The organism is Geothrix sp. SG200 (assembly GCF_022808935.1).
Lineage (GTDB): Bacteria > Acidobacteriota > Holophagae > Holophagales > Holophagaceae > Geothrix > Geothrix alkalitolerans.
The window spans coordinates 1-56,489 of the sequence record NZ_JAKZFR010000005.1; the positions used below are offsets into that span (position 1 = coordinate 1).

Below are 56,489 nucleotides of genomic sequence, written 5' to 3' on the forward strand. Positions count from 1 at the left end.
CTTCGTCGCGGCTTTTCCCCAGGGGTCACACCCGTTCCCATCCCGAACACGGCCGTTAAGACCTGGAGGGCCGATGATACTGCTCCCCACAGGAGTGGAAAAGTAGGTCGCTGCGACGTTAAATCCCCTCCGGGCCATCACAACTGATGGCCCGGAGCCGTTTTACTGATAAAATTCTTCTCCTATTTCGAGGCATCCATGTCCATCGAGGTCCGCCTTCCTGACGACTCCCTCCGGCAGCTGCCCGAGGGGGCCACCGGGACCGAGCTGGCCGCCGGCATCGGAGCCCGCCTGTTGGACGCGGCCCTTGCCATCAAGACGGATGGCCGCCTGGTGGACCTGAAAGCGCCCCTGGCGAACGGGGCGAAGGTCGAGATCGTTACCAGCAAGAGTCCCGAGAGCCTGGAGCTGATCCGTCACTCCACCGCCCATCTCCTGGCCCACGCCGTGAAGCGCCTCTACCCCGAGGCCCGGGTGGGCATCGGCCCTGTCATCGAGGACGGCTTCTACTACGACTTCTGGGTGGACAAGCCCTTCACCCCGGAGGACCTGCCGGTCATCGAAGCGGAAATGCGGAAGATCGTGGCCGAGGGCGTCGAGGTCGAGCGCGAGGATCTCGGCCGGGATGCCGCCGTGGCCCGGTTCGAGGCCATGGGCGAACCCCTCAAGGTGGAGGTCGTCTCGGGCATCCCCGCCGGCGACATCATCAGCGGCTACAAACAGGGCGACTTCTACGACCTCTGCCGGGGCCCCCATGTGCCCAACACCTCGAAGCTGAAGGCCTTCAAGCTCCTCAGCATCGCGGGCGCCTACTGGAAGGGCGACGAGCGGAACCAGATGCTCAGCCGCATCTACGGCACCGCCTTCCACACCCAGAAGGAGCTCGACGAGCACCTGAAGCGCCTGGAGGAGGCCAAGGCCCGCGATCACCGCAAGCTGGGCAAGGAACTGGGCCTCTACTCCTTCCATCCCGAAGCGCCCGCCTCGCCCTTCTTCCACCCCAAGGGCACCCAGGTCTACAACGAGCTGGTGACCTACATGCGGGAGCTGTACTTCAAGTACGGGTACGACGAGGTGATCACCCCGCAGGTGCTGGACGTGGCCCTCTGGAAGACCAGCGGCCACTACGAGAACTACGCCGAGAACATGTACTTCACCACCGCCGAAGAGCGGGAGTACGCGCTGAAGCCCATGAACTGCCCAGGCCACTGCATCATGTTCGGCAGCCACAAGCACAGCTACCGGGACCTGCCCATCCGCTACGCGGACTTCGGCCGCCTGCACCGCTACGAGCGCAGCGGCGTGACCCATGGACTCACCCGCGTGCGCACCTTCTGCCAGGATGATGCCCACATCTACTGCGCATCCGAACAGATCAAGACGGAGATGGCCGCCTTCCTCGCCCTGCTGAAGGAGGTCTACGACACCTTCGGCTTCGAGGGCATGCGCGTCGCGCTCTCCACCCGGCCTGAGAAGCGCCTGGGCTCCGACGAGATCTGGGATGCGGCCGAGCAGGCCCTGGGCGAGGCCCTGGACGAGGCGGGCATGCCCTACACCCTGAATCCCGGCGAAGGCGCCTTCTACGGACCCAAGATCGAGTTCCAGATCCTGGATGCCCTCAAGCGCCCCTGGCAGCTGGGCACCCTCCAGGTGGATTACATGCTCCCGGAGCGCTTCGATCTGAAGTACACGAAGGCCGACGGGACCGAGGGGCGCCCCGTCATGCTGCACCGCGCCATCCTGGGCAGCCTGGAGCGCTTCATGGGCATCCTGGTGGAGCACACCGCCGGCGCCTTCCCGGCCTGGCTGGCACCCGTGCAGGTGGCCATCCTGCCCATCACCGACCGCGCCCACGCCTTCTCCGCGGAGGCTGCGGCGCAGGCCAAGGCCCTGGGGCTCCGGGCCGAAGTCGATCTCCGGAACGAGAGCCTGAAGGCCAAGATCCGCGAGGCCCAGCTGGCCAAGGTCCCCTACATGCTGGTCATCGGGGATCGCGAGGCGGAGGCCGGCACGGTGTCCGTGCGGCACCGCCACCGGGGAGACCTGGGCGTCCAGCCCCTGGAGGTCTTCCTGAAGGGGCTCGCCACCGAAGTCCAGGAGCGACAGCGCTGAGACGGTTTTCCTTGCTTGGCAGGAACCCATCCAAGTGGTAGACTTTTTGTCCTTGTGCAACTAGGGGAGGAACCATTCGTCCGAACGAGACCCGCATCAACGACGGCATCCGGGCCCCCGAGGTCCGCGTCATCTCCGAGGATGGCGAACAGCTCGGCGTGATGCCCCCTCACCAGGCCATCCGGATCGCGGAAGAGCGCGGCCTCGACTTGGTGGAAGTGGCTGGAAACGCGAATCCGCCCGTCTGCAGGATCATGGACTACGGCAAGTACAAGTTCATGGAGGCGAAGCGGGAACACGCGGCCCGGGCCAAGCAGAAGAACATCGTGGTAAAGGAAGTGAAGTTCCGCCCCAAGACCGACGACCACGACTTCGACTTCAAGATGAAGCACATCCTGCGGTTCCTGGAGGAAGAAGACAAAGTCAAGGTGGTGGTCATGTTCCGCGGACGTGAAGTCGTCCATCGCGACATCGGCTACCGGATCATCGAGGAAGTCATCCGCCGGGTCGGCGACAAGGCCATCGTCGAGAAGGGCGCCGGCATCGATGGACGCGACATGCACGCCATCCTCGCCCCCCGGATCATCGAAGTCCCCAAGGCGCCCAAGAAGCCCAAGCCGGCCCAGCCGGAAACCCCTGAAACCGAAGCCAAGATCCAGTGAGGAAGCCATGAGCTACAAGATCAAGAGCCACAAGGGCGCCCAGAAGCGTTTCAAGAAGACCGCCGGCGGCAAGTTCAAGCGGGGCTGCTCGCACCAGCGCCACATCCTGACCAAGAAGACCGCCAAGCGGAAGCGCCAGCTGGACATGGGCGGGATGGTGGCCAAGGCCGACCAGAAGGCCGTCGCGGCGATGCTGCCTTACGCCTGATTCTATTCCGGGGGTTCTCCTCGCAACGCATGCGTTGCAAGGATCTAAGGTCGCGCTCCGCTTCGCTGCGCGAACACCCCCGGACCCCCACGCCCTCGCAGGCTGAGCCTGCTCGGGCTTGGGTTCTCTCTCCGCCGGTCCTAGAATCGGTGGTTCAACCCGGTGGCTGAGGCCACCCCCGATGAGGCCTTCAAACGCTCTCTCTGAGCTGCCTCGAGGAAAGGAATCAAGATGACTCGTGTAAAGCGTGGTTTTAAGCGGGCCCAGCGCCGCAAGCGGATGATGAAGTTCGCGAAGGGCTTCTACGGCGCCAAGTCGCGGCTGTACCGTTCCGCCAAGGAAGCCGTCGAGAAGGCCCTCGGGTATGCCTACCGTGACCGCAAGGTCAAGAAGCGCGACTTCCGCCGCCTTTGGGTGGTGCGCATCAGCGCCGCCTGCACGCAGAACGGCACCAGCTACTCCAAGTTCATGGGCGGCCTGAAGAAGGCGTCCGTGGATCTGGACCGCAAGATCCTCGCGGATCTCGCCGTGCGCAATCCCGAAGCGTTTACCAAGCTCGTGGCCGTGGCCAAGGGCTGATCGCGAAGCAACCCATCGCAGACACCCGGAAGGCCGCGCGAGCGGCCTTTCTTTGTTCTGACCTTCCCACCGAGGCTTGCCATGGACTCCTTGCTGCCGCCCGAGATCGATGAAGCGGACCGCACCTTTGCCGGCGCCCTGGAGGCCTGCGCCGACCTCGATACCCTCCTGCGCCTGAAGGGCGCCTACGTGGGACGCGAGGGCAGCCACGCGGCCCGCATGATGGACCTGCTGAAGGCCGCTCCCAAGGAGCAGAAGCGCGAGCTCGGCGCCGCCATCAACGCCTTCAAGCAGCGCTGGGAGGAGGGCCTCAAGGCCCGCCAGGCGGATCTGGAGGCCGCGAAGAAGGCCGTCGGGGCGTCGTCCTGGGATGCGACCCTGCCGCCGCCCATGCCCGCCCGGGGCGCGCTGCATCCCCTCAACCGCCTCATGGACCGCCTGGTGGACGTCTTCAGGCCCCTGGGCTTCCACGTGGAGGAGGGTCCCGAGGTCGAGACGGAAGAGCACAACTTCGACGGCCTCAACATCCCGGCCGACCACCCGGCCCGCGGCAGCGCGGACACCTTCTACCTGGCCGCCCATCCCGGCCGCCTGCTCCGCACCCACACGAGCCCCGTGCAGGTGCAGACGCTCAAACGCTACGGCAAGGATGGGGCACGCTTGCTCAACGAGAGGGGCGGCATCCGCTTCCTCGCACCGGGCCGCGTCTACCGCAAGGACGAGATCGATCCCACCCACAGCCCCATGTTCCACCAGGTGGAGGGCATGCTCGTGGGCCACGGCATCGGCATGCAGCACCTCAAGGGCACGTTGGAATATGCCCTGCGTGCGCTGTTCGGCCCCCACACGGAGATCCGCCTGCGGCCCTCCTACTTCCCCTTTGTGGAGCCGGGCTGCGAGGTGGACGTGAGCTGTCCGCTGTGCGCCGCGAAGGGCTGCCGCGTCTGCAAGGGCTCAGGCTGGGTGGAGATCCTGGGCGCCGGGCTCATCCATCCGAATGTGCTCGAGTTCGCGGGCATCGATTCAAAGGAATGGTCCGGCTGGGCCTTCGGCATGGGCGTGGAGCGCATGGCCATGATGCTGAGCCAGACGCCGGACCTGCGGCTGTTCTTCGAGAACGACCAGCGGTTCCTCGAAGCCATGGGAGGGCTGGACTGATGTGGATCGAACGCGCCGCCCTGGCCGCTGAACTGCCCGCCGCCGCCTCGCTCGCCACCCGCGAGCTGGCGGAGCTGCTGGCCTCCCTGGGCTTCCCCGTGGACGCCGTGGAGGCCCGTCCCGGCACCGAGGTGCTGGACGTGGACATCACCGCCAACCGCGGGGACGCCATGTCCCACCGCGGCATGGCCCGGGACCTGGCCGCCCGCCTGAAGGCGCCGATGGCGCCGCTGGCCCCGCCGCCCACCCCGGAGGGGGCGCCGAAGGTCCCGGTCCACCTGCCGGATCCCGGCTGCCCGATCTATGCCACGGCCCTGCTGACGCTGGGCGCGGGCGAGACGCCGGAGGCGGTGCAGGCCTTCCTCGCCGCCCTGGGCGCGTCGCCCAAGAAGCTGCCGGCGGTGGACGCCTCCAACGAGCTGCTGCACCGCTACGGCCACCCCACCCACGCCTTCGACGCCGACCGCATCCACGGGGCCGTCACCGTGCGCCGGGCCGTGGCGGGCGAGAAGCTGGTGACCCTCGACGGCGTGACGCGCACGCTGGCGGCGGAGGACCTCGTCATCGCCGACGAGCGCGGCCCCATCGCCCTGGCGGGCGTCATGGGCGGCGAGGCCACCAAGGTCACGGAGGCCACCCGGCGGGTCCTGCTGGAGAGCGCCTGGTTCGAGCCCCGCACCGTGCGCGCCTCCGCCCATCGCCACGGCCTGCACTCCGACGCCTCCCAGCGCTTCGGCCGGGGCGCGGACCCCGCCATGGCCTCCGTGGCCCGGGACCTCCTGGTCCAGCGGCTCCAGGCCTGGGCCGGCGCCACCCTCGAAGGCGCCTGGACCGCCGGTGCCCTGCCCGCGACGGTTCCGACCGTGACCCTGACGGCGGATCTCCTGACCCGGGTGGCCGGGGAGCCTCTGTCCCTGGCGGAAGCCGCCGGGACCCTGGAGGCCCTGGGCTGCCGGGTGACGACTGGCTCCGAGGCCATGGCCGTGCAGCCACCCACCTGGCGCCATGACCTCGGCATCCCCGAGGACTTGGCCGAGGAGGTCCTGCGCCTCCGCGGCTATGCGGCCATTCCCTCGGTCCTGCCGCCCCTGGAGGGCCCGCCCCAGCCGCTGGCTCCCGAGTACCTCCAGCGGCAGGCCCTGGCCCGTCGGCTGGCCCACCTGGGCTTCCACCAGACCGTGACCTACGGCTTCGTGAGCCCAGAGATGGACGCGAGCTTCGCCGGTCCCCTGGGGACGGAGGCCCACGATGATCCGGAGAAGCGCACCCTGGCCAACCCCCTGGGCGTCGAGTACTCGCGACTGCGGCGGTCCCTGGTGCCCTCCCTCGTGGAGACGGCCCGGCAGAACCGCAAGCAGGGCCAGCGGGAGGTGCGCCTCTTCGAGATCGCGCCCACCTACCGCGGCCTGCCCGCCGGGCCGGAGGACACCTGGACCGTGGCCCTCCTCTGGGCTGGAGAGCGTTGGGACGGGGATCCCGAATCCAAGCCGGCCCTTGTGAAGGCCAAGCACCTTCACGGGGTTTTGAAGGATGTGTGCCTCCCTGGGACGGACCGGAAGGTGCGAGTCCTTGATGAAGATGCCATGGTGGTGACCGAGCTGCCCCTCTCCTATTTCCGCCGGCCCGATGCCCGCATCATTCCCACCTACATGCCCCACAGCCGTTTTCCGGCAGTGGAAAGGGATCTCTCGCTTACGATTCCAACGAACCTGCCCTGGCTGCGGATGCATGGGGTGGTACGAGAAGCCCTGAAGGACTCGGCCCTGGTGGACCTCACCTGCGCGGACCTCTACCAGGGAAAGGGGCTGGAGCCGGGCAGCAAGTCCTGGCTTCTCCGGCTGACCTTCCAGGCCATGGATCGGACCCTCGTGAGCTTGGAGGTGGAGGCCTGGATGGCCTCGGCCCTGGCCGCCGCCGAGGCCCTCGGGGCGAAGCTGCGGGCCTAGGGGCTGCGGGCGTAGAATCCCCCAAGAGGACACCATGGATCTGCTGAAACAACTCGAATCGAAGATGCACGCCCTGGTGCAGCAGCGCAACCAGCTGAAGGAAGAGCTGGATGCGCTGAAGGCCGCCGGCTCGGCCGGAGAGCAGGAGCTCCAGTCCCTCCGGGCCCGGCTGGAGGAGGCCCTGTCCGAGAAGACGGCTCTGGAGAAGGACCGCGAGGCGGTGAAGACGCAGGTGGCCGCCATCCTGCAGGCTCTGGAGGCCCTGGGATGAAGCCCCAGCCGCCCCTGCCGGGGATCCGGGCCGCCACGGTGTCGGTCCTGGGGCGGGAGCTCCAGGTCCAGACGGACCGGCCCGAGACCCTGGCGGCGGCGGTGCGGATCCTGGAGGACACCTTCCGCGACATGGACTCGCAATGCCAGCTAAGATGGGGGAGCGTCCCGAAGGGCCTGGACACCCCGTCCTGGTACCTCCTGGGCGCCCTGAACCTGGCGCACCGTGTGGCGCGCCTCGAGCAGGAAGCCAACCAGCACACCCAGAACCTGGAACAGACTCTCTCGAAGTTGCTGAACGATGTTCCGGACGAACCTTCCGCCCCCGTGCCCTTCCTCGACGAGGACGGAGACTGATTTCCCTGCGAGGCCCGTGATCATGGCCAAGCGCTTGTTCCGTAAGTCGACCTGGGAGACCTTCCCCCTGTCCTGTGCGTTCCGCGCGTCGGCGCGCCTTAGCCAGGGACTCTGGTTTCCCCCCTACCAGCTAGGGAACTCGGCAAGCCTCCACGACTGAGCGGGGATTTTCTTTCACATTCTGGTGCTGGTGGCTCTTCGGATCCCATTCCCTGGAGTCGCCCATGAACCTGATCAGCTGGATTTTTCTTCTCCTCTTCTTCGCCGCGGCCGGCGTGGGCCTCCTCATGGCCCTGCGGGCCCAGAAGGCGACGGTGGAAGCCTCCCAGGCCCAGGCCAAGGCGGAAGCCGACATCAAGGCCCAGCGCGAGAAGCTGTTGGAGGAGGCCCAGCGCGAGGCCCAGCGCCTCCGCGAGCGTGGCGAGCAGGAGGCCGAGGCCCTCCGCAAGGAATCGGCCCTGAAGGCCAAGGAGCAGGCCCTCCAGGCCCGGCAGGAGGCCGAGAAGCTGCTGGCCGAGCGCCAAGCCAACCTGGAGAAGCAGGAGCAGCGGCTCCACACGAAGGAGACCGGCCTCCAGACCAAGGAGGAGGGCCTCGACAAGAAGCTCCAGCAGGTGGACCAGAAGACGAAGGACCTCGACGCCCTCAACGACAAGCGCAAGGCCGAGCTGGAGAAGCTCGAGGCCAAGCAGGCCGAGGCCAAGCAGCTGGTGGAGGCCCAGGCCCAGCGCCTGGAGGAGATCGCCGGCCTCACCCGCGAGGACGCCAAGAAGGAGCTGACGGCACAGCTGGAATACGCCGCCAAGATGGACGCCGCCAAGCTGGTGCGCCGCATCGAGGAGGAGGCCCAGGAGGAGGCCGCCAAGAAGGCCCGGTGGACCATCGGTGCCGCCATCCAGCGCGTGGCCTCGGACGTGGTGGCCGAGCAGGCCGTGAGCTCTGTCCAGCTACCCAGCGACGACCTCAAGGGCCGCATCATCGGCCGCGAAGGCCGCAACATCCGCGCCCTGGAGAAGGCCACGGGCTGCGACCTCATCGTGGACGACACGCCCGAGAGCATCGTCGTCTCCAGCTTCGACCCCATCCGCCGGGAGGTGGCCCGCCAGGCCATCCTGAAGCTCCTGGCGGACGGCCGCATCCACCCGGCGCGCATCGAGGAGGTGGTGGAGAAGGTCAAGGTGGACATGGACCAGCACCTCAAGGAGATCGGCGAGGCGGCCTGCATCGAGCTGGGCTTCCCCGACGTGCACCCCAAGCTGCACAAGCTGGTGGGTCGCCTGAACTACCGCACTTCGTACGGCCAGAACGTGCTGGAGCACACCAAGGAGGTGGCCCGCATCGCCGAGTACATGGCGGGCGAGATGGGCGCCAACGCCAAGCTGGCGCGCCGGGCCGGCCTCTTCCACGACATCGGCAAGGCCATCGACCGCGAGGTGGAGGGCACCCACATCGAGATCGGCATGCAGCTCATGCAGCGCTACGGCGAGAAGGAGGAGGTCATCCACGCCATGAGCTGCCACCACGGGGACTTCGAGCCCCGCACGGTGGAGGCCATGCTCATCACGGCCGCGGACGCCCTCAGCGCCGCCCGGCCCGGCGCCCGGCGCGAGATGCTGGAGACCTACGTGAAGCGCCTCGAGAAGCTCGAGGAGATCGCCGGCAGTTACAAGGGCGTGCAGAAGAGCTACGCCATGCAGGCCGGCCGCGAGATCCGCATCCTGGTGGACGCTGGCTCCGTCAACGACGACCAGGCCTACTGGATCGCCAAGGACGTGAGCCGGCGCATCGAATCCGAGATGCAGTACCCCGGCCAGATCAAGGTGACGGTCATGCGGGAGCTGCGCGCGGTGGAAATCGCAAGGTAGGAAGCACCGCGTCTGATAGAGTCCTGGCAGACCATACCCACAGGCCGGATTCCTCTTGGACGTATTCCCGCCCGACCCTTCCGATCCCCTCCCTGTCGACGAGGAGGCGGGTGCCGCAAGGCTGCGTCGGCACCTGGCGGAGGGGTGTTATTCCCTGAGCCTGGCCCGCACCCGGGAGGAGGTGTTCCGGGTGCTCCTCGGACGGGCATTGGAGATTCGACCCCGCGCCCAGTGGTTCGTCGGCCAGATCGAGGCGCGCGAGGGCCAGCGGGCCCTGGCCGTGGCGGCCTCCCTCCCTCCCCTGGAGCCGCGCCTCGAAGCCGCCCTCAGGGATGCCCGCCTGTCACTCCTCGAGGCCGGCCTGGTGCGGGAGATCTGCGACCGTCACCGCCCGGTCTTCCTGGCGCATGCGGCCGCCATGCCCGGAAAGGTGCCGCCCGGGTTCGTGAAGGCGGCAGGCTTGGGCAGCCTGCTTGGCGTTCCCATGGTCCATGAGGGGCGCCTTGGAGGGGTTCTTTTCGGCGTCGACCTCGGGGGCGAGGAGGCCGCCCACCCCGGCGAGGACGAGCTGGCGACCCTCCAGGGTCTGGCCCGGGCCAGCGCGCTGCTGCTGGAGCGCATCGAGGCGGAGGCGCGCCTTGCGGAAACGGCCCTTCTCTTCCGGGATTTGGCCCGCGCCGCGCATGATCTGGCCGAAGCGGCGGACGAGGACACCCTGGTGGCCCAGCTGTTCCAGTGGGCCGGGCGGCTGGCCCCCCTTCCCGAGTGGTGGTTCAACCGCTTCGATGCCTCGGCCCGCGCGTGCCGCACCACCCATTGGACCCGCGGTCTCGAGGCCCATGGCACGGTCGAAAGCATCCGCCGGCCCGATCCGGTGGATGGGGACCGCATCCTGGAGCGGGTCTACCTCCGACAGAAGGCCGTCCACATCCGCCGGTGGGAGGACCTCCCGGTTGAGCCGAACCGGTCCGGCTGGCCGAGACCCATGCACACCTGGGTGGGTCTCCCCCTGGCCCACGAGGGCACGGTGGTGGGGTCGCTCAGCGGCGGTTCCTTCGGGGCTCAGGGCCACGTGACGCTTTCCGAGGAACAGTTCGAGGCCCTGCAGAGCCTGGCGGAGACTGCCGGTCTGGTGCTGAACCGCCTCCTGGCCCGAAAGGCCCTGGAGTCTGAGGAGGGGCGGTTCCGCCGGCTGTTCGAACAATCCCCCGATCCCATCATCCTCCTGGTGCATGGGGTGATCCAGGATGTGAACCAGGCCTCGATGGAGCTGCTCGGTCGGCCCGGCCCGGCCCTGCTTGGCCAGGATCCCACCCGGCTGAGCCCGGCCCGACAGCCTTCGGGCCTGACCAGCCGCGAGGCGGCGCTGGGGCTCCTGGCCGAGGTGAAGGCCGGCACCCGCAACCGCTTCGAGTGGGTCCTCCTCCACGAGAGTGGCCGGGAGATCCCCTGCGACGTGGCCATCACCCAGTACCGCCTGGGCACTCAGCACATCTACCACGCTGTCCTCCGGGACCTCACGGAACAGAAGCGGGCCGAAACGGAGCGCGCGACCCTGGAGCGGCAGCTGTTCCAGGCCCAGAAGATGGAAAGCCTGGGCGTGCTGGCGGGCGGTATCGCCCACGACTTTAACAACCTGCTCATGGGCGTCCTGGGGCACGCGGGCCTGGCCCTGGACCAGCTCAACCCACTGCACCCAGCCAGGCGGAACATCGAGGCCATCCAGAAGGCGGGCCAGCGGGCCGCGGACCTGACCCGCCAGATGCTCGCCTATTCCGGCCGCGGCCGGTTCGAGGTCCGCAACCTGGATCTCAGCGTCCAGGTGGATGAAATGCTCCACCTCCTGGAGGTGAGCCTGCCCAAGACCGTGGTGCTGAGCCTGAGCCTGAAGAAGGGCCTCCCGGCGGTCTCCGCGGACGCATCGCAGATCCAGCAGGTGATCATGAACCTGGTGATCAACGCGGCCGAGGCCATCGGCGAGGCCTCCGGCACGATCACCCTCGCCACGGGCCTCCAGCGCGTGGACGCGACCTCCGCCCAGACCATGCTGGTGGGGCAGGATGTGGCGCCGGGCCCCTACGTCTATCTGGAAGTGGCCGACACGGGCTGCGGGATGGACCCGGAAACCCAGGGCCGGATCTTCGAACCCTTCTTCACCACCAAGTTCACGGGCCGGGGCCTGGGGCTTTCGGCCATCATGGGCATCGTCAGGGGCCACAAGGGCGCCCTGCGCGTCTATTCCGAAGTGGGGCACGGCACCACGTTCAAGGTGCTCCTGCCGGCCCTCGACCTGGAGACCGAGACCGCCATGGTGGTGGAGGAGGCCCCCTGGGCCGGCCACGGCCTCGTGCTGGTCGTGGACGATGACGAGACCGTGCGGATCGTGGCCCGGCAGATCCTGGAGAGGCGGGGGCTCCAGGTGCTCGAGGCCCAGGACGGCCAGGAGGCCGTGGATCTGGTGCGCACCAGGGGAGCCGACATCGGCGTGGTGCTCCTGGACATGACCATGCCCCGCATGGGCGGCGAGGAGGCCTTCCGGGAGATGCGGCGCCTCCAGCCCGACATCCGCGTCATCCTGAGCTCGGGCTACAACGAGAGCGAGGCCATGGGCCGCTTCGTGGGCAAGGGGCTCCGGGGCTTCATCCAGAAGCCGTACGGCCCCAAAGAGCTGCTGGCCAAGATCCAGGGCGTGCTCGAAGCTTGAGGGATGCGGACTGTCCTCCTGCTTATTCCCAGCAACATCTTCTTCGCCCTGCGGGCTCAGGCCTCAAGCTCGATTGTTGCGGCCTCGGAGGGTGGCCGATGAGAACGGTCATCCTGCTCGTCCTCAGCAACATTTTCATGACCTTCGCCTGGTACGGGCACCTGAAGCACCACCGCGACAGCCCGCTCTGGATCGCCATCCTGGCGAGCTGGGGCATCGCCTTCTTCGAGTACTGCCTCATGGTTCCCGCCAACCGCTTCGGCTACGGGCGCTTCAGCCTCCCCCAGCTGAAAGTGATCCAGGAGGTGGTGACGCTGCTGGTGTTCGCCGTGTTCACCGTGGCCTGGATGCGGGAGCGGCTGCACCTCAACCACCTCTGGGCGGGGCTGTGCCTCGTGGGAGCCGTGTTCTTCACCTTCCGGAAGTAGGCGTCAGCCATCCAGGTGGATGATGCCCCGCTTGAGGGCCACCATGGCCGCCTCGGTGCGGTCCTTCACCTGCAGCTTGCGCAGCAGGTTGTTCACGTGGATCTTCACCGTGGGTTCCGCCAGGCCGAGGGAGTCCGCGATCTCGCGGTTCCGCTGGCCCTGGGCCAGCAGGCGCAGCACATCCAGCTCCCGGGCGGTGAGACGCTCGGATTCCATGCCCTCCACCAGGCGGGCGGCCGTGGCGGGAGGCAGGTAGCGCTGGCCTGCGGCCACGGCCCGGACGGCCTCGATGAGCGTGCCGCGCCGCATGCTCTTCAGCAGGTAGCCCCGGGCCCCTGCCTCCAGGGCGCGGTGGATGTCGGCATCGCCGTCGAAGGTGGTGAGGACCAGGATCCGTGCGTCCGGATCCTCGCGCCGGATGGCCGTGATGGCCTCCACGCCCGTTTGGCCGGGAAGCTGGAGGTCCATGATGATGACCGTGGGGCGCAGGGTGCGCCAGGCCGCCACGGCCTCCTTGCCGTCACCGGCCTCGCCGACCACTTCGAGATCGGGTTCGCCGTGGTGGAGGATGGCGACCAGGCCGTCGCGGACCACGGGATGGTCGTCCACGATGAGCAGACGGATGGGATCGGAAGGGGTCGTGGTCATGGGCGCCATCTCCGGAGGGGCAGGATGATGGTGATGCGGGTGCCCCGTCCCGGTCCACTGTCGATATCCATGTGGCCCCGGAGCTTGCCCAGGGTTTCACGAATGCTGCGGAGGCCATAGCCCGCGGCCCCGGCGGCGGGATCGAAGCCCTTGCCGTCATCCTCGACGCGCAGCCCCACCTCCCGCCGCTTGTAGTGGACCGTCACCCGGACCCACTTGGCCTTGCCGTGGCGGAGGGCGTTGGTGAGGGCCTCCTGGGCCATGCGCAGCAGCTCCTCCTCCAGCTTGGCGTCCAGGCGTCTTGGCTCTCCGGTGTGGGCCAGCTCCACCCGGATGCCCGTGCCCGCGAGGAGGCGATCGGACAGGATGCGCAGGGCGCCCAGCAGGTCGGTCCCCTCGGGTTTGCGGGGGCTCAGAGCCATCACGGACCGGCGCGCCTCCTGGAGGCTGGCGGCCGCCAGCTCGCGGGCCCGGTCGAGGCGCGTGAGCACCGGCGCGGGATCGCCCGCCAGGCGGGCCAGGCCGGCCTCGGCGGCCTCGAGCTGGAGCAGCACGCCCGTGAAGCCCTGGGCCAGGTGGTCGTGGATCTCCCGGGCCATGCGGTTGCGCTCGTCCAGCACGGCGGAGCGGGCCTCCACCTGCTGGAGGCGGAGGCGCAGCAGCCACCATCCGAAGAGGCCTGCCGCCAGGGCGCACAGGGCCCAGAACACCGGACGCTGGTGGAAGAAGGGCTGGACCCGCACCTCGAGGGAGACCTCCTGCGGGGGGCCCTCCTCCCCGGGCCGCCAGGCCTGGAGTCGGAAGCGCCGCGTGCCCGGGGGCAGGTTCGAGTACACCGCGAAGCGCCGGTCGCTCACTTCGTTCCAGCCAGGGTCGATCCCCTCCATGCGGTACCGGAACCGCAGCTTCTCGGCGCCCGTGAGGCTGATGCCCGTGTAGTGGATCTCCAGCCGATGGCTGCCGGGGGCCAGGACTAGGGGGCCCTGGATCGGCTGCGCCGACTCGTCGCTCAGGACCTTCGAGAGGCACAGGCGGAGGGGAGGTGGGGGGGGCGGCAGCCGGAGGGTGTCGGCATGGGCCATGCCCCGGCTGGTGGGAACCCAGAGCTCGCCTTCTCGGGTGAGCCAGGCCGCGGGCTGGGGGCCTCCGTGGGTCTCCCGGGCGGGCAGGCCGTCCCAGTGATCGAAGGTGGCGAGGGGGGAGGGGCCGGCCGCGGGCAGACTCCGGCTCATGGCCAGCCGGGGGACTCGGAGCACGCCCTGGCTGGTGCTGAGCCAAAGGATCTGGTCCGAATCCTCCAGGATGGCGTGGATGGCTGTCTTCAGAAGTCCCTCAGGACCGGTGAACGTCTGGAAGGCGTCATGGCGGAAGAGGCGCAGGCCGTCCGGGGTGCCCACCCAGAGGGAGCCCGTGCCATCCAGGTGCAGGGCCTGGGCGCCGGCGGAGGCCAGGCCCTGGGCGGCCCCGAACCAGTGCAGGCCCTCCGCGTCCAGGATCCCGACCCCCTGGGACGGGCTGGCCACGTACAGCGGCTCCGGGCCGCCTCCGGCCATGGCCACCACGCCCCGGGCCACCGGGAAGATCTGGTGCGCTCCACCGGACAGGAGCTTCAGCAGCCCCTGACGGGGCGTGGCGATCCACAGGTCGCCGGCGGGGTCTTCGTAGAGGGTGAGGATCTCCTCGGGCTCCGGTCCGCCCTGCAAGGGCACGGCCCGGGCCCTTCCCCCCTCGAGGATGAACAGCCCCCCTTTCCGGGTGCCCACCCAGAGACCGCCACTCCCGCGGGGCCACAGCGCGGAGATGGGCCCGGGCCCCACGGTTCCCGTCGGGACGAAGGGTTCGATGCGGCCGTCGCGGACCTGGCCGAGGGACTGGTCCCCCGTGAGGCACCAGACGGTGCCCGAAGCGTCCTGGCAGACCATCCTGGCGGCTTCTTCGGGTTCGGGCCCCCTCACCGGCACGGCCTGGAAGGGGACGGCAACCGCCGCGCGGAGGCCGCGATCTTCGCTTCCCACCCACAGGGTGCCGGCGCGGTCTTCCAGCAGGCAGAGCACGGTCCACCGGATCTGCGGCCCATCGGGCGCGGTCTCCAGCCGGCCGTCCCGCATCCGGTGGTACAGGCCCGCCTGTTCGGTGCCGATCCATAGGCCGCCGCCGCGGTCCGCCCGGAGGGTGGTGATGGCTCGCGCGGGGAGGCCGCCCAGGCCGCTGGAAGGCCCCAGGCGACCGTCCGCGAAGGTGAGCAGTCCCTGGGTCCGCGTGCCCACCCACAGCGTCCCGGCGGCGTCCTGCTCGAGGGCCGTGATGTCGCCGGCCGAGAGGGCCACCAGCTCCAGCCGCCGCTCCCGGACCCGCCAGAGGCCCGATCCCGCCGTGCCCACCCAGAGCGTGCCCCCGGAGTCCGTCGTCATGGCCTGGATCCGCAGGCCGACGGCGTCACAGGCGACCGGCTGGAACTGCTCCCCGACCCGTTGCAGCAGCGGGCCTTCGGCCGGGGCCGCCCAGAGGCCGCCCTGGGGATCCGTGGCCAGGTGGAGGATGGGGCTGTCGGGCAGGCCTTCGGCGGGACCAAGGGCGGTGAAGACACCCTGCTTCAGGCGGAAGAGACCCGGTTGCGAGGTGCCGATCCAGAGGCTGCCGTCCGGGGTTTCGGCCAGGCAACGCACATCGTTGTGGGAGAAGGCAGGCGCTTCGCGGCGGGACAGGCGATCGAACCGGGCCCCGTCGAACCGGGCCAGGCCGTCCTCGGTGCCCACCCACAGGAACCCGTCCCGGCTCTCCAGCAGGGCCGTGGCCGTGTCCTGGGCCAGTCCCGGCTGGTTCCGCCAGATCCGGTGCCCCAGGACCGGGGGCCGGGCGCGAACGGAGTCGCGGGCCGCGAGGGGCGTGGGCGCCAGGACCATCACCGCCACCATGGGCATCACGATCCCCAGCGACAAGGCGGCGGCGCACCATCCGGCCCAGCCTCTGCGGAAGCCCTGAGTACCTGCCCAGTCCATGATCATGGAAGCAGCAGGTTAGGCCATCACCGAGGCTCCGGCAACCAGGGATCTCGAAGGCTCCCGCGGCTGCGAGCGGGCCGCGTCGGGACGCCCAGCCACCATCTCGGGATGCCCGAGTCGCGACGGCAGCCTTACATCTAAAGGCCTAACAACAACATTCGTTGGATGTATCGACACGGGTCCGCGATCAGGGGATCGTTCCTCATCATCCAAATTCCGCCCGGGTTCCTTCCACGCCAGGGACACCAGGCCTACCTTGGACAGCGAAGCCGATCTTCTGCGCTTCGGACTGTCCTTCCAACGGTCGCCGTCGGTTCCCGCTCGGCATCGGCCCGTCGCCTGGAGGTGCCAGCATGCTCAGGAACCCAGCCTGGATGGGTCTTCGCGGCATCCTCCTCCTCGCGGTGGCGGCCTTCGTCGGCTGCGGGAAGGGGACTTCCGACCCGGTGGTGTACTACGGCTACTACCACCCGGCCGGCTGGATCAATGAGCATCCCGGCAAGGCCCTGGCCGATGCGGGCAGCTGCGCCAGGTGCCACGAGCTGACGGTCCTGAAGGTCGGCAGCGGCGTGCCCTCCTGCATGGCTTCTGCCTGCCACCATGGCACCCAGCCGGGCTGGGCGAACGCGGACCTCCACGGCCTGCGGGCGAAGCTGGCGGCGGGCCCTTCGGGGAGAAGCTTCGCTTCCTGCCAGATCTGCCACGGGAAGGACTTCTCCGGGGGCGGTTCGGCGAACGCCTGCGCGACCTGCCACGGGGTCCAGGCGCCGCACCCCGCCAAGCCATGGCGTCTCTCCGCCGGATCGCTCCACACGCACACCACCACCGATCCCTCCAATGCGGCGGTGTGCGCCCAGTGCCACTACCCGGGCTCCCCCCACAACCCCGCCGGGCACCCGGCGTCGCCAGCCCCCGCTGGCACGCAGCCCGGCTGCTACAACGCCACCCTGTGCCACGCGAACGCCGGCGCGCCCCATCCGCTGGGCCCCATCTGGACGGAGGCCACGAGCCCCTCGTTCCATGGGATCCAGGCCAAGCAGGACCTGCTCTACTGCCAGAGCTGCCACGGCACGCCCGGCACTCCGATGTTCGATGGGGGCACCGCGTCGACGGCCTGCTCCGCCTGCCATACGGCGGCCTTCGCCCATTCCACGACCTGGTACCAGGATCCGGTCCAGACCTTCCCGGGCTATGTGCCTTCGCATCGCAACGCGGGCAACCTCGCGGCCTGCCAGGCCTGCCATGACGGCCTCGTCCAGGGCCGGACCGCGCCCCTGCCCGCGGCCCCGAGCTGCTACTCGGCCTCCTTCGACAACGGCGTCCACGGCACGGTCGGATGCCACGCCAACGGCCCCGCCGCGCCGAACCATCCCGTCCCGTTCACGGGCACGACCCACACGACGGTGACCCAGGCCCAGTTCACGGCGGACTGCGCGGCCTGCCATGCGGTGGCCGGAAGCTCTCCCGTGGCGGGGGCGCCGCTTTGCAGCGTGTGCCACCAGGCCGCCTCCCCCCTGGACGCCGGGAAGGGCCCGGGGACCTGCCTCTCCTGCCACCTGGGCGCGGCCGGTCTGCCCGCCGGTCCCACGGGCACGGCCTTCCCCAGCCTGGCCGGGGCCCACGCCAAGCACATGGGCCTGCGGACCGCCCTGACCTGCAACACCTGCCACAACGGCATCGGCGCAGGCAGCCTGGCGCACTACAACGCCGCCAATGCGCGCGTCTCCCAGCCGACCTCCCCGGCCCCGGTGGCCATGGTGGCCACCTTCAACGCCCAGTCGGGCACGGCCGGGTTCACCGCGGCTGCGCTGACCTGCTCCAACGTGAGCTGCCATGGCGGCCAGACGACCCCAAGCTGGCAGACGGGGACGCTCGCCGTGAATGCCACGACCTACTGCCTGGCCTGCCATAAGATCGCTTCCACCCCCACCCAGTACAACGACGCCATGGGCCGCCACAACACCCCGAGCGACCACAACCAGACCTGCGACTACTGCCATGACATGACGCAGGCCAAGCCGGGCGCCCAGAACCACTTCAAGTACCTCGATACCCCCGCGGTCAGCGGGGCCGTCACCGGCTCACCCGCCGATCAGTTCCCCAGCGACACCATCCGGTTCGGAGGCGGCTCACAGCCGGCCACCGGCGCGCTCACCTACACGGTCACCTCCAGCACCCAGGGGCAGGGTGGCTGTGCGCTGACCTGCCACACCCAGGACCACACCACCGCCAACAACACCTGGAACTGATTTCCCCCGCCTTTCCACCCTCCCATAGGAGATTCCTCCATGAGCCGTGCCCTTCTGCCCCTCCTGCTGCTCGCTGGCGCCACGCTGTCCGCCGGAGACCCCGCCAAGGACCTACCCAAGTTCCAGGGCGATCTCCAGAAGTACTGGACCGATGCCTGCGCCCGCTGCCACGGCGTCAACGGCAACGGCCGCGACAACAGCGGCAAGCCGCTTCCCGACGCCGGTTTCGACTTCACGGACAGCCGCAAGGCCAACAAGAAGAAGGACAGCGACTGGGTGAAGGTCACCATGCAGGGCAAGGACAAGATGCCGGCCTTCAAGGACAAGATGTCCGAGGCCGACGCCCAGAGGATGATCACCGACATCGTCCGCAAGTTCGCCGCCAAGCGCTGAGTGGAGGCCGGATGCCACGGAAGCTCCTCTCTCTCGCCTGCGCAGTCGGGACCGCGTGCGCGCTCCACGCCGAGTCCTCGGACTATCCCCTGGCCATCAACCTCCCCACGGCCGAGCGGATGCAGTTCTGGGACATCGGCCTCGCCTTCACCCACCGCTTCGTCACGCCGGTGAAGGACCACGGCAAGGATGTCTACGGCCTGGACGGCTACGCCTATGCCGGCCTGGGGTTCACCTTCGGCATCAAGCCGGTCCCCGGCCTCAACGCCTTCATCTACCGCACGGCGGACAACAAGACCTTCACCTTCGGCTTGCAGCAGCAGGTGCTGGACCTGGATCGCATCCGCATGGCCGTGCGGGCAGAGCGGTTCGACGAGGTGGTGCCTGCCACCACCACGCCCATCGGAAGGGTGGGCGTCGCCGGGGGCGTCTTCCAGGTGCCCACGGAGATCTTCCTCACGGACGACATCATCTTTTCGGTGGTGCCCACTTACATCACCAAGACCACCACCACCGACACGATCCTGGCGGTGCCGCCCGGGGCCGCGCCCAACACCTCGCCCAACACGGGAGGCGTGTTCAACGTGGGTCTGGGCCTGCGCATCGGGTTCACCGAGAAGTTCTCCTTCATGGGCGAGTACTATCCGCGGCCGTCCAAGTTCGCCCACGCCACGCCCGGCGTCGTGACCGACGGCAGCACCTACCGGCCAGGCTTCGCCGCCGGCGTCTCCTACCGGACCTTCAAGCACCGCTTCACCCTTATCGGGACCAACGTTCCAGGCACCACGGCCAACCAGGTCCTCAGCGGGGACTACGGAGGCGGGCCCAGGTCCTCCTCCCAGTGGTCCATCGGCTTCAACGTCGTCCGCGTGTTCTGAGGTCGCCCGCCCGTGTCCACCGCCCCCCTGCTCGAGTTCATCGCCCGGGAGCACCCGGCCTTCGTCCACATCCCCCTGGGCCTGATCGCCGTGCTGCCGCTGGCCATGCTGGCCTCCTTCCATCCGAGGCATGCCCGGCTGTGGACGGGCACATCGTTCTTCCTGGCCCTCGTGGGCTGGCTGGGCAGCACCGTGGCCCTGGCCAGCGGCCTCCTGTGGGGGCGCCAGATTGCGCTCATCCCGCCCGGGGCCTTCCTTCCGCGGACCGTCACCGAGAAACAGGTCCTGCAGCGGATCCTGCAGCTCCACGAGCTGGCGGCCCTCAGCGGGTTCCTGGTCGGTGGCCTATGCCTCTGGCTGCTCTGGCGCGCCTGGCGCCGGCTTGACGCCCCCGTGGCGCTGGGTCATCCCCGGCGGGCCGGCCGCCGGTTCTGGGAACGAGGCGTGGGGGCGGGCTCGCTCCTGGTGGGCGTCATCTGGCTGGGGTGCTGGGGGCTCAGCGGGAAGCTGGGCGGCATCATGGTCTTCGGCAACGAGGAGACCAACCGGGCTGCGGCCGAGGCGGATGCCGCCAAGCGGGCGGATGCCGAGGCGGACCTGCCCATCCGGGCCCTGGACTACGCGAGCCTCGAGCCCGCCACCTCGGCACCGATCCGCAGCAAGTCCCACGGGAACCGCTGGCAGCGAACCTGGGTCACCGCCTCGGGGATCGACGCCTACCGCGCCGGCCAGCCGCTTCCCCCCGGAGCCTACGCGGTGCTCTCCACCTACGAAGACGACCACGGCCGGCCGGGGACCGAGCCGGGCCCGCTCTACATGAAGGAGACGAAGGCCGACGGCAGCAGCGCCTTCGCCTTCTACTGGCCCCGGGTGCCGGAAGCCCGGCGCGGAGAGGTGGAGGGTCAGGACGGGGTCTACTGGCGGAGCCCCGACCCGCACCTGGCGGCCTGCGTGGACTGCCACGCGAAATCCGGCGCGGCCCGGAAATAGGAACGCCCCCGGGTTGACCTCAAGACACGAGGCTGACACCGTCGTGCGTGAGGTCCCCCATGCGCCTGATGAGCCTGAGCCCCCTGGCCCTGTCGATCTGCCTGGCTTCGCCGCTGATCGCCGCGGGCCGACCCCGGAAGGCCGAGCCCGCCGCGTCGCCCGCGGTCCCGGCCCTTCCGGTGGACGCCACCTTCCTGAAGCCCCTGAAGGCCCGGGCCATCGGGCCCGCCGTCATGGGCGGGCGCATCTCCGAGGTGGCCGTGGATCCCTCGGATCCCTTCACCTGCTACGTGGGCCTCGCCCACGGCGGCGTGATGAAGACCACGGACGCAGGCGCCAGCTTCCAGCCCATCTTCGACAAGACAGGCGTTGGCTCCATTGGCGCCCTGGCCGTGTCCCCCGCGAACGCTAAGGTGGTGTGGGCCGGCACGGGCGAGGCCAACGACCGCAACAGCTCCGGCTGGGGGAAGGGTGTGTTCCGCAGCACGGACGGCGGGACCACCTGGACGGCCGCGGGCCTGGAGGCCAGCCGCTGCATCGCGCGCCTGGCCGTCCATCCCAAGGACGAGGCCGTGGCCTACGCCGCGGCCATGGGCGATCTTTGGACGCCGGGCGGCGAGCGGGGCCTCTACAAGACCACCGACGGCGGGAAGAGCTGGAAGGCCGTGCTCACCGCCCCGGCGCCCTACGGCGACCGGGTGGGCTGCGGCGACGTGGTGCTGGACCCGCGGAATCCCGACATCGTCTACGCCGCCCTCTACGCGCGGCGCCGCTTTCCCTGGGCCTTCCAGGCGGGGCCGGCGGCCACGGAGGGACGCGATCTTGGCGGCATCTTCCGCAGCACGGACGGCGGGGCCACCTGGACGAAGCTTACGAAGGGCCTGCCGGCAGGCACGGGGCGCATCGGCCTGGCCGTCAGCGCCTCGAAGCCCGGCGTGGTGATGGCCGTGGTGCAGAGCGACGAGGGCGGCACCGTCCCCATCATGGACATCATGAGCAAGGCCGGCGGCACCTTCCGATCCGAGGATGGCGGCGACACCTGGACCCGCACCAGCCCCCTGAACCCCCGCCCCTTCTACTTCAGCCAGATCCGCATCGCCCCGGACGACGACCGCCGCGTCTACGTCCTGGGCTTCGGCCTGCACGTCTCCGAGGACGGCGGCGCCACCTGGCGGGAGGACCGCTCCGAGAAGGTGCACCCGGATCTGCACGCCCTGGCCTTCGACCCGAAGGCGCCGAAGCACCTCCTGCTGGGGACGGACGGCGGGCTGTACCAGAGCCACTCCGCCGGCGCCTCCTGGGAGGCGCTGAACCGCTTTCCCGCCGGCGAGTACTACCGCATCGCCGTCGACGACGGCACGCCCTACCGGGTGGCCGGCGGACTCCAGGACAACCGGAACTGGGTGGGCCCCGGCCGAACCTTCAGCAAGGACGGCATCCTCAACCAGGACTGGACGAACCTGGGGGGCGGCGACGGCTTCCACGTGCTGTTCGATCCCGCCGACGCCGGGATCCTGTTCGCGGAGAGCCAGGGCGGATCCATCTTCCGGGTGAACCTCCGCAGCGGGGCCACCAAGTTCCTGCGGCCCGAGCCCGCCGAGGGGCAGGAGGCCTACCGCTTCCACTGGGCCAGCCCCTTCCTCCGCAGCCGGCACGCCAAGGACGTGCTCTACCTGGCGGGCAACCGCGTGTTCAAGCTGACGGATCGGGGCGAGCGCTGGAAGCCCATCAGCCCCGACCTCACCACCCAGGATCCCCAGCGCACCCGCACCAGCGGCAGCGGCGCCGAGACTTTCGGCGTGATCTACACCCTGGCCGAATCCCCCGCCAAGGCCGGGCAGCTCTGGGTGGGCACGGACGACGGGAAGGTCTGGCGCACCGAGGACGAGGGCGGCACCTGGGTGGACCTCACGCCGAACCTGCCGGCGGCGGTGAAGGGCCGGTGGATCCAGCGCCTCGAGGCCGGCCGGGAGCCCGGCGTGGCCTACCTGGTGGCCCAGGCGTACCGCACCGGCTCCTACGCGCCGCTGGTCTACCGTACGGCGGATGGAGGGAGGACCTGGCAGGGGCTCGGCGCGGGCCTGCCCCCGGACCAGCCGGCCCACGTGGTGAAGGAGGATCCGGTCAACCCGAAGGTGCTCTACTGCGGCACCGAGGGCGGCCTGTTCGTGAGCCTGGACCAGGGCCAGCGCTGGCTGCCCCTGGGCGATCTGCCGCCGGTGCCCGTGGACGACCTGGCCATCCAGGCCCGGGAGAATGACCTCGTCATCGCTACCCACGGCCGCAGCCTCTTCGTGCTGGACGACCTGTCCGTGCTGCAGGGCCTGTCGCCCGAGGTGCTGGGCGGAGAGCTCCACCTCTTCACGCCACGGCCCGTCCTGGCCCGCCAGCTCCTGCCCGGAAACGCCAACGAGGAGGGGAAGGCCGGGACCTTCCGGGGGGTCAATCCGCCCTTGGGCGCCACCTTCCAGATCTACCTCAAGGCCGACACCGGAGAGGACCTGAGCCTGGCCATCAAGGCTCCGGACGGCCGGCCCGTGGCCAACCTCAAGGCACCGGGGCGGGCGGGCCTCCAGCGCATCGCCTGGGACCTGAGGCCCACCTCGGACCTGGTCTCGTCCTACCGAGGCGAGGGCTCGAAGTTCGTCAAGCCCGGCCTCTACACGGTCACCGTGACCCGGGGCTCGGCGGAGGCCGCGGGGACGATCCAGATGGAGGTCGGCGAGGACCTGGAGACGCGCTGACCTAGCGGGCTCCAGAGGCCCCCAGCATCTCCGCCATCAGGCCCAGCAGGCGCGGCAGCTCGAAGGGCTTGGGCAGGAGCCGCACCCGGGGCACCCTGGCCAGCTTCGCCTCCATGCCCTCCAGCCCCTGGCCGCTCACCAGGATGAAGGGTACCGTCGAGCCCGTGGCCCGGATCCGCTCCAGTAGCTCCAGCCCCGTGCAGTCGGGCATGCGGTGGTCGCTCAGCACCAGGTCGTAGCGGCCCGTCTGCCAGGCCTGCCAGGCCACGCTCCCGTCCGGAGTTGCCGTGACCTGCGCCCGGGCCAGGGTCAGGGCGTCCGCCAGCATGTCGCGCAGGAGGGTCTCATCTTCGGCCACCAGGATCCGCCGTCCGGCCAAGGTTCCCGGATCTGCGGCGGGATCGGTCGGAGCCGGGGCCTCCTGTGGCGCGTCCGTGGGGACCGGCGGGAGGCACATGCGGAAACAGGCCCCGCCGCCCGGGGCATTCTCCGCCCAGACCTGTCCCCGGTGGGCCCTCACGATGCCGAAGACCATGGCCAGTCCCAGGCCGGTGCCCTTGGTCGAATCCTTCGTGGTGACGAAGGGTTCGAAGATGTGCGGCAGGAGATGGTCGGGAATGCCCGTGCCCGTGTCCTGGACCTCCATGCAGACCTGCCCTTCCTCGTCCAGGAAGGTCCGGAGGGTGAGGCTGCCCCCCGCCGGCATGGCATCCCGCGCATTCACCACCAGGTTCATGAGCACCTGCTCCAGCTGCACCGAGTCGCCTTCCACCCGGGGAAGGTCCGGGTCGAGGGCCAGGTGCAGCCGGATCAGGCCCCCCAGCAGGCGCTCCAAGAGGGCCGCCGTATCGCCGATGAGCGCGTTGAGGTCGAGGGGCTTCAGCTCCGGCCGCGACTGGTGGCTGAAGGACAGCAGGGCCTTGGTGGTCTGGGCGCAGCGCTTCGTGGCCTCCTCGGCGCGGAGGATCCGGTTGATCACCGGATGCCCCTCGGGCAGCAGCTCCCGGCTCAGGTGGAGCTGGCCCAGGATCGCGGCCAGCTGGTTGTTGACGTCGTGGGCAATGCCCCCGGCCAGGGTGCCCACGGTCTCCATGCGCTGGCTGTGCTCCAGCTGGCTCTGCAGGCGGGCGCGGTCCGCGAGGCTCTCGTCCGCCCGGAGGAGGGCGTGTTCCAGGCTGCGGATCTCCTGGATGTCCGAGTGGATGGTGGGGGCAGGTCCGCCCTGCCCCAGGGTTTCCGCCATGGTCCCGAGGGCGGTGATGGGTTCGGCCACCCGGCGGGCGATGTGATGGATGCGCCAGGCGGCCAGGGCGAGGCCGATGACGACCAGACCGAACAGGCCCGCCACCCGGAATCCCAGCGGGCCCAGCAGGTCATCCTCGGGGATGGCCAGCATCAGCGACCAGTGGAGGCCCGGGAGGCCCTCGAAGGAGCGGGACAGCCCCATGGCCGTCCGGCCCCCCAGGCGGATGCGGCGGGGCGCCCCATCCTTCGCGTCGTCCTCCAGGCGGATCCCCGGATTCAGGAAGCGGGCTTCCGGGGGCTTGAGGAAGGCCTGGCGGCGGTTTTCGGGGGATTCATAGGCCGCGTCCCGCGGAAGGATCAGGGCCCGTCCCCGGGCGTCCACCACGAGGGACTGGCTGCGGGGCGTGGGCTGGGCGGACCAGACGCGGCGGGTGAGGTCGTCCAGCAGGAAGTCGAGGGCCACCACGCCCCGGAGGCCGGCCTCGCCCCGGAGGGGCAGGGTGTACGTGATGCCCGGATCCTGGGTGGTGTAGAAGGTGTAGGGTTCGGTCCAGGCAGGGGAGGAGGCCGCCGCTCCGGCGGCGTACCAGGGCCGGGTGCGGGGATCGTAGGACATGGGGGTCCAGGGTCCCGGCGCCGCGGGTCCGGCCAGATCGAGGCGCCGCCAGCGGATCCGGGCCCCGGGCCCCGCATTCTCCAGCTCCCGGAGGGACCAGACCTGGCCGATTCTCAGGAAGAGCAGGGATCGCCCATCCGAGGCGGCCAGGTTGAGGCTGGTGATGCTGTGCTGGGCCATCAGCGCCGGCAGGATCATCCGGGCGGCCTGCTCGGGCTGGGCCGGATCCAGGGTCCCGTCCGTCCACCAGTCATGGACCACCTGACCCAGGGACTGGGAGGACTGGAGATCGATCCGGAGCAGTTCGTCGAGGTGGCGCAGCGCCGTCTTGGCCCGCGCGCCCGCCTGCCGCTCCAGCGCCCGCTGCTGGCCCCACCAGGCCAGGCCCAGGAGCAGCGTGAACAGACCCGTCATGAGGATCAGGTGATCCCGCAACAGCAGGCGACGGATGGGAAGCATGGGTGGGACGCCTCCGGGAGTGCTACCTCCATCTTGTCGGACCTGCAGGGCGAAAGGTAACCCTTGGCCGGATCAGAGCGCCGAGCGAAGGGCCGCGAAGGCCTCGGGCAACCCGGCCGGGTTGGATCCGCCGCCCTGGGCCAGGTCCTTCTTCCCGCCGCCCCGGCCGTTCAGGGCCGGCAGCATGGTCTTGAAGAGGGCGCCCGCGTCGTAGGGCAGGTCCGGGGACACGGAGACCAGGGCGGCCACCTTGTCCTCGGCGGTCCGTGAGGCCAGCGCGATGACCGCGCTGGGGTGGCGCGTGCGGACCTGGTCCATGAACTCGCGCAGGGCGTTGCCCTCGAGCCCTTCCACCGCGGCCGTGACCAGGGTGGCGCCCTTCACCTGCTCGGCCTGCTCGGCGCTGCCGCCGCCGCTGGCGGCCTTGAGCTTGGCCTCCTTGAGGTCGCGCTCAAGCTGGGTGATGCGCTGATCCTTGACCGTGAGCAGGTCCGGCAGGACCTCGCGGGCCGCGTTCGCCTGGCGGGAGAGCCCGTGGATCATGGCTTCGTCGGCCTGCAGCAGCTCCAGGGCCAGCTCGCCGGCCACGGCCTCGATGCGGCGCACACCGGCGCTGACGGCGCCTTCCGAGAGGATCTTCACTACGCCGATCTCGCCGGTGTTCCCCACGTGGGTGCCGCCGCAGAGTTCGGTGGAGAAGCCGGGGACCTGCACCACGCGGACCACGTCCCCGTACTTCTCGCCGAAGAGGGCCATGGCCCCGGAGGCGAGCGCCGCGTCGATGTCCATCTCCTGGATGGCGGTGGGCAGGGCCTTCAGGGCTTCGCGAGTGGCCAGCCGCTCGATCTCGGCGATCTGTTCGGCGTCCAGGGGGGCGAAGTGGGTGAAGTCGAAGCGCAGGCGATGCTCGTCCACCACGCTGCCGGCCTGCTTCACATGGGTGCCGAGCACCTCCCGCAGGGCGGCATGCAGCAGGTGGGTGGCCGTGTGGTGGGCCCGGACCCGGCGGCGGCGGATGGGGTGCACGTGGGCGATGACGGCCATGTTCTCCAGCAGGGTGCCGGTCACCTCGACCTTGTGGAGGTGGCGCTTCTGGGCCGGGGCCGTGCAGTCCAGCACCTCGGCGAGCCCGCCCTCGAAGCGGAGCTGGCCCGTGTCGCCCACCTGCCCGCCGGACTGGGCGTAGAAGGGGGTGTGGTCCAGCAGCACGGAGCCGGCGCCCGTGAGCTGCTTCACGCGCCGGTTGGCGGCATCGAAGAGCGCCACCACATGGGCCTGGCCCTCCAGGTGCTCGTAGCCCGTGAACGTGGTGGGCGGCAGGTCGGCCAGCACGGCCAGGTCGCCGGCCAGGCGCAGGTCGTGGGACTTCATGGCGGCCCGGGCCCGGTGGCGCTGGGCGCTCAGCTCCTGCTGGAAGCCGTCGAGATCGGCGCGGATGCCCCGCTCCCGGCACCAGTCCTCCACCAGGTCCACAGGGAAGCCGTAGGTGTCGTAGAGGCGGAAGATGTCGGAGCCCGCCAGGGCGCCGTCCGCGATGGCGCTGGATTCCAGGATCTTCAGGCCGGTGGAGAGGGTCTGGCTGAACTGCCGCTCCTCGTGGCGCAGGGACTTCTGGATGCGCGGCAGCTCGCCCAGCAGCTCGGGGTACTGGTCACCCATGGCCTGGGCCACGGCGGGCGCCAGGTCCGCGAAGAAGAGCCCTTCGATGCCCAGCTTGCGGCCGAAGCGGAGGGCCCGGCGCACGATCTTGCGCAGCACGTAGCCGCGGCCCTCGTTGCTGGGCACCACGCCGTCGTAGCACATGAAGGTGGCGGCGCGGATGTGGTCGGCGATGACCTGGGAGGCGGTTCGGTTCGCATGCTCCCGGCGCTCGTCGGCCTTGACCTTCGCCACCTTCCAGATGGCCTCGAAGATGGGCTCGAACAGGTCGATCTCGTAGTTGGTGTCCACGCCCTGGAGGATGCTGGCGGTGCGCTCCAGGCCCATGCCCGTGTCGATGCTGGGCCGGGGAAGCGGGGCGAGCACGCCCTGGGCGTCGCGCTCGTACTGCATGAAGACCAGGTTCCAGATCTCCATGACCCGGTCGCCCTCGCCGTTGGGCGTGGCATCGCCGGGAATGTGGGCGCCGCGGTCGTAGTGCATCTCGGAGCAGGGGCCGCAGGGGCCGGTGTCGCCCATCTGCCAGAAGTTGTCCTTCTTGCCGAAGCGCATGATGCGGTCGGGGGGCACGCCCGCGGCCTTCCAGAGCTCCTCTGCCTCCGTGTCCGCGGGCACGCCGTCGGCGCCCTCGAAGACGGTGATCCAGAGCTTCGAGGGGTCCAGGCCGAGGTTGCCCTTCGCCACGGGGCCCGTCACGAACTCCCAGGCGTATCGGATGGCATCGGCCTTGAAGTAGTCTCCGAAGCTGAAGTTGCCCAGCATCTCGAAGAAGGTGTGGTGGCGGGCCGTGAAGCCCACCTGGTCCAGGTCGTTGTGCTTGCCGCCGGCCCGCAGGCACTTCTGGCTGGTGGTGGCGCGGGTGTAGTCCCGCTTCTCCTTGCCCAGGAACACGTCCTTGAACTGGATCATGCCCGAGTTCGTCCACATCACCGTGGGATCGTCCGCCGGTCCGATGACCGCGCTGGAGGCCACCCGACGGTGCCCCTGGCGCTCGAAGTACTGCAGGAATCGCTGGCGGAGCTCGGAGGTTTTCATAGGTGATCCAGGATATCGGACGATCGGAAAGAAAAAGCGCGGAACGGGCTTTGCCCGTGTCGCGCGTGGGGGCTCCGGGGGTGTGCGCGCAGCGCGGAACCCCCGGACAACCTCAATGCCTGAAGTGCCGCATGCCCGTGAAGAAGAGCCACACGCCGAGCTTCTGGGCGGCGGCGATGACTTCGTTGTCGCGCAGGCTGCCGCCGGGCTCCACGAAGGCTGTGACGCCGTGGCTGGCCGCCAGCTCGAGGCCGTCGGCGAAGGGGAAGAAGGCGTCGCTGCCAAGCACGGATCCGCGGGACTTGGTGCCGGCCTTGCGGCAGGCGATCTCCACGGAATCCACGCGGCTCATCTGGCCCGCGCCGATGCCCACGGTGGCGCCGTCCTTCACCAGCACGATGGCGTTGGACTTCACGGCCTTGGCCACGCGCTGGGCCAGCATGAGGTCCTCGGCCCGGGGTTTGGTGCCGGACCCGCTGGCCTTGACCTCCCAGTCCTCGAAGGGCACGAAGCCGTCGTCCGCGTGCTGGACCAGGTAGCCGCCGCCGATGGAGCGGGTGTCCAGGCCCTCGGCGGCCTGGGGCCAGTGGTCGGGGGTCTGCAGGATGCGGAGCTGCTTCTTGGCCGCGAAGACCTCCAGGGCCTCGCCGGTGAAGGCCGGGGCGAGGATCACCTCCCAGAAGGTCTGGGCCATGACGCGGGCCACCTCGACGCCCACGGGCCGGTTGAAGGCCACGATGCCGCCGAAGGCGCTGACGGGGTCGCCGGCCTGGGCGCGCATGAAGGCTTCCAGCGCATGGGGCCCCTGTCCCACGCCGCAGGGGTTGTTGTGCTTGACGATGACGCAGGCCGGGGCCGGGAACTGCCAGACCAGCTTGGCGCAGGCGTCGGCGTCCAGCAGGTTGTTGAAGCTGAGCTCCTTGCCCTGGTGCTGGTGGCAGGCGGCCATGCCCTCCACCTTGCGGCCGGGCTCCACGTAGAAGGCCGCGGGCTGGTGCGGATTCTCGCCGTAGCGGAGGCCCTGCTTCTGCACCAGGTTCAGGCAGAGGTGGTGGGGAAGTTCCGCAGCCTTGCCGTGGGCCAGCTCCCGCTCCATCCAGCCGGCGATGGCGGCATCGTAGGCGGCGGTGCGACGAAAGGCCTCCAGGGCGCAGCGGCGGCGGTCCTCCAGCCCCCAGGCGCCGCCCTTGAGCTTCGCGAGGAACGGCTCGTACTGGTCGGGGCTGGTGAGCACGGTGACGGAGGCGTGGTTCTTGGAGGCGCTGCGGATCATGCTGGGGCCGCCGATGTCGATCTGCTCGATGGCCTCGGCCGGCGTGACGCCCTCGCGGGCAATGGTGGCCTCGAAGGGGTAGAGGTTGATCACCACCAGGTCGATGGGATCGATGCCTTGGGCCTTGGCGTCCGCCACGTGCTCCGGCAGGTCGCGACGGTAGAGCAGGCCCCCGTGAATGCGGGGGTGCAGGGTCTTCACCCGGCCGTCGAAGCACTCCGGGGCGCCGGTGTAGGCGGCCACCTCCTGGGCCTCCAGCTTGGCCTCCTGCAGGGCGCGGAGGGTCCCTCCGGTGGCCAGGATGCGCCAGCCCTGCGCCAACAGTCCCTTGGCCAGGGGCAGCAGCCCCGTCTTGTCGTACACCGAGATCAATGCCGTAGGCATGTCCGCCCCCTGAACCCTTGATTTTTTCATGCCGTGGCCCCATCCGGAAGGGCTGGATGTCCCCGGTGGCCTTGAGGTCCTGCCCCACCGGCTTCCAGGGCGCCGGCAGCAGGCGCCCGTCCCGAATGTGACTCCCGCCACAGGGGGCCGCTGCCGGCCGGATCTGGCGGATTTCCTGGACTTTCGGGCACCCGGAAGGACCTGGGCCGCCGGAAGGGGCTGGGGCGTCCACCTTTACCTCCAGCGCCCCAAGCCCCATCCTGGAAGGCCTGGAGTGGGCCCATGCCGACGATCAAGATCAACGACGTTGAACTGAGCGTGAACCCCGGCACCCTGGTGCTGGATGCCTGCCGCACCGTGGGCATCGACATCCCCCACTACTGCTACCACCCGGCGCTCACGCCCGTGGCCACCTGCCGCATGTGCCTGGTGGAGATCAAGGGCCAGCCCAAGCTCGCCACGAGCTGCACCACCACCGTGCCGCCCGCGCCCAAGGACAACCCCGAGGCCGTGGTGATGGAGGTGTTCACCAACACGCCCGCCGTGGCCGATGCCCGGGCCGGCGTGATGGAATTCCTGCTGATGAACCACCCGCTGGACTGCCCCATCTGCGACCAGGCGGGCGAGTGCAAGCTCCAGGACTACTCGTACCACTACGGCAGCGGCGACTCCCGCATGGCCGAGGTGAAGCGGCGCTACCGCTACGAGGACCTGGGCGCCAAGATCGTCATCGACAAGAACCGCTGCATCCACTGCACCCGCTGCGTGCGCTTCACCAAGGAGATCAGCGGCGGCTACGAGCTCACGGTGGCCCAGCGCGGCTCCCGCCTGGAAGTCACCACCTACACGGGCAAGTCCCTCGACCAGAATCCGTATGCGGGCAACGTGGTGGACCTCTGCCCCGTGGGCGCCCTCACAAGCCGCGACTTCCGCTTCCGCAAGCGCGTCTGGTACCTCAAGAACACGCCCTCCATCAGCCGCCACTCGGCGCTGGGCAGCCCCATCTGGATCGACCACGAAGGCAACCAGATCCACCGCTTCCGGCCCCGGCCCCTGGAGGGCAAGGAGACCACGCACTTCATCAGTGACGCGGAGCGCTACGCCTACGTGCACTACAACCGGCAGGACGGGGCTCCCACGCCGCTGCTGAAGGGCGCGCCGGCCTCGCTCGACGCCATCCGCGAGGCCCTCCAGGCCGCGGGTCCCGTGGCGGTCATCGGCCAGGGCACCTTCGGCTGCGACACTGCCCAGCGCCTGGGCGATCTGGCGGCCTCCGAAGGCCTGCGCTACGGCAGCGGCGACAAGACCATTCCCGCCGTGCTGCCCAAGTACCAGACCAGCGAGGACGGCATCCTGAACCGCCGGGGCTTCACGGAGCGTGGCTACCGCTTCGGCGCGCTGGAAGAGCTGCAGGCCAAGGTCCAGAAAGGCGAGGTCAAGGCTGTCGTCCTCCTGCACGACGCCGACTTCACCAGCGCCAAGGAGGCCGAGCTGCTGGGCCAGATCCTCAAGGCCGCGGCGTTCAGCCTGGCCTTCGAAGTGGAGGCCTCGGACCTGGGCCGCGCCGCCACCGCCTGGCTGCCCATCACCAGCTACGCCGAAGAGAGCGATTTTATCGTCAACCACGAGGGCGAGCTCCGCCGCTACCAGAAGGCCCTGCAGGCGCCCAAGGGCGTCCGCACCCTGCCGGCCTGGGTGAAGGAGCTGGCCGCCGTTCCCGCCGCCGTCTAGCGGAGGAAAGGAGGAACCATGTTCCTCCATGACGCGCTGACCAGGGGCCTCGTCCGCTACCTCACGGCGGAGCTGCCCAGCTACCAGCGGCGGGTGCCCAACGATGTGGAGCGGCTCCGGGCCGGGCTCCGCCCCGGCGACGTGGTGCTGGTGGAGGGCAAGTCCCGCATCAGCCGCATGATCATGAGCCTCAGCCAGAGTTCATGGAGCCACGCCGCCATGTACATCGGCGATGCCCTGCTGCGCAGGGGCGGTCCCCATGCCGAGTCGGCGCTGGATCGCTTCGGGGCCGAGGCTGCCCACCTGGTCCTGGAGAGCGACATGGCCGAAGGGGTGCGGGTGTTCCCCGTAGCCTGGTATGCGGACCACAACCTGAGGGTCTGCCGCCCCCAGGGGCTCTCGCCCGGGGACCTGGAGCAGGTGGTGGCCGAGATGCTCCGGCACCTGGGCCTGCGCTACGACCGGCGCAACATCTTCGACCTGGGACGCTACCTCACCCCCGTCCACCTGCTGCCGGCCCGCTGGCGGCGGCGCCCCCTGTACCTGGGCAGCTCCAGCAGCCGCGAAGTGATCTGCTCCGCCCTCATCGCCAAGGCCTTCTACCGGGTGGGCTTCCCCGTGCAACCCCTGGTCGGCGACGCGTCCGCCTCCCATTCGCACCAGGTGATCGCGCGGCACCCGAGCTACATCATGCCCCGGGATTTCGACCTGAGCGCCAACTTCGAGGTGCTGAAGGTCAACCTGGCCCCACCCGAAAAAGCGGGCGCCTGGGGGCGCCCGCTTGCCGAAAATTGAAGCCTGAATCCTGAGGACTGAGGCCTACTTCCGCACCTTGGCATCCTCGATGAGGACCACGTAGGAATAGCCGGAGCCGAAGTCCTTGTCGGTGCGCACCACGCCGGTGACGGTGACCGTGTCGCCCTTGGCGGCCGGGTCGTTGCTGGTGACGGTGATGTCGTTGCTGCCGGCCTTCGCGTCACCACTGCCATCCTGCAGGTGCAGCCAGTTCTTGCCCATGATGCCGGCGTTGTACTTCACGACCTTGCCCCGCACGGTGACGGTCTTCCCCTTGAGGGCGCTCTTCTGGGCCCAGACTTCGGCGACGGTGCGGGCATCCGCCCCCGAGGCCTTCTCGACCTTGCCCACCTCAACGGCCGCCGCCTGGCCAGCAGAGGCATGCGGGTCGCCAGCGGGAGCCCCGGCCGGGCCGCTGCCGGCCAGGGTGCCGAAATAGATCTGGGCGAAGGTCCGCTTCAGCGTCTTGGATTCGAAGTCCCGCATGATCATGGCGCCGGTCACCGTGACCTCGGCACCCTTCTCGACCTTGGTCTCCGGCACGGCGGCCCAGACTTCGCCCTGGGCGGTCTGGATGCGCAGGTAGGAGTAGGGCGAGGCGGCGATGCGCTCCAGGAGCTTTCCGGTGACGGACAGGCCCGCGGAAGGCGCGGCGGCCGGTGCGGCACCGGGCGCGGCGGTCTGGCCCTGGATGGGGGCGGCGACCACGGGAGCCTGGGACTTGTTGGAATTGCAGCCGATGATGGCCGCGGCGATGAGCAGGACGGGAAGGGCGCTGCGCATGGATGGGACTCCTTGTAGGAACCGGGAAGAGGCCACGGGACCTTGAAGCTTACGGTCAAACACCTATGACCGTCGACAAAGGCTCCGCAGAGGTGGCTTGCCCCGAGCCCCTGGGGCCGGAGGCCCGGATCGGGTCGTCCCAGAAGGGATAGAAGCAGTACCACTGGCTGGGATGCTCGCGGATCAACTGTTCCAGGGTGGAGACATAGGTTCGCATTCCCGCTTCGATGGCGGCCTGACGCTCACCCCTGCGGCCCAGGACCCGGATGGGCTCGCCGAACCGGGCATGGAAGCGCCGTGCCTCGTCCGTGTAGAAGAAGGAGGTCACGATGGGCGCCCCGGTCATGGCCGCCAGCTCCCAGGGGCCGCGGGGGAAGGGCGCCTCCCGGCCGAAGAAGGGGATGGGCAGTCCGTTCAGGCTGAAGTCCCGGTCGCCCTGCATGCCCACCAAGGCGCCTTCCCGCAGCAGCCTGACCAGGGGCAGGGTCGAGAAGCCGATGCCATCCACGGGGACGCCCACCACGCCGCCCTGGGCGCGCATCTGCTCCCGCAACCGCTCCACCGCCTCGAAGCGGTCGGGCTTGTAGACCGTGTGGATCTTCAGGTTCCGGGCCCGCAGCAGCAGCCCGCCCAGCTCGTAGTTCCCCGCGTGGGCCGTGAGGAGGATGACGCCCCGCCCTTCGGCCATGGCCGCGTCCAGGTGCTCCAGGCCCTCCAGGGAGGTGAACTGGGCCAGGGCCTCCTCCGGGGCGCGCTGGCCGTAGTAGAAGAAGTCCACCCAGGCGCGGGCATGCTGGCGCACCATGTCCCGGGCGATCCGGTCCACCTCCGGGTGGGTGGGGCGCAGCCCCAGCGTCCGGGCGGTGTTGCCCAGGATGGCCTCCAGGTACTTGGGGCGCAGCGTCAGGAAGGCGTGGGCGATCTGGTCGGCGATCTCGTGGCCCCGCTCGCGCCGGGCAAAGGACCGGGCCGCGAAGTGGAACAGGGGGAACAGCGAGCCGAAGACCGCACTGTAGACGAGGCCCAGGAGCCTGGAGTCGGACTGCATCCGGTCCTGCATCCCCGGCCTCCTAACGCCACACGTTCTGGTTGGGGTTGCGGTCCTCCATCTCCAGCCACAGGCGCTGGAGGCTCTGGAGGCGCTCGGGGTACTCGAGGTCGAGGCGGTCCAGCGTCGCGTCGTCCTCGGCGTCGAAGGCGCAGGGATCCTCCAGCACCTCGGCGGGGAACTCGGGGAACACCTCCGCGAGCAGGGCCCGGTCGAAGCCGCGCACGCTCAGGGTGCGGATGCCCGGAGTGTCCACCAGGGTGCCCCCCTCCAGGGCCAGCCAGCGGGCGGCCGTGGTGGTCTGCTTGCCGGTGCCGAACTTCGTGAGGCCGCCGATCTTCAGGGCCGCCTGCGGGTGCAGGGCGTTCACGAGGGTGCTCTTGCCCACGCCGCTGTGGCCCAGCAGCACCACCACCTTGCCCTGCAGGAGGTCGCGTAGGGACTCCAGGCCTTCGCCCCTGAGGGCGGACGTCTCATGAATGGAGACCCGCTGGCCGCGCAGCGGATCCAGCTCGGGCAGGGTGTCCTTCTTCGAGGCCCGGTCCCGCTTGGTGACGATGACGCGGAAGGCGAGGCCCGCGTCCAGGGCCAGCACCTGGGCCCGCTCCAGGAGGCCGGGGCGCAGGGGCGGATCCACCACCGCGGCGCAGATCCAGAGCTCGTCGGCATTGGCGCAGATGAGCTGCCAGGGCTCGCGATCGTCGATGCCGCCCCGCTTGAGCAGGCTCTTGCGAGGCATCACCGCCACCACCTGGGCTTCGGGGGAGCCCCCGTCGCCTCGGACGGATGGGGAGGCGGGGGCCCTGGGGTCATCGAGCTCGACGGGGACGGCCGAGTAGCGGACACGGTCCCCGCAGACCAGGCGTACGCCCTTGAGCTTGCCGCTCAGGGTGGCCCGCATCACGGTGCGATCCGCCAGCTCAAGGTCCACCCATTGGCTGTGGCGCTGGATGAGCGTGGCCTCGGGCAGATGCATCCAGGGCGCGGGATCCGGAAGGCGCAGCAGGGCCTCGGGGTCGTGCGCCTCGATGCCGGTCTCCAGGCGCTCCGCGTGGCGCTGTCGCCGCTTGCTGTCCGCCGCCCGCTCGCGGGAATAGGCCTCCCGGTGGTCCAGGTCCTGGGCCTCGCGGCTCTGGCCGAGGCGGAACTTGCGGGTCATGCCCTGCCTGCGAACTCGCCGGTCTCGGTGCTCACCTTCACCTTCTCGCCCTCCTTGATGAAGAGGGGCACCTTGATCTCGATGCCGGTCTCCAGCTTGGCGGGCTTGGTGACGTTGCCGCTGGCCGTGTCGCCGCGGGCGCCGGGCTCCGTGTAGGTGACGGACAATTCCACCTGGCCGGGCATCTGCAGGCCGATGGGGTTGCCGTTGAACTTCTGGATCTGGACGATGAGACCTTCGGTGAGGTAGTCGAGGGCGTCGCCCATGAGGGAGGCGCCCAGGGTGTGGGTCTCGTAGGTCTCCTGGTCCATGAAGTGGGAGCCTTCACCGTCGCTGTAGAGGTAGCTGGCGGGCGTGAGGACCAGATCCGGCTCCTTGAACTTGTCCCCGGCCTTGAAGGTCTTGTCGAAGACGGCGCGGGTGAGGAGATTTCGCATCTTGATGCGCACCAGCGTCTGGCCGCCCCGGGCCGTGGGGGTCGAAATTTCCACATCCAGGCAATGGTAGGGCGTGTCTTCGAGTTCGAAGAACATCTTGCGCTTGATTTCGATGGCTTCGAGAAGGGCGGCCATGGGCACTCCAGATTGTCGAATCCTCCATTCTAGCCCGGCTTCGGAGAGGGGTCTCGTGGTTAGAATTTCAGTTCCATGGCAGATCCAAGAACCATCGGCAGGTACCAGGTCCTGCGGCCCCTCGGACAGGGCGGCATGGGGACTGTCTATCTGGCGGAGGATCCGCTGCTCAAGCGGCGCGTGGCCATCAAGGTGGTGCGGGTCGCGGGCGCCGCGCGGCACCAGGCCACCCTGCGCTTCCGGCGCGAGGCGGAGATCAGCGCCCAGCTGAACCATCCGAACCTGGTGACGGTCTTCGACGTCGGCGTGGAGGAGGACCTGGGGCCCTTCCTCGCCATGGAATACGTGGAAGGGAAGAGCCTCGGCCGCCACATCAAGGACAGGGACCTGGACACGGAAACCAGCGCCCGCGTCCTGATCCAGACCGCCCGCGCCCTGCGGGCCGCGCATCGCCGCGCTATCGTGCACCGCGACGTGAAGCCGGACAACATCCTGCTGAGCGAAGAGGGCCGGGCCAAGCTCATGGACTTCGGCATCGCGCGCACCCTGGGCCACCTGGGCCCGGGTTCCGACCAGTCCCTGGACATGCCCCTCATGGAGGGGGATGGCGCCGCGCTGGCCCAGACGCTGGCGCTGCGGTTGACCTCCTCCGGCGACTTCCTGGGCTCCCCGGCCTACGCGCCTCCGGAAGTGCTCCGGGGCAGCGAGGGCACGCCGGCCTCGGACCGCTACAGCTTCGCCGCCACGGCCTTCGAGCTCCTCACCGGCAAGCTGCCGCACCCGGGGAGCGGCCTCGCCGAGATCATCCTCCACATCCTCCAGGAGCCCGTGGCCATCCCGGCGGATGTGTCTCCCCGCATGGCCGCCGTGTTCCGGCGGGCCCTGGCGGCGGATCCGGACGACCGCTACACCACGCTGCCCGAGTTCATGGAAGAGCTGATCGACGCCTTGCCCGGCCCCGTCAGCATGCGGGCCCGCCTGTTCACGTTCCTTGGGCAGGATGAGGACGGCACCGGAAGCGTCTCCACGGCGCGGTTCCGGCAGGTCGAGGCCTCGCCGTCGGCGGAATCCGGATCCCACGAGTCCCGCGCCCGGGGCACGGCGCCCCTCAAGATCGCCCTGGCCGAAGACCCGGTGGAATCCTACCTCTCCACCCGGAAGCGCGCCGGCCGCCAGGCCGGTTCCGAAGGTCCGGGCACCAACTGGGGCCAGGTCCTGAAGTGGATCGTCCTGGCCTTCATCGTCCTCCAGCTCTTCTGGTGGCTGGCGCCGGCCCTGTCGCGGCTCCAGTTCTGAGGGGACGGCCCCTGACGGCGTCAGGAACAGCTGGGCGGCCTCAGGAGAAGGCCCGCATCAGCAGGAAGAGCGATCCGTTCCAGCAGGCATGGACGAGGATGGCGGGCCAGAGGCTGCCGGCGCGCCGCACGGCCAGGGCGAGCACCAGGCCCAGGGTGCTGAGGATGGGCAGGCCCGCGGGCTGGAGGTGGATGGCCCCGAAGAGCAGGGCCGAGGCGACCAGGGCGAGGGTGACGCGGCCCCCCCGCGCCAGCACGGGAAACAGGAACCCGCGGAAGAGGAACTCCTCGAAGACGGGGGCCACGCCCCCCACCACGAGGAACATGACCAGGGTGGGGCCCCAGCCCGTCAGACCCCGGAGCAGCTCCTGCAGGTCCCGCTGGGGGTTCTGCTCCGGCTTCAGCACCACGCTCGTGGCCATGGCCACCGCCAGCACCAGGAACACGGCCAGGGCGAGGAAGGCCACGGCCCAGGCCAGGTCGCGGCGGGTCGGACTCGGCCCCATCCGTCGCCACAGTCCGGAGAAGGAGAGGCCTTCCGCCCAGCCCAGCAACCGCAGGCCCACCCCCGCATGGAGAAGGGTGCCCAGGGGCACGACCGCCCAGCGCAGGGAGGGCCAGGGCGCGAGGAGCAGCCCAGCCAGGTTGCCCGCCGCGAAGAAGGCCATGAACCAGCCCAGGAAGACCAAGGCCGCCGCCCGTCCCGACAGGCCCCAGGCGGGCAGGGGCCGGCCAGGCGGCTGCCGGCGCGTGGCCCAGAGGTAGATGCCCACCGCGAGGCCCCCCGCGGCGAGGGTCGTCACCAGCAGCCCGAGGCCCCCCAGGGCCGCGAGGCGGGTGATCAGCAGGCCGCGGGCCTGGGCGCGCAGGAGCTCGCCGGCGCCTGGTCCCCCTTCCCGGTCCCGGAGCCGGGCCTCCAGCAGGCGGGCCGTGTAGCCGTTCCCCAGCCGCCGCTGGATCTCCGCGCGCGTCGCGGCGTCCGGGACGGGGGCGCCTTCGTAGGCGGCCTCGAAGGTCCGCCGGAAGCGCGCTCCCGCGGCGCCGGCGGGGAGGCTGGTCTGGACGAGCTCCTTCGCCCCGGCGGGGTCGCCCAGTTCCGCCATGAGCACCGCGAGCAGGGACCGGTCCCACGGATCCGAAAGTCCGCCTCGCGCCTTGGCCCATTCCTGGGGCGGGATGGGGGTGCCCCGCAGCAGGTGGGATCCGGCCAGGCCGGCTTCGAGAATCTGCCCCTGGAGGGTGGTCCGGCCCGAGGGGCGGTGGTTCCCCTCTTGGCGGACGCGAAGGGTGAGACCCGCGGCCATCAGGGCGAGGAGGGCCAGGAAGGCGATGAGGGGATCGGCCCAGCGGCGGTCCGGGTGCCAGGGGCTTGGAGGGGTGGAATCCATGGTTCCCAGGCTACGCGAAGGGCGGCCGGCCGGTGCGGCGGAACCGTCGGGCCGCCACCCCCAGGTAGACCCGGTTCAGCAGGCGGGGGAGGCCGGGGATCGCCAGCAGCGGTGCGGCCCAGCGCCAGCCCGGCAGGCGCCGGGCGATGGGCCGGAGGAGGTCCGCCCCCGCCCAGACCTGGCGGGTGCCCAGGTCAAGGCCGTGGATCTCCGCCTCCAGGGGGCGCCCGGCCAGCTCGGGTCCCAGGGCCAGCAGGTCCGGATCGCGCAGGGAGGCGATGTGCAGGAGCCCCCGGCGGTCCCGCCGGGCCAGCCAGAGGGCCATGCGGCAGCAGAGGGTGCAGGCCGGGTCGTAGGCGAGGAGCAGGGGCGCGGGCATCGGGACGCATCATGCCACGGTTGGCGGTAAGGTTCAGGGTCCGGAGGCTCCATGCCCTTCTCCCATCCCATCGAGGTGCGGTTCAGCGACCTGGACGCCATGGGCCACGTGAACAACGCGGTGGTGGTGAGCTTCATGGAGCAGGGGCGCTTCCAGTGGTGGCGCAGCTTCCTGGGCGGCCGGGCCTTCACGGACGAAGGCTTCCTCATCGCGCGCATCGAGGTGGACTACCGCATGCCGATCCTCCTGGGCGACGACGTCCGGGTGGAACTCCACTGCGCCCGGGTGGGCAACAGCTCCTTCGACCTGGGCTACCGCCTCACCAAGGGCCTGGGCGGCCCGGTGTTCGCCGAGGGGAAAAGCGTGCAGGTGATGCTGGACTTCGCCACCAACCGGCCCAAGCCGCTCTCAGGCACCACCCGCGCCTGGCTCGAAGCCCAGGTCTGATCCGCTGATGCTGCTCGGCACCGCCGCCTGGGCCGAGGGGCCCCTGGAACGCCGGACGCTCGTGGGCCGGCTGGCGTCGGGCCGCCTGGCGGACCTGAACCGCATCGAGGGCATGCGCCTCCGCAAGCTGGGGGAAGGCGATCCGGAGCGGCTGGCCGAGGCCCTGATGCCCGGAAGCCTCCGGCGCCTGCTGGAAGGCGGAGCCCGAGCCCTGGCCCGGGCCAAGCAGACCCTGGCCTACGCCGAGAAGTGGGACCGCCGCGGCACCCTGCCGGAGTCCCTGGCTCCACTTCCGGAATCCGTGAACCTGCTGCCCTGCCTGCCCCGGCCCGCGGCGCTGCACCGGGCCGACAGGACCGCCCTCGACCGCTTCCAGGTGAGGGGGCCCGGGGCGGAGCTGATGGAACTTCCCCGTCCCGGCCTGGCGGTCCTGGGCCTGGCGGGCGGGGGCGCCGCGGGGTTCTGCCTGGCCCTGGAGGATGGAGGAAGCGTCCTGCTGGGAGCCTGGATGGTGGACGCCTGGCCGGAGGGAAGCCTCGAGCTGCGGGCGGGGGCCGCCCGCCGCAGCACGCCCCTCGGGGCCTGGGAGGGCCTGGAGCTGCCGACCCTTCGCCCGGGCGAGGCTCTGCTGCTGCCGGTGCCGAAGCTCAAGCCTCTGCAGGAGCTGCTGCCGGGAGCCGAGGTCCTGGTGGGCACGGCTTTCGAAACGCTGATCCTTCGGGCCGGCCCGGAGGGCATCCACCCCACCGTGCACTGAGCCCTCAGGGCACAGTCCGGATCACCGGCGGATGCTGGGCGAGGGCGACGCGGATCAGGGGGTCCAGCTGGGCTTTGAGGGTCTCGGAGGGGAGGATGGTGCCCGCCGCCTGCTTGGTCATGACCAGGCCAGCGCAGGTTCCGTCGGCGGCCACCCAGGGGGCCCAGCCGAAGGTGCCGGTGCTCGAGTAGCGGATCACGGGCGACCCTGGGGCCGGCGGCGTGCCACCGGCGGTCTCCAGCCAGTTGCCGAGGGCATAGTGGTAGGTCCACCCGGCCGCATCCTGGTAGGGGCTGTAGGCGAGGGTGGTGGCGGGGCCGTAGCCGTCGGTCCGCTGGTCCGAGACCAGGGAGGGCGACAGGAACACTGCCGAGCCATCCCGCCCGCCGCGCAGCTGCATCATCAGGAAGCGCATGTACTCCAGGCCGGTGCACCGCAGGCCCCCGGCCGGGTTGGGATTGGGACCGCCGCCGCTGTAGATGCTGTCGGGGGACCAGCCCATGGGGTCATGCAGCTGCTCTGCGAAGATCTGGGCCCAGGGCTTGCCTGTGGCCACCTCCGCCATGCGGGCGGCAATGCGCATGTGGGTGCTGCCGTAGTAGAAGTAGCTGCCCGGCGCCGAGGCGGTGGCGGCGAAGTCGCTGTAGATCTGGTCCACGGCCGCCCGGAGGCTGATCAGCACGTTTTCCGAGGCGGCGTCGTCCCCGCTGATGCCCGAGGTGAAGCTGAGCAGGTGGCGCAAGGTGACCTGGCCCATGTTTCCGGCCCAGGGGGCGCCGCCGGGGTCCGCGAGGAGGTCGCTGGTCTTCGTGTCGAGGCCGTGGGGGAAGGCGCCCGCGGCCACCAGGCGGAGGATCACGGTGCTGGTGACCCACTTGGAGCCGGAAGCCACCAGCACGGAATCCTGGTTCGTGAAGCCGCCGAAGGACCGGGAGTACACCACGCCGTCTGGCGTAGCCACCTCCACGCACAGTCCGCCCGGGAACTGGGACTGGGCGGCCTGGACGGCGGCCGTCACCGAGGCCCAGGGGTCGGCGGCGGGCGGAGGAGGCGCGGAGGAGGACCCTCCACCCCCGCACGAGAGGAGCAAGGCGAGTCCCAGGCACCACCCTCCCTGACGCATCCCACCTCCCTCAATCAGCCTATCGACCCTGGCGCCGGGGGCGCGGTTGAGAGCCCGGTGATCGGTGTCGCGACAATCCCATCGGCGCTATCCTGCGGGCCCCTGCCCGAGGAGCGGCCATGTCCACGAACACCGTCCACCTCCACCGCGTGCTCCGTGCCAGTCCCGACAAGGTCTACCGCGCCTTCCTGGACCCGGACGCCATGGCCAAGTGGCTCCCGCCCCACGGTTTCACGGGGAAGGTCCACCACCTGGAGGCAAAGGTCGGCGGCACCTACCGGATGTCCTTCACGAACTTCGGGACGGGCAGCAACCACAGCTTCGGTGGCGAGTATCTCGAGCTGGTGCCCGGCGCGCGCATCCGGCACACGGACACCTTCGACGATCCGAACCTGCCCGGGACCATGGAGACGGCCATCTCCCTGAAGGCCGTGTCCGTCGGCACGGAGGTGGACATCGTGCAGGCGGGCATTCCGGCCGTCATCCCGCCGGAGGCCTGCTACCTGGGCTGGCAGGAGTCGCTCCTGCTGCTGGCTCAGCTGGTGGAGGCGGAGATCCCTGACGGAGCCTAGCCCCGCATCATCTCCGCGATGAGGAAGGCCATCTCCAGGCTCTGGGTGCCGTTCAGGCGCGGGTCGCAGCCGGTCTCGTAGGCCTTGGCCAGGTCCGCCTCGGAGAGGCCCTCACTGCCGCCGGTGCACTCGGTGACGGCCTCGCCCGTGAGCTCGATGTGGACGCCGCCCAGGTGGGAGCCGTGGGCCCGGTGGAGCTCGAAGGCCTGGCGCAGCTCCGAGAGGATGGCGCCGAAGTCGCGGGTCTTCAGGCCCTGGGCGCTCTCGGCGCCGTTGCCGTGCATGGGGTCGCAGCTCCAGAGTACCGGGTGATCTGTGGCCTGCACGGCCGCCAGCAGCGGCGGCAGGGCCGCCTGGATCTTCGTGGCGCCGAAGCGGGAGATGAGGGTGACCCGGCCCGGTTCCCGGTCCGGGTCCAGGCGGTCCAGGAGGGCCGCCAGGTGCTCGGGCGTGGCGCTGGGGCCCACCTTCACGCCGATGGGGTTGCGGAGGCCGCGCAGGTACTCGATGTGGGCGCCGTCCAATTGGCGGGTCCGCTCGCCCACCCAGAGGGTGTGGGCCCCCAGGTTGTAGTAGGCGGAGCTCTCTCCCACCCAGCGGGTGAGGGCCTCCTCGTAGGGCAGGAGCAGGGCCTCGTGGCTGGTGTAGAAGTCGATGCGCTCCAGGGCGTCCCGCTGCACGCCGCCCAGGGCCTCCAGGAAGTCCAGGGATTCGCGCACCTGGTCCAGGGTGCGCCGGTACTCGGGCACCCGGCCCGCCTCGCCGGGCAGCTCCCAGCGCTCGGGGTGGTGCAGGTCCGCGTAGCCGCCGGCCGCCAGGGCCCGCAGGTGGTTGAGGGTGGCGGAGGCGTGGAAGTAGGCCTCCAGCATGCGCCCGGGGTCCGGGCGGCGGGCCGCCTCGTCCGCCTCCAGGCCGTTCACGAGATCGCCGCGGTAGCTGGGCAGCTCGCGGCCCCGGACCATCTCCGTGGGCCTGCTGCGGGGCTTGGCGAACTGGCCGGCGATGCGGCCCACCCGCACCACGGGCTTCCGCCCGCCGTGGGTGAGGGCCACGGACATCTGGAGCAGCACCCGCAGCTTGCCCGCGATGGATTCTGCCGTGCAGTCCTTGAACTGCTCCGCGCAGTCGCCGCCCTGGAGGAGGAAGCGCCGGCCCGCGGCGGCCTCGGCCAGCAGGCCCCGGAGGCGGTCCACCTCCTGGGGCACCACCAGGGGGGGCATGCGGCGGAGCCGCGCCAGGACGCCCTCCAGCTCGGAGGGATCGTCGTAGGCCGGCTGCTGCGCGGCGGGGCAGCGCTGCCAGCTGTGGGGGTTCCAGGGCGCCATCGGACCTCGGGGACGAAGGTCCAGTCTACCCGTTCGACGCGGCCCCGCCGGGCTCCGGTTCCACGGGGGTGATCCACCGGTAGCCTTCGCCGCCCACCGTGGTGATCCAGGGCGAACCGAGCTCCTCTCCGAGCTTGCGGCGCAGGTTGGCGATGTGGACGTCCACCGTGCGGGCGCTGGGGCGGGCGTCCGGCTCCCAGGCCAGCTGAAGCAGCTCCTTGCGGCTGTGGGTCCGGCCCGCGTGGGAGATGAGGATCTCCAGCAGGCGGAACTCGCGGGGGGTCAGCTCCAGGGGCCGGCCTTCCCGCCGGGCCTCCAGGCGCGGGAGGTTGAAGCGGAAGGGGCCGGACCGCAGCAGGGTCGGCCGGTCCACGGGGCGGGTCCGGCGCAGGATCGCCTTCACCCGGGCGACGAGCTCCAGCACGGAGAAGGGCTTCACCAGGTAGTCGTCGGCCCCCAGGCTCAGGCCCTTCACCCGGTCCGCCTCCTCGCCCCGGGCCGTGAGGAGGAGCACGGGCACGTGGTCCCGCCGGTCCCGGAGGGTGCGGAGGACCTCGAACCCGTCCAACTGGGGCAGCATCAGGTCCAGCACGATGAGGTCCGCCGCCCGGGCCGTGTGGGCCGCCAGGGCGGGCACACCATCCTCCACGGCCTCCACGGAGTAGCCTTCGAAGCTCAGGTTGTTGACGAGGAGTTGGCAGAGGGAGGGCTCATCCTCCACCACGAGGATGTGGGTCACGGCATCTCGCTCAAGGATCGTGCTTCATCCACGATGCGAGCATTGCCTTGGAAAGGCAAGTTGGATTGGCTGCAATTTCCTAGTTCGGATATTCCTTCAGTACCGGCTGTCCGCGGGCTTTCCGCCCCGGGGCCAGTCGTTCACCTTCCCGGGGAAATCCGGCCGGGGCTGATGGGTGAAGTAGGCGGACACATCCCAGGCCTCCTGGGCGGTGAGGGGCTCCGTTCCGCCCAGCCCGCTCATGTTGGCCTTCACGAAGGCCGCGGCCTTGCTGGTGCGGGCCATGCCGGCCCCGAGGTTGAAGGACCGGGGACCCCAGAGCGGCGGAATATCCGCGGAGCCCTGGCCGTCCTCCCCGTGGCAGACCACGCAGGCCCGGGCGTAGATCGCCTTGCCGCGTTCCGGATCCGCGGGCGCGAGGGCCTGCAGGGGGGGATTCCCCCGGCCCACCACCTCGGCTCCCACGGGGACGTCCCTGGACAGCCACCAGACATAGGCGAGCAGGCCGCGCATTTCCTCGCTGCTGGTCGGGAGGGGCTTGCCGTTCATGGAGCGCAGGAAGCAGCCGTTGATGCGGTCCTCCATGGTTCCCACGCGCCCGGCCCGGGGCAGGTAGGTGGGGAAGACGGCCCAGAGGCCCACCATGGGCGCGGCGTGGGGCGCCTTCCCGGCGTCCAGGTGGCAGCTGCTGCAGCTGAGGGCATTCCCGGAATAGGCCGGCGCGTACTTGGGGGTGTTCGTGAAGATCTTCTGGCCCAGGCGGATCGCCTCGCCGACGGGCCCCGGGGGGATGGTCGCCTCCTGGGGCGCCTTCAAGGGCACCTGGACGGGCTTCGGCGGCTCGGCGGCCACCATGCCCAGGCTGAGAACCACGAGGCCCATCCATGAACGCGTCATGACTTCCCCCATCAGGGCGGGTGCCGCCCGCCTGATGGTAGGCCCCGGGAGGAACCGTGCCCCGTGATCCTGGTCATCTCTGAAGGTGTCAGGCGGGTGGAAACCGAGTGGAAACGGGACCGGCCGTTCAGGCGACCGGCACCTCCAGAAGGGCCGAGAGGCCCTCGCCGGGAGCCGAGGTGAAGGAGAGTCCCCAGCCTTCCTGCTCCGCCACCTGCACCAGGAGGCTCAGGCCGAGCCCCTGCCCCTCCCGCATGAACCCCTCCTTCCCCTTGGAGCGCAGGCGCTGGAAGGGCTTGCCCAGGGCCTTGAGCTGGTGGGGTTCCAGCCCGTCCCCCTCGTCGGTGACCCGGAGGCAGAGGCGCCGCCGGGTCCGCCAGGATTCCAGGGTGACCCGTCCACGCCCGTGGGTCAGGGCGTTCTCCACCAGGGTGAGCAGGGCCGAGCGCAGGGAGGGCAGCGGGGCCCGCCCCGAGGCCTCCGCCAGCTGGATCTCCAGGGGCCGGTTCTCGACCTCGAATCCCGGGCGCAGGTCCTCCACCACGTCGCGGATCCAGGCGGGGGTGGCCAGGCCGTGGGGACCGGAGGCGCCCCCGCCGCGGATGACGCGCAGGCCGGTCTCGATGATGGTGGTGAGGTGGTCCACCTCCTCGCCGATCTTGAGCAGCTCCTCGTCGGCCCGCTCGGGGCTGAGGCGGCCAAGGCGCAGGGAGTCGCAGCGGAACTTGAGGATGGCCAGCGGCGTCTTGAGGCTGTGGGTCATGGATGCCATGCGGTCTGCGTCCAGCTCGGCCTTGCGCCGGGTCCGGTGCCGCAGCCACAGGCCCAGCAGCATGGCGAGCCCCACGGAGAGGGCCACGCCTGAGACCAGGCGCCGCTGGGACTTGAGCGTCCGACGAAAAGCCGCCTGGTCGTCGTCGAAGGCCACGCCGCCCAGGGACCAGCCCTCTCCGAAGGCGTTGGTCTTGGTGATGGAGCCCAGGGGCAGGACGATGAGCCGCTGGGGATCGGCCTGGAGGTTGGGCTGGGCCCCCCAGGGCTGGGGCTTCAGATCCTTCCGCGTGGCGTCAGACTCCCGGAGGAGCCCCATGCGCAGGGCCCGGCGGGGGGCCAGGGCGATGCCCAGCTCGCGCTCCACGTCCGGGGACCCGGGCCGCCAGCGCTTGATCACCAGCCAGCGGTCCGAGAGCAGGACCACCGTGGCCACCCTCCCGAAGTCGGGATCCTGCTCCTGCGGCGGGTTCCACTCGAAGCGCTGGGCCATCTCGGCGTGGGTCATCCATCCCAGGTACTGCTGGGTCTGGGCGGGGTCCCGGGCGGGGACCAGGTGGTCGCCCTCGCGGACCCAGAGGTGGCGGCCCTCGAAGCGGTCCAGCAGGGCCACCACCAGGGGCTGGTCGGCGAGAAAGCGGCTGACGTCCTCCTCATCGCCCCGCTGGATGCTGTGGAGGATCGGCAGGCTCTTCCAATGCCGCTCCACCGCCTCGAAGTCCACCCAGTGGGCTTCCATGTAGGCCTGCTGGGCGTTGCCGATCTGATCCATCAGGTAGTACCGGGGGGCGAAATACAGCACCCCCGCCGTCAACAGGCCCGCCAGGACCAGGAGGACGATGCCGCTCTGCTGCTGGAGGCGCTGCCACCGGGAGGTTCCGAAGCCGGGATGGAGGACGCGGAAGCGGGAGGTGCGATGGCGTGGCATGGGGGCTCGGCGGGAAGGGGGGTGACAGCCAGCTTAGCGGCCGCCGGCCACTTCCGGGCGCCTAAGAGTGCCTAACAAATCCCCGACGGGGCCGCGAGAAAGCCAGGTGGGATGCACCGCAAGGAGGGGCCCGCAGGGCAATGCGGGACATCGTTCAAGGGCCCTGACGCCGCGGGGCGCCCACCTGGCTTTCTCCCTCCGGGCGAGGGCCGGCGGGGAGGCTCCACCTCCGCGAGGAACGAGCGGGAGGGCCCTGCGGGGCAGGGCCCACCAGGTGGAGGGCGATGCCGCTACGCCCTCCGTCTGACGGCACGCCTTGCGTGCCTCCCACTCGCCTACGGCTCGTGGAGCCGGAGCCTCCCTCGTATTCCTCGCCTCGCTCGCCCGGCGACCCTCGCGCGGCCTCGTGGGGGTTTTGCTAGGCGCTCTAACCCAGGGCCAGCATCCGCTCCAGGGGCTTCAGGGCCTTCAGGCGGGTGGCCTCCTCCAGGCGGATCTCGGGCTGGAGGTCCCGCAGGCAGAGGTAGAGCTTCTCCAGGCTGTTGAGCTTCATGTAGGGGCAGAGGCTGCAGTTGCAGCCGCTGTCCGCCGGGGCGGGGATCAGGTCGGCGTCGGGTCGCCGCTGGCGCATCTGGTGGAGGATGCCGGCCTCGGTGGCCACGATGAAGGCCTTGGCGCTGTCCTTGGCCACATAGTTCAGCAGGGCGGCCGTGGAGCCCACGAAGTCCGCCAGCTGGCTCACGGTGGCGTCGCACTCGGGGTGGGCGATGAGCTTGGCTTCGGGATGCTGGGCCTTGAGGGCCGCCACCCGCTTGGCCGTGAACTGCTCGTGCACGATGCAGAACCCGGGGAACAGCACCATGTCCCGGCCCGTCTGCTGCATCACCCACTTGCCCAGGTGGCGGTCCGGGGCGAAGACGATCTTGCGATCCTTCGGCAGGCTCTCCACCACCCGCACGGCGTTGCTGCTGGTGCAGATGACGGTACTGAGCGCCTTCACGCCGGCAGAGCAGTTGATGTAGCTCACCACGTCGTGGTCGGGGTACTGCTTCAGCCACTCGGCAAAGTGGTCCGCGGGGCAGCGGTCCGCCAGGCTGCAGCCGGCGTCCATGTCGGGGATCACGACCGTTTTGCCGGGGTTGAGGATCTTGGCGGTCTCGGCCATGAAGTGGACGCCGCAGAAGGCGATGACGTCGGCATCGGCCTTGGCGGCCTGCTGGCTGAGCTGGAGGCTGTCGCCCACGAAGTCGGCCAGGTCCTGGATTTCGGGCTCCTGGTAGTAGTGGGCCAGGAGGACCGCCCGCCGCTCGGCCTTCAGCCGCCGGATCTCGGCAGGCAGGTCGAGGCCCGCGGGGATGCTTTCGAGGTCGGGGACATAGGGGGCGGTCAGGTCCATGACCCCATTCTAGGCCTTCTCAAGGAACCGGCGGATCCGCTGTCCGGGACCCGGGTCGTCGAAGACGGCGGCGAAGGCCGCCCGTTCCCAGGCCAGGGCGGCGGGGCGGGGGGTCCCATCCTGCCGCCTCTGGAGATCCTCCAGGAGAAAAAGAGCTCGTTCGCAGGCGGGAAAATCTGTCGCCACAAGGGGGATTCCGCTACCCTGGGGATGGATCGCAGGATCCAGGTGGACATGGGAATCCGATGGCTGCCCCCGAGGGGCGGACGTCGGTCCTTTTGTATTTACAGTCATCTTTCACCACCGTCCAAAGGGGGGACACATGGCCAAGGCGCCGGCGCCAGACACTTCCAGCATCTCACGGCTGGACCAGACCAAGATCAGCCAGTACTTCGGCTGCAACACCTTCAGCGAGCGGACCATGCGCGACCGTCTGCAGAAGGATGTCTACAAGGCCTACCGCCAGGCGCTGAAGCGCGGCGAGGCCCTGTCGCCCGAGGTGGCCAAGAGCGTGGCCCAGGCCATGAAGGACTGGGCGCTGGAGCAGGGCTGCACCCACTTCACCCACTGGTTCCTGCCCATGACCGGCGCCACCGCGGAGAAGCACGACGCCTTCATCTCCTGGGACGAGCCGGGCCAGGTCATCGAGCGCTTCAGCGGCAGCCAGCTCATCCAGGGCGAGCCCGACGCCAGCTCCTTCCCCTCGGGCGGCCTGCGCGCCACCTTCGAGGCCCGCGGCTACACGGCCTGGGATCCGGCCAGCCCGGCCTTCCTCATCGAGGGTCCCATCGGCAAGACCCTTTGCATTCCCACGGCCTTCGTGGGGTACCACGGCGAGGCCCTGGACCACAAGGTGCCCCTGCTCCGGTCCATGGAGGTGGTGTCCAAACGCGCCATCGAGGGCTTGGCCCACTTCGGCGTGGCCGCTGACGCGGTGGTGGCCCAGTGCGGCCCCGAGCAGGAGTACTTCGCCGTGGACCTGGAACTGGCCCAGCAGCGGCCGGACCTCATGTTCGCCAACCGCACCCTCCAGGGCGCCAAGCCCCCCAAGGGCCAGGAGCTGGAGGACCACTACTTCGGCAGCATCAAGGAGCGGGTCCTCGGCTTCATGCAGGAGGTCGAACTGGAGTGCTTCAAGCTCGGCATTCCCGCCAAGACCCGGCACAACGAGGTGGCCCCCAACCAGTTCGAGATCGCCCCCATCTACGAGGCCGCCAACATCGCCAGCGACCACAACCAGCTGCTCATGGAGATCCTGAAGTCCGTGGGCGAGCGCCACGGCCTGGCGGTCCTGCTCCATGAGAAGCCCTTCGCCGGCGTCAACGGCAGCGGCAAGCACGTGAACTGGAGCCTGGCCACGGACGAGGGCCAGAACCTGCTGGAGCCCGGCCAGACCCCCGAGGAGAACCTGCAGTTCCTCTACTTCCTCAGCGCCACCCTGAAGGCCATCCACACCCACGGCGGCCTGCTCCGCGCCGCCATCGCCAGCGCCGGCAACGACCATCGCCTGGGTGCCAACGAGGCGCCGCCCGCCATCATGTCCGTGTTCCTCGGCGCCCAGCTCAGCCACATCCTTGACGCCATCGAGAAGGGCGCCGCCGCCGACGCCTCCTCCCAGCGCATCCTGGATCTCGGCATCGGCAACCTGCCCCGCATCGAGAAGGACGCCACGGACCGCAACCGCACCAGCCCCTTCGCCTTCACGGGCAACAAGTTCGAGTTCCGCGCCGTGGGCTCCAGCCAGCCCATCGCCCTGCCGCTGACGGTGATCAACGCCGCGGTGGCCGAGGCGCTGGAAGGGCTGAACGCCAAGCTGGAGGCGGAGATCAAGGCCGGCAAGGAGCACCGCGCTGCCGTCCTGTCCGTGGTGCGCGAAGCCATCATCGAGACCAAGTCCATCCGCTTCGAAGGCAACGGCTACTCCGACGAATGGAAGGCGGAGGCCGAGCGCCGTGGCCTTCCCCACGCGAAGGACACGGTGGCGGCCCTGCACATCTGGGAGAACCCCGCGGCCAAGTCCGTGTTCTCCAAGCCGGGCATCCTGTCCGAAGGTGAGTTGGAGTCCCGCATCCACATCCGCCACGAGCAGTACCAGAAGGCCATCGCCATCGAAACGCAAGTGCTGCGGGAGATGGCGGAGACCCAGATCCTGCCCTCCATCACGGCGGACCTGGGAGCCCGGGCCAAGAGCCTCGGCCGGCTGGCTGCCGCGGGCATCGCGGTGCCCGAAACGCTGAAGGCCGCGCTGCAGGCCCAGGCCACCCTCGCGGGCGAGGCCCAGTCGCGCCTTTCCGCCATGAAGACCGCCCTGGCCGACGCGGACGCCATCGAGGACCTGCACGCAAGGACCGAGGCCTTCGGGCAGAAGGTGAACGAGGCCAAGCACGCGCTGAGGGAGGTGCTCGACCTCCTGGAAGAGGCCTGCGACGCCGACCTCTGGCCCCTGCCCAAGTACTGGCAGCTGCTGTCGCCCCTGCTCTAGCTTTTTCCAGTCCTCACGAAAACGGGCCGCGATCGCGGCCCGTTTTCGTAGGTGGGAGGTGCCTATCGGCCGAAGCGGAACACCGCGCTGACCTGAACCCAGGTGGCAGTGTCGAAGCCGAAGCCATCGTTGCCGTTCTTGTCCACGAAGACCTGGTTCAGGCTGCCTTCGAGGGAGAACATCTTGTTGAAGGTGTAGCCGCCGCCGCCGCGGATGCCGAGCTTGCCGCTCTGGCTGGCGCTGCCGCTGAAGCCGTTTCCGCTGTAATCGTCCTTGACGCTGTTGAGGGAGGCGCCGGCGATGGTGTACCAGCCCTGGTTCGGGCTCTGGAAGCTGTAGACCCAGTCGGCACCAATCTGCAGGATCTTGAAGTCGTTGTTGACATCAGCCGGACCGCCCCAGCCGGAGCCGGGAAGGTTGTGGTAGGTCAGCTGGGCGCGGACCTGGTGGTGGGAGGTGATGTTGAAGTCCAGGTGACCGCCGATGTGGGCGCCGAAGAACTGGTTGGTGCCGAAATCGGTCTTGTCCTTCAGGTCCCCGACCGGCAGGGAGAGCCCCGTCTGCAGTCCGCCAGTGATGTCCTGGGCGGCGAGGGGCAGGCCCAGAAGGGCGAGGGCAAGGGCAACGCGGTGACGCATGAGACCTCCGACAATGACGGGCCCCGGTGTGAGGCCGGTCCCAGCCTAGCGAGGTACTGTCACAATTGGATCATCCGAAGGATCTATGCGCGGGGCTCGAGCGTGACGCCGCGCCCGCTGAGGATCCGCTGCTCGATGCGCGAGGTGCTGTGGCCGGGGAGGAAGGGCAGGAGGACGAGCCTGCCGCCGCGGGCCTCCACGATCTCGCGGCCCACCACGTTGTCCGGCGTGTAGTCCCCGCCCTTCACCAGCACGTCTGGCTGGAGGGCGCGGATGAGCTCCAGCGGCGTGTCCTCCCTGAAGAGCACGACCGCATCCACGCTGCGCAGGGCCAGGAGGATGGCTGCCCGGGCGGCCTCGTCCTGCAGCGGCCGGCCCGGCCCCTTCAGGCGCGCCACGGAGGCGTCGCTGTTGAGGCCCACCACGAGGAAGTCGCCCAGGGCGCGGGCCTCGGCCAGGTACTGCACGTGGCCGGGGTGGATCAGGTCGAAGCAGCCGTTGGTGAAACACAGCCTTCCCGGACGGGGGACAGCCTGGAGAAAGGCTTCAGGGCTCTGGAAGAAACGGGTCGGTGACGGCATCTGAAGACCGGGATAAAATGAAAGGTTCAGGGAGAAGTCCCAGGAGAAGTCTGCCATGCCGCTCTATGAATACCGTTGTGAAGCTTGTGGCCAGCCTGAGGAGAAGCTGGAGAGCATGTCCGCCCCCGACACGCATGCGTGCCCGGCCTGCGGCGAGCCCGGCGGCATGAGGCGGCAGGTGTCCGTGTCGGCCTTCGCCCTGACCGGCGGGGGGTGGTACAAGGGCGCCGCCTCCGCCCCCGCCACATCTTCCGCTTCGGCCCCGGAGGCCCCCAAGGGCGGCCATGGCTGCGCCGCTGGCGGCTGCGGGTGCCCCCTGGCCGGGTGAGGCCCCTCTCCAGGTTTACGCCTGGTGCGTTGACTTCCCTGGCCATTCCGATAACCTAGATGGTTCCGGCCCCGTGGGCCGGCGCAGGATTTCATCCGTCCGACGTTCTCCGGAGCCTCCATCGCGGCGAACCTCTCGGGCCCAGGCCCGGATCCACCGGTGCCTTCCTTGGAGGATGGTGTGCCTACCATCAATCAGCTGATCCGCCTCGGGCGGAAGACGTTCCAGAACAAGACGAAGAGCCCCGCGCTCGACGCCTGCCCGCAGAAGCGTGGCGTGTGCACCCGCGTGTTCACCACCACCCCCAAGAAGCCGAACTCCGCGCTTCGCAAGGTGGCCCGCGTGCGCCTCACCAACGGCATCGAGTGCACGACCTACATCCCGGGCGTGGGCCACAACCTGCAGGAGCACAGCATCGTGCTCATCCGCGGCGGCCGCGTGAAGGATCTGCCGGGCGTGCGCTACCACGTCGTCCGCGGCACCCTGGACGCCACCGGCGTCGCGGGCCGCAACCAGTCCCGTTCCAAGTACGGCGCCAAGCGCCCCAAGGCTGGCGCCGCGCCGGCCAAGAAGAAGTAGGGGAGGTGAAACATGGCCCGTCGCAACGCACCCGCCAAGCGTGAGATCCTCCCGGATCCCGTCTACAACAGCCTCGTCGTCTCCAAGTTCGTGAACATCCTCATGGAGCGCGGCAAGAAGGCCACCGCCGAGCGCATCCTCTACGGGGCGCTGGAGATCGTCGCCAAGAAGTCCGGCGAAGAGGCCCTGGAGGCCTTCCAGAAGGCCCTCAACAACATCAAGCCTTCGGTGGAAGTGAAGTCCCGCCGCGTGGGCGGCGCCACCTACCAGGTGCCCGTGGAGGTTCCCCAGAACCGCCGCCAGTCCCTGGCCATGCGCTGGCTGAAGATCTACTCCTCCTCCCGCGGCGAGCGCACCATGCGCGACAAGCTGGCCGGCGAGATCCTCGACGCCATGAACTTCCGCGGCGCCGCCATCAAGAAGAAGGACGACGTCCACAAGATGGCCGAGGCCAACAAGGCCTTCGCGCACTTCCGCTGGTAGCAGCCCATCCGACCGGAAGGAGCCGCCAACCCGGCGGCTCCTTCCGCGAAGGTCTTTGAAGCACGTCCCGACTCCGTTTCTGCATTGATCCTTTCAGGAGGCCGCTGTGGCCCGCCAGACCCCCCTCGAGCGCTACCGGAACATCGGCATCATGGCGCACATCGATGCCGGCAAGACCACCACGACGGAGCGCATCCTCTACTACACCGGCAAGATCCACAAGATCGGCGAGGTGCATGAGGGTGCCGCGACCACCGACTGGATGGTGCAGGAGCAGGAGCGGGGCATCACCATCACCTCCGCCGCCATCACGGCCGCCTGGACGCCCCAGACCGGCCAGCTGAAAGGCGTGGAGCACCGCATCAACATCATCGACACCCCGGGCCACGTGGACTTCACGGCCGAGGTGGAGCGCAGCCTCCGCGTGCTCGACGGCGCCGTGGCCGTGTTCTGTGCCGTGGGCGGCGTGCAGCCCCAGTCCGAGACCGTGTGGCGCCAGGCCGACAAGTACGGCGTGCCCCGTCTGGCCTTCGTGAACAAGATGGACCGCACCGGCGCGGACTTCTTCCGCGTCGTCAAGATGATGCAGGACCGCCTGAAGGCGCGTCCCTGCCCCATCCAGATCCCCATCGGCGCCGAGGAGAACTTCAAGGGCGTGGTGGACCTGATCCTGATGAAGGCCGTCACCTTCGACGATGCCGACAAGGGCTTCAAGACCCTCTACGGCGAGATTCCCGCTGACCTGGTGGAGACCGCCAAGGAGTGGCGCGAGAAGATGGTCGAGATGGTCGCCGAGACCGACGAGCACCTCATGGAGAAGTACCTGGGCGGCGAGGAGCTCACCGAGGCCGAGCTGCGCGAGGGCATCCGCAAGGGCTGCGTGTCGCTGGCCTTCACGCCCATGACCTGCGGCTCCGCCTTCAAGAACAAGGGCGTCCAGCCCATGCTCGACGCCGTGGTGAGCTACATGCCCTCGCCCCTGGACATTCCCGCCATCAAGGGCATGGACAGCGACGGCAACGAGGTGGAGCGCAAGGCCGACGACAACGAGCCCTTCAGCGCCCTCATCTTCAAGATCATGGCCGATCCCTTCGTGGGCTCCCTGGCCTTCCTGCGCGTCTACTCCGGCATCCTTCCGGCCGGCTCCGGCGTCTACAACGCCAACAAGGGCCGCCGCGAACGCATCGGCCGTCTCCTCCAGATGCACGCCAACAAGCGCGAGGACATCGAGGAGGTCCGCACGGGCGACATCGGCGCCGCCGTGGGCCTGAAGGACGTGCTCACGGGCCAGACCATCTGCGACGAGAACAACCCGGTGGTGCTCGAGTCCATGGACTTCCCGGATCCCGTGATCCAGGTCGCCATCGAGCCCAAGACCAAGGCCGACCAGGAGAAGATGGGCATCGCCCTGGCCCGCCTGGCCCAGGAGGATCCCACCTTCAAGGTGAAGACCGATCCCGAGACCAACCAGACGATCATCGCCGGCATGGGCGAGCTGCACCTCGAGATCATCGTCGACCGCATGATGCGCGAGTTCAAGGTCGAGGCCAACGTGGGCAAGCCCCAGGTGGCCTACCGCGAGACCATCCGCAAGCGGGTGGAGTCCGAGGGCAAGTTCGTGCGCCAGTCGGGCGGCCGCGGCCAGTACGGCCACGTCAAGCTCATCGTCGAGCCCAACGAGGTCGGCAAGGGCTACGAGTTCATCAACGAGATCAAGGGCGGCGTGGTTCCCAAGGAATACATCAAGCCCACCGACGAAGGCATCCAGGAGGCCATGCACTCCGGCGTCCTCGCCGGCTACCCCGTGGTGGACATCAAGGTGACCATCTACGACGGCAGCTTCCACGAGGTGGACTCCAACGAAATGGCGTTCAAGATCGCCGGCTCCATGGGCTTCAAGGCCGGCTGCGAGAAGGCCAGCCCCGTGATCCTCGAGCCCATCATGGCGGTCGAAGTCGAGACCCCCGAGGACTACATGGGCGACGTCATCGGCAACCTGAACAGCCGCCGTGGTCGCATCGAGAACATGGAGGAGCGCTCCGGCTCCAAGGTCATCACCTCCAAGGTGCCCCTGGCCGAGATGTTCGCCTACTCCACGACCCTGCGCTCCATGACCCAGGGCCGCGGCACCTACACCATGCAGTTCTCGCACTACGAAGAGGCTCCCCGCAACGTGGCGGAAGAAATCATCGCCAAAGTGAAGGGTGCCAAGTAGCGTAGCGGGGGTTCCGCGCTCCGCTACGCTGCGCGCACACCCCCGCACCCCCGCAACTCGACCCGGTAAAACCGGCTCTCGTTGCCTTCAGTTTTAGTCATTTCTTGCTTTACCTGAAGTCTTAGCCCCCTCCGGGGGTGAGGCCGTCCTTCGAACCTTCGGGTTGCCGGGCCTCCTGATCCACCCGCTTCCTCCTCCGGGAGGTCGTGCGTTCTCTCAAAAAGCCGTTGAATTTGCAGCGGCTTTTGTTATGCTGATCAGCCCTGTCCCTGTCGTTGGGACGGATTTACATGGGCGGTCAGCGCCCCACGTCTATGGACGGTCCCCGTCCCAATGGAGTGAGCATGAAAGACAACATCCGCATCCGTTTGCGTGCCTTCGACCACCGTCTGCTCGATCAGAGCACCCGCGAGATCGTGGACACCGCCAAGCGCACGGGCGCCCAGGTGGCCGGGCCCATCCCCCTGCCGACCCGGACGAACAAGTACACCGTGAACCGTTCCCCCCACGTGGACAAGAAGAGCCGGGACCAGTTCGAGATCCGCACGCACAAGCGGCTGCTGGACATCCTGAACCCGACTCAGAACACCGTGGACACCCTGATGCGCCTCGACCTGCCTGCTGGCGTCGACGTGGAGATCAAGGTCTTCAGCCGCCAGGGCAACCGGTAGAGGGGGGAGAAAACATGTCCAAAGGAATCATCGGCAAGAAGCTGGGGATGACCCAGATCTTCAATGAGCAGGGCCAGATCGTCCCCGTGACCGTCATCCAGGCCGGCCCCTGCGTGGTCGTGATGCGCAAGACCTCCGCCAAGGATGGCTACGAGGCCGTGCAGATCGGCTACGTGGACCCCAATGGCGGCAAGCGTGCCTCCAAGGCCGAGAAGGGCCACTGCGAGAAGCAGGGCGTCGCTCCGGTCCGCGTGCTGCGCGAGATCAAGGTGGACGCGGCTGACACGTCCAAGCCCGGCGACAGCGTCCTGGCCAGCGCCTTCGAGGCGAAGACCAAGGTGAACGTCACCGGCATCAGCAAGGGCAAGGGCTTCGCCGGCGTCATCAAGCGGCACCACTTCGCTGGCGGCCGCGCGACCCACGGCTCCATGTTCCACCGCGCTCCCGGCTCCATCGGCCAGTCGAGCTACCCCAGCCGCGTGTTCCCCGGCATGCGCATGGCCGGCCACATGGGCGACGCCCAGGTGACCGTGCGCAACCTGG

The 56,489-nt window shown here is 69.6% G+C and carries 47 protein-coding genes, 1 rRNA gene and 1 pseudogene (1 of these 49 running past the window's edge); 30 read left to right on the plus strand and 19 right to left on the minus strand.

Going from position 1 to position 56,489, the window contains the following annotated elements; genetic code table 11:
* The first annotated feature begins 3 nt into the window (after nt 1-3).
* The 12 genes from rrf (at nt 4) to ML539_RS10685 (ending at nt 12,289) form a co-directional block, all read left to right on the plus strand.
* A 5S ribosomal RNA gene (gene rrf / locus ML539_RS10630) occupies nt 4-119 on the plus strand.
* Between the two features lie 79 nt (nt 120-198).
* Nucleotides 199-2,112, plus strand: coding sequence for a threonine--tRNA ligase (gene thrS / locus ML539_RS10635; RefSeq protein ID WP_243323640.1), 1,914 nt, complete (start codon nt 199-201; stop codon nt 2,110-2,112).
* A 95-nt stretch (nt 2,113-2,207) separates the two neighbouring features.
* A complete protein-coding gene (infC, locus tag ML539_RS10640; RefSeq protein ID WP_341482279.1) occupies nt 2,208-2,774 on the plus strand; it encodes a translation initiation factor IF-3 in 567 nt (188 codons plus the stop codon).
* 7 nt (nt 2,775-2,781) lie between these two features.
* Nucleotides 2,782-2,982, plus strand: coding sequence for a 50S ribosomal protein L35 (rpmI, locus tag ML539_RS10645; protein WP_026853512.1), 201 nt, complete (start codon nt 2,782-2,784; stop codon nt 2,980-2,982).
* 231 nt (nt 2,983-3,213) lie between these two features.
* Entirely contained in the window at nt 3,214-3,561 is a 348-nt protein-coding gene (gene rplT, locus ML539_RS10650) for a 50S ribosomal protein L20 (RefSeq protein ID WP_243288481.1), read from the plus strand.
* 81 nt (nt 3,562-3,642) lie between these two features.
* Nucleotides 3,643-4,719, plus strand: coding sequence for a phenylalanine--tRNA ligase subunit alpha (pheS, locus tag ML539_RS10655; protein WP_243323647.1), 1,077 nt, complete (start codon nt 3,643-3,645; stop codon nt 4,717-4,719).
* A complete protein-coding gene (locus ML539_RS10660) occupies nt 4,719-6,665 on the plus strand; it encodes a phenylalanine--tRNA ligase subunit beta (protein WP_243323650.1) in 1,947 nt (648 codons plus the stop codon). The genes pheS and ML539_RS10660 overlap by 1 nt, the downstream gene beginning before the upstream one ends.
* Nucleotides 6,666-6,699: 34 nt before the next feature.
* Nucleotides 6,700-6,936, plus strand: coding sequence for a cell division protein ZapB (zapB, locus tag ML539_RS10665; RefSeq protein WP_243323658.1), 237 nt, complete (start codon nt 6,700-6,702; stop codon nt 6,934-6,936).
* Nucleotides 6,933-7,292 (plus strand): cell division protein ZapA, encoded by a 360-nt coding sequence (locus ML539_RS10670; RefSeq protein ID WP_243323667.1) that lies wholly within the window; start codon nt 6,933-6,935, stop codon nt 7,290-7,292. The genes zapB and ML539_RS10670 overlap by 4 nt, the downstream gene beginning before the upstream one ends.
* Before the next feature lie 224 nt (nt 7,293-7,516).
* Nucleotides 7,517-9,157, plus strand: coding sequence for a ribonuclease Y (rny, locus tag ML539_RS10675; protein ID WP_243323679.1), 1,641 nt, complete (start codon nt 7,517-7,519; stop codon nt 9,155-9,157).
* Nucleotides 9,158-9,212: 55 nt separating this feature from the next.
* The gene (locus tag ML539_RS10680) at nt 9,213-11,861 is read left to right on the plus strand and encodes a response regulator (protein WP_243323688.1); all 2,649 of its coding nucleotides are present in this window, start codon (nt 9,213-9,215) and stop codon (nt 11,859-11,861) included.
* Between the two features lie 98 nt (nt 11,862-11,959).
* The gene (locus ML539_RS10685) at nt 11,960-12,289 is read left to right on the plus strand and encodes a DMT family protein (RefSeq protein WP_243323690.1); all 330 of its coding nucleotides are present in this window, start codon (nt 11,960-11,962) and stop codon (nt 12,287-12,289) included.
* Nucleotides 12,290-12,292: 3 nt separating this feature from the next.
* Here ML539_RS10685 and ML539_RS10690 read toward each other — a convergent pair whose 3' ends face one another.
* Nucleotides 12,293-12,937: a response regulator transcription factor gene (locus ML539_RS10690; protein WP_243323693.1), complete on the minus strand. Its 645-nt coding sequence runs from the start codon at nt 12,935-12,937 to the stop codon at nt 12,293-12,295.
* On the minus strand, nt 12,934-15,942 hold the full coding sequence (locus ML539_RS10695) for a sensor histidine kinase (protein ID WP_243323694.1): 3,009 nt from the start codon (nt 15,940-15,942) through the stop codon (nt 12,934-12,936). The genes ML539_RS10690 and ML539_RS10695 overlap by 4 nt, the downstream gene beginning before the upstream one ends.
* A 350-nt stretch (nt 15,943-16,292) precedes the next feature.
* On the opposite strand from ML539_RS10695, the gene ML539_RS10700 reads away from it, so the two are divergent.
* From ML539_RS10700 to ML539_RS10720, 5 genes are read left to right on the plus strand one after another with little or no spacing between them, the layout of a single operon-like run.
* Nucleotides 16,293-18,188, plus strand: coding sequence for a CxxxxCH/CxxCH domain-containing protein (locus ML539_RS10700; protein WP_243323710.1), 1,896 nt, complete (start codon nt 16,293-16,295; stop codon nt 18,186-18,188).
* A gap of 39 nt (nt 18,189-18,227) precedes the next feature.
* The gene (locus ML539_RS10705) at nt 18,228-18,581 is read left to right on the plus strand and encodes a cytochrome c (protein ID WP_243323716.1); all 354 of its coding nucleotides are present in this window, start codon (nt 18,228-18,230) and stop codon (nt 18,579-18,581) included.
* 11 nt (nt 18,582-18,592) lie between these two features.
* Complete coding sequence (locus ML539_RS10710) at nt 18,593-19,459, plus strand: DUF5777 family beta-barrel protein (protein WP_243323717.1); 867 nt, start codon at nt 18,593-18,595, stop codon at nt 19,457-19,459.
* A 12-nt stretch (nt 19,460-19,471) separates the two neighbouring features.
* Nucleotides 19,472-20,449, plus strand: coding sequence for a hypothetical protein (locus ML539_RS10715; RefSeq protein ID WP_243323718.1), 978 nt, complete (start codon nt 19,472-19,474; stop codon nt 20,447-20,449).
* A gap of 59 nt (nt 20,450-20,508) precedes the next feature.
* Nucleotides 20,509-23,193, plus strand: coding sequence for a sialidase family protein (locus ML539_RS10720; RefSeq protein WP_243323719.1), 2,685 nt, complete (start codon nt 20,509-20,511; stop codon nt 23,191-23,193).
* Between the two features lies 1 nt (nt 23,194).
* On the opposite strand, the gene ML539_RS10725 is transcribed toward ML539_RS10720, so the two are convergent.
* The 3 genes from ML539_RS10725 to purH form a co-directional block, all read right to left on the minus strand.
* Nucleotides 23,195-25,513: an ATP-binding protein gene (locus ML539_RS10725; protein ID WP_243323726.1), complete on the minus strand. Its 2,319-nt coding sequence runs from the start codon at nt 25,511-25,513 to the stop codon at nt 23,195-23,197.
* Nucleotides 25,514-25,585: 72 nt separating this feature from the next.
* Nucleotides 25,586-28,207 (minus strand): alanine--tRNA ligase, encoded by a 2,622-nt coding sequence (alaS, locus tag ML539_RS10730; RefSeq protein ID WP_243323728.1) that lies wholly within the window; start codon nt 28,205-28,207, stop codon nt 25,586-25,588.
* A gap of 112 nt (nt 28,208-28,319) precedes the next feature.
* A complete protein-coding gene (purH, locus tag ML539_RS10735; protein ID WP_243323729.1) occupies nt 28,320-29,864 on the minus strand; it encodes a bifunctional phosphoribosylaminoimidazolecarboxamide formyltransferase/IMP cyclohydrolase in 1,545 nt (514 codons plus the stop codon).
* 282 nt (nt 29,865-30,146) lie between these two features.
* Between purH and ML539_RS10740 the strand changes: the two genes are divergently transcribed.
* Together ML539_RS10740 and ML539_RS10745 are read left to right on the plus strand one after the other, a co-directional pair.
* On the plus strand, nt 30,147-31,595 hold the full coding sequence (locus tag ML539_RS10740; protein WP_243323737.1) for a 2Fe-2S iron-sulfur cluster-binding protein: 1,449 nt from the start codon (nt 30,147-30,149) through the stop codon (nt 31,593-31,595).
* A gap of 18 nt (nt 31,596-31,613) precedes the next feature.
* Nucleotides 31,614-32,390 carry a YiiX/YebB-like N1pC/P60 family cysteine hydrolase gene (locus tag ML539_RS10745; protein WP_243323739.1) on the plus strand — a complete coding sequence of 259 codons (777 nt, stop codon included), beginning with the start codon at nt 31,614-31,616 and terminating at the stop codon, nt 32,388-32,390.
* A 24-nt stretch (nt 32,391-32,414) separates the two neighbouring features.
* On the opposite strand, the gene ML539_RS10750 is transcribed toward ML539_RS10745, so the two are convergent.
* From ML539_RS10750 to efp, 4 genes are read right to left on the minus strand one after another with little or no spacing between them, the layout of a single operon-like run.
* Nucleotides 32,415-33,173, minus strand: a complete 759-nt coding sequence (locus tag ML539_RS10750) for a hypothetical protein (RefSeq protein ID WP_243323741.1) — start codon at nt 33,171-33,173, stop codon at nt 32,415-32,417.
* A gap of 55 nt (nt 33,174-33,228) precedes the next feature.
* Nucleotides 33,229-34,233 carry a lysophospholipid acyltransferase family protein gene (locus tag ML539_RS10755; protein WP_243323742.1) on the minus strand — a complete coding sequence of 335 codons (1,005 nt, stop codon included), beginning with the start codon at nt 34,231-34,233 and terminating at the stop codon, nt 33,229-33,231.
* 10 nt (nt 34,234-34,243) lie between these two features.
* The gene (rsgA, locus tag ML539_RS10760; RefSeq protein WP_243323745.1) at nt 34,244-35,380 is read right to left on the minus strand and encodes a ribosome small subunit-dependent GTPase A; all 1,137 of its coding nucleotides are present in this window, start codon (nt 35,378-35,380) and stop codon (nt 34,244-34,246) included.
* Nucleotides 35,377-35,952 (minus strand): elongation factor P, encoded by a 576-nt coding sequence (efp, locus tag ML539_RS10765; protein ID WP_243323751.1) that lies wholly within the window; start codon nt 35,950-35,952, stop codon nt 35,377-35,379. The genes rsgA and efp overlap by 4 nt, the downstream gene beginning before the upstream one ends.
* 75 nt (nt 35,953-36,027) lie before the next feature.
* On the opposite strand from efp, the gene ML539_RS10770 reads away from it, so the two are divergent.
* Nucleotides 36,028-37,248, plus strand: coding sequence for a serine/threonine-protein kinase (locus tag ML539_RS10770; RefSeq protein ID WP_243323753.1), 1,221 nt, complete (start codon nt 36,028-36,030; stop codon nt 37,246-37,248).
* Nucleotides 37,249-37,288: 40 nt separating this feature from the next.
* On the opposite strand, the gene ML539_RS15540 is transcribed toward ML539_RS10770, so the two are convergent.
* Nucleotides 37,289-38,635, minus strand: a complete 1,347-nt coding sequence (locus ML539_RS15540; RefSeq protein WP_279341623.1) for a type II CAAX endopeptidase family protein — start codon at nt 38,633-38,635, stop codon at nt 37,289-37,291.
* A 10-nt stretch (nt 38,636-38,645) separates the two neighbouring features.
* Nucleotides 38,646-39,014: a DUF393 domain-containing protein gene (locus ML539_RS10780; RefSeq protein WP_243323754.1), complete on the minus strand. Its 369-nt coding sequence runs from the start codon at nt 39,012-39,014 to the stop codon at nt 38,646-38,648.
* A 51-nt stretch (nt 39,015-39,065) separates the two neighbouring features.
* Here ML539_RS10780 and ML539_RS10785 point away from each other — a divergent pair, with 51 nt between their 5' ends.
* Together ML539_RS10785 and ML539_RS10790 are read left to right on the plus strand one after the other, a co-directional pair.
* The gene (locus tag ML539_RS10785) at nt 39,066-39,461 is read left to right on the plus strand and encodes a thioesterase family protein (RefSeq protein WP_243323760.1); all 396 of its coding nucleotides are present in this window, start codon (nt 39,066-39,068) and stop codon (nt 39,459-39,461) included.
* Between the two features lie 7 nt (nt 39,462-39,468).
* Nucleotides 39,469-40,218 (plus strand): hypothetical protein, encoded by a 750-nt coding sequence (locus ML539_RS10790; RefSeq protein WP_243323766.1) that lies wholly within the window; start codon nt 39,469-39,471, stop codon nt 40,216-40,218.
* A gap of 4 nt (nt 40,219-40,222) precedes the next feature.
* Here ML539_RS10790 and ML539_RS10795 read toward each other — a convergent pair whose 3' ends face one another.
* The gene (locus tag ML539_RS10795; protein WP_243323768.1) at nt 40,223-41,341 is read right to left on the minus strand and encodes a serine hydrolase; all 1,119 of its coding nucleotides are present in this window, start codon (nt 41,339-41,341) and stop codon (nt 40,223-40,225) included.
* A gap of 119 nt (nt 41,342-41,460) precedes the next feature.
* Between ML539_RS10795 and ML539_RS10800 the strand changes: the two genes are divergently transcribed.
* Complete coding sequence (locus tag ML539_RS10800) at nt 41,461-41,913, plus strand: SRPBCC family protein (protein WP_243323778.1); 453 nt, start codon at nt 41,461-41,463, stop codon at nt 41,911-41,913.
* On the opposite strand, the gene ML539_RS10805 is transcribed toward ML539_RS10800, so the two are convergent.
* The 5 genes from ML539_RS10805 to nadA all read right to left on the minus strand — a co-directional run bounded on the left by ML539_RS10805 (nt 41,910) and on the right by nadA (nt 47,969).
* On the minus strand, nt 41,910-43,238 hold the full coding sequence (locus tag ML539_RS10805; protein ID WP_243323779.1) for a 3-deoxy-7-phosphoheptulonate synthase class II: 1,329 nt from the start codon (nt 43,236-43,238) through the stop codon (nt 41,910-41,912). The two genes, ML539_RS10800 and ML539_RS10805, sit on opposite strands and share 4 nt — an antisense overlap.
* Before the next feature lie 25 nt (nt 43,239-43,263).
* Nucleotides 43,264-43,977, minus strand: a complete 714-nt coding sequence (locus ML539_RS15710) for a response regulator transcription factor (protein ID WP_243323781.1) — start codon at nt 43,975-43,977, stop codon at nt 43,264-43,266.
* 96 nt (nt 43,978-44,073) lie between these two features.
* Nucleotides 44,074-44,874, minus strand: a complete 801-nt coding sequence (locus tag ML539_RS10815) for a c-type cytochrome (protein ID WP_243323784.1) — start codon at nt 44,872-44,874, stop codon at nt 44,074-44,076.
* A gap of 127 nt (nt 44,875-45,001) precedes the next feature.
* Complete coding sequence (locus tag ML539_RS10820; protein ID WP_243323786.1) at nt 45,002-46,573, minus strand: HAMP domain-containing sensor histidine kinase; 1,572 nt, start codon at nt 46,571-46,573, stop codon at nt 45,002-45,004.
* Nucleotides 46,574-47,000: 427 nt separating this feature from the next.
* Nucleotides 47,001-47,969: a quinolinate synthase NadA gene (nadA, locus tag ML539_RS10825; protein WP_243323788.1), complete on the minus strand. Its 969-nt coding sequence runs from the start codon at nt 47,967-47,969 to the stop codon at nt 47,001-47,003.
* 322 nt (nt 47,970-48,291) lie between these two features.
* Between nadA and ML539_RS10830 the strand changes: the two genes are divergently transcribed.
* On the plus strand, nt 48,292-50,451 hold the full coding sequence (locus ML539_RS10830) for a glutamine synthetase III (protein ID WP_243323789.1): 2,160 nt from the start codon (nt 48,292-48,294) through the stop codon (nt 50,449-50,451).
* 62 nt (nt 50,452-50,513) lie between these two features.
* Here ML539_RS10830 and ML539_RS10835 read toward each other — a convergent pair whose 3' ends face one another.
* Together ML539_RS10835 and rfaE2 are read right to left on the minus strand one after the other, a co-directional pair.
* Nucleotides 50,514-51,089 (minus strand): outer membrane beta-barrel protein, encoded by a 576-nt coding sequence (locus ML539_RS10835; RefSeq protein ID WP_243323792.1) that lies wholly within the window; start codon nt 51,087-51,089, stop codon nt 50,514-50,516.
* An 83-nt stretch (nt 51,090-51,172) separates the two neighbouring features.
* Nucleotides 51,173-51,604, minus strand: a pseudogene (gene rfaE2, locus ML539_RS10840) (D-glycero-beta-D-manno-heptose 1-phosphate adenylyltransferase); the annotation flags it as partial.
* A gap of 121 nt (nt 51,605-51,725) precedes the next feature.
* Here rfaE2 and ML539_RS10845 point away from each other — a divergent pair.
* From ML539_RS10845 to rplC, 6 genes are all read left to right on the plus strand, one after another.
* The gene (locus ML539_RS10845; protein ID WP_243323807.1) at nt 51,726-51,998 is read left to right on the plus strand and encodes a zinc ribbon domain-containing protein; all 273 of its coding nucleotides are present in this window, start codon (nt 51,726-51,728) and stop codon (nt 51,996-51,998) included.
* Between the two features lie 180 nt (nt 51,999-52,178).
* Entirely contained in the window at nt 52,179-52,577 is a 399-nt protein-coding gene (gene rpsL, locus ML539_RS10850) for a 30S ribosomal protein S12 (RefSeq protein WP_026852760.1), read from the plus strand.
* 12 nt (nt 52,578-52,589) lie between these two features.
* Entirely contained in the window at nt 52,590-53,060 is a 471-nt protein-coding gene (rpsG, locus tag ML539_RS10855) for a 30S ribosomal protein S7 (protein WP_243323809.1), read from the plus strand.
* A gap of 106 nt (nt 53,061-53,166) precedes the next feature.
* A complete protein-coding gene (gene fusA / locus ML539_RS10860) occupies nt 53,167-55,275 on the plus strand; it encodes an elongation factor G (protein WP_243295499.1) in 2,109 nt (702 codons plus the stop codon).
* Between the two features lie 344 nt (nt 55,276-55,619).
* A complete protein-coding gene (rpsJ, locus tag ML539_RS10865) occupies nt 55,620-55,946 on the plus strand; it encodes a 30S ribosomal protein S10 (RefSeq protein ID WP_043483643.1) in 327 nt (108 codons plus the stop codon).
* Between the two features lie 14 nt (nt 55,947-55,960).
* On the plus strand, nt 55,961-56,489 hold the 5' portion of the coding sequence (gene rplC / locus ML539_RS10870; RefSeq protein WP_243317342.1) for a 50S ribosomal protein L3. 98 nt of this gene lie beyond the right edge of the window; 529 of the gene's 627 nt are visible here — the first part of the coding sequence; its start codon is at nt 55,961-55,963; its stop codon lies beyond the right edge, outside the window.

Bases quoted from the DNA above. Each gene is read 5' to 3' on its own strand.
- rny (WP_243323679.1), top strand. From the start codon at position 7,517: ATGAACCTGATCAGCTGGATTTTTCTTCTCCTCTTCTTCGCCGCGGCC.
- ML539_RS10750 (WP_243323741.1), bottom strand. From the start codon at position 33,173: ATGCGCAGCGCCCTTCCCGTCCTGCTCATCGCCGCGGCCATCATCGGC.
- ML539_RS10790 (WP_243323766.1), top strand. From the start codon at position 39,469: ATGCTGCTCGGCACCGCCGCCTGGGCCGAGGGGCCCCTGGAACGCCGG.
- ML539_RS10720 (WP_243323719.1), top strand. From the start codon at position 20,509: ATGCGCCTGATGAGCCTGAGCCCCCTGGCCCTGTCGATCTGCCTGGCT.
- zapB (WP_243323658.1), top strand. From the start codon at position 6,700: ATGGATCTGCTGAAACAACTCGAATCGAAGATGCACGCCCTGGTGCAG.
- ML539_RS10805 (WP_243323779.1), bottom strand. From the start codon at position 43,238: ATGGCGCCCTGGAACCCCCACAGCTGGCAGCGCTGCCCCGCCGCGCAG.
- ML539_RS10695 (WP_243323694.1), bottom strand. From the start codon at position 15,942: ATGATCATGGACTGGGCAGGTACTCAGGGCTTCCGCAGAGGCTGGGCC.
- rpmI (WP_026853512.1), top strand. From the start codon at position 2,782: ATGAGCTACAAGATCAAGAGCCACAAGGGCGCCCAGAAGCGTTTCAAG.
- ML539_RS10685 (WP_243323690.1), top strand. From the start codon at position 11,960: ATGAGAACGGTCATCCTGCTCGTCCTCAGCAACATTTTCATGACCTTC.
- ML539_RS10700 (WP_243323710.1), top strand. From the start codon at position 16,293: ATGCTCAGGAACCCAGCCTGGATGGGTCTTCGCGGCATCCTCCTCCTC.
- purH (WP_243323729.1), bottom strand. From the start codon at position 29,864: ATGCCTACGGCATTGATCTCGGTGTACGACAAGACGGGGCTGCTGCCC.
- ML539_RS10815 (WP_243323784.1), bottom strand. From the start codon at position 44,874: ATGACGCGTTCATGGATGGGCCTCGTGGTTCTCAGCCTGGGCATGGTG.
- thrS (WP_243323640.1), top strand. From the start codon at position 199: ATGTCCATCGAGGTCCGCCTTCCTGACGACTCCCTCCGGCAGCTGCCC.
- ML539_RS10745 (WP_243323739.1), top strand. From the start codon at position 31,614: ATGTTCCTCCATGACGCGCTGACCAGGGGCCTCGTCCGCTACCTCACG.
- ML539_RS10670 (WP_243323667.1), top strand. From the start codon at position 6,933: ATGAAGCCCCAGCCGCCCCTGCCGGGGATCCGGGCCGCCACGGTGTCG.
- ML539_RS10820 (WP_243323786.1), bottom strand. From the start codon at position 46,573: ATGCCACGCCATCGCACCTCCCGCTTCCGCGTCCTCCATCCCGGCTTC.
- ML539_RS10710 (WP_243323717.1), top strand. From the start codon at position 18,593: ATGCCACGGAAGCTCCTCTCTCTCGCCTGCGCAGTCGGGACCGCGTGC.
- ML539_RS10690 (WP_243323693.1), bottom strand. From the start codon at position 12,937: ATGACCACGACCCCTTCCGATCCCATCCGTCTGCTCATCGTGGACGAC.
- ML539_RS10830 (WP_243323789.1), top strand. From the start codon at position 48,292: ATGGCCAAGGCGCCGGCGCCAGACACTTCCAGCATCTCACGGCTGGAC.
- ML539_RS10795 (WP_243323768.1), bottom strand. From the start codon at position 41,341: ATGCGTCAGGGAGGGTGGTGCCTGGGACTCGCCTTGCTCCTCTCGTGC.
- ML539_RS10740 (WP_243323737.1), top strand. From the start codon at position 30,147: ATGCCGACGATCAAGATCAACGACGTTGAACTGAGCGTGAACCCCGGC.
- ML539_RS10755 (WP_243323742.1), bottom strand. From the start codon at position 34,233: ATGCAGGACCGGATGCAGTCCGACTCCAGGCTCCTGGGCCTCGTCTAC.
- ML539_RS10725 (WP_243323726.1), bottom strand. From the start codon at position 25,513: ATGCTTCCCATCCGTCGCCTGCTGTTGCGGGATCACCTGATCCTCATG.
- ML539_RS10785 (WP_243323760.1), top strand. From the start codon at position 39,066: ATGCCCTTCTCCCATCCCATCGAGGTGCGGTTCAGCGACCTGGACGCC.
- rpsJ (WP_043483643.1), top strand. From the start codon at position 55,620: ATGAAAGACAACATCCGCATCCGTTTGCGTGCCTTCGACCACCGTCTG.
- ML539_RS10800 (WP_243323778.1), top strand. From the start codon at position 41,461: ATGTCCACGAACACCGTCCACCTCCACCGCGTGCTCCGTGCCAGTCCC.
- alaS (WP_243323728.1), bottom strand. From the start codon at position 28,207: ATGAAAACCTCCGAGCTCCGCCAGCGATTCCTGCAGTACTTCGAGCGC.
- ML539_RS10835 (WP_243323792.1), bottom strand. From the start codon at position 51,089: ATGCGTCACCGCGTTGCCCTTGCCCTCGCCCTTCTGGGCCTGCCCCTC.
- ML539_RS10780 (WP_243323754.1), bottom strand. From the start codon at position 39,014: ATGCCCGCGCCCCTGCTCCTCGCCTACGACCCGGCCTGCACCCTCTGC.
- ML539_RS15540 (WP_279341623.1), bottom strand. From the start codon at position 38,635: ATGGATTCCACCCCTCCAAGCCCCTGGCACCCGGACCGCCGCTGGGCC.
- ML539_RS10705 (WP_243323716.1), top strand. From the start codon at position 18,228: ATGAGCCGTGCCCTTCTGCCCCTCCTGCTGCTCGCTGGCGCCACGCTG.
- nadA (WP_243323788.1), bottom strand. From the start codon at position 47,969: ATGGACCTGACCGCCCCCTATGTCCCCGACCTCGAAAGCATCCCCGCG.
- pheS (WP_243323647.1), top strand. From the start codon at position 3,643: ATGGACTCCTTGCTGCCGCCCGAGATCGATGAAGCGGACCGCACCTTT.
- ML539_RS10770 (WP_243323753.1), top strand. From the start codon at position 36,028: ATGGCAGATCCAAGAACCATCGGCAGGTACCAGGTCCTGCGGCCCCTC.
- ML539_RS10660 (WP_243323650.1), top strand. From the start codon at position 4,719: ATGTGGATCGAACGCGCCGCCCTGGCCGCTGAACTGCCCGCCGCCGCC.
- rplT (WP_243288481.1), top strand. From the start codon at position 3,214: ATGACTCGTGTAAAGCGTGGTTTTAAGCGGGCCCAGCGCCGCAAGCGG.
- rpsG (WP_243323809.1), top strand. From the start codon at position 52,590: ATGGCCCGTCGCAACGCACCCGCCAAGCGTGAGATCCTCCCGGATCCC.
- ML539_RS10845 (WP_243323807.1), top strand. From the start codon at position 51,726: ATGCCGCTCTATGAATACCGTTGTGAAGCTTGTGGCCAGCCTGAGGAG.
- efp (WP_243323751.1), bottom strand. From the start codon at position 35,952: ATGGCCGCCCTTCTCGAAGCCATCGAAATCAAGCGCAAGATGTTCTTC.
- rsgA (WP_243323745.1), bottom strand. From the start codon at position 35,380: ATGACCCGCAAGTTCCGCCTCGGCCAGAGCCGCGAGGCCCAGGACCTG.